Origin of the sequence: Corynebacterium sp. 21KM1197 (genome assembly GCF_033783015.1) — a bacterium.
In the GTDB taxonomy this organism is placed as follows: Bacteria; Actinomycetota; Actinomycetes; order Mycobacteriales; family Mycobacteriaceae; genus Corynebacterium.
Genome location: NZ_CP123907.1, coordinates 339,871 through 394,596 on the forward strand (window position 1 = coordinate 339,871; position 54,726 = coordinate 394,596).

Sequence of the window (54,726 nt, forward strand, 5' to 3'; positions counted from 1 at the left end):
AGGTGTAACGCTTTTGGTGCTTGAGGCCCGCTTCTTCCCGAGAGGGGAGGGGCGGGCCTTTGGTCTTGTAGGGGACTATTCCAATCCGAGCAGACTTCGGCCCTCGGCGGTGAGGCCGTAGCGCAGGGGACGCTCGCCGTGTAGTTCTATAAGGCCACGCTCCTGGAGCCGGGCTGTCCAGCGGCGTGTTTGTCGATCCCCGGTGGGGACGTACTCAACCACGGTTCGATGCAGTATTCCGTTCTCGGAATTGAAGAGGTGAGCCTGCCCCAGAACAAAGAGGATGGACATCTCTTGTTCTCCAAACCGATTGCTGAGTTGCTTTACGGAAGCCCACAGGGTGTCGAGGGCCTGTTTTCTTTCGCTTATCTCCGCGCTGAGATTGCGCTGCGCCGCGTGTAAGAGGTGGAGCAAGCGGCAGAGGAAGATCGTGCCGTCCGCATGGTTGAGGGGATTTTCTGTTTCAAGAAACGCCTTGTAATAGGCCTCCTTATTTCGGCTCAGGGTGCGGGAGAGGGAGAGCGCCGTGGGAGCGGAGAGTGCCTGGGTGAGGGATAGTCCGAGGAGGTAGCGGCCCAGGCGACCGTTGCCGTCGTAAAAAGGGTGGAGGTACTCGAACATGAAGTGGCACATCAGGGTGGTCACCAATGGAGCTGGTGATTCATTGTCATTCATGCTGCGCAGCATGACCAAAAGCCCCTCGACGATTGCTGATTCCGGGTTTACGCCTCGGTGAACTTCTTTGGTGCCGTTGCTGATATACACGGGATTGGCGCGGAAAAGATCGCCGTCCGGGTGATCCTTCTCGGAAACCTCGTCGAGCATGAGTCGGTCGTAGAGGGCCCGTATTTCCTCCGGGATTTGGGGTAGGGTGACGTCCTTGGAGACGGCGTCAAGGTAGAGTCGCACCGCTTCTCGGAAGCGCGTTGCGGTGGGGTTGGCTGACTCCGCAGCGTTTAATGCCGCAGCGAGTTCCCTGCGGGTGGAGTGTATTTGCTCAATGGCGTTTGTTGCCATTACTTCCTCGATGATGAGCGAACGCAGATAGTGGTGCTGTGCGGCCCCGCTGAGTTCGTTCCACTGGAGGGCGATGGTGCGTTCGGTGTTCAGAATCTTCTCGATGTAGGCGTGGACGTCGAGGCTCAAGACGCAGAAGAGTTGCCCATCGCCTACGTGAAATGGCCAGTGGAGGGTGGAGTCCGAGTGCTGTCGTTGCTCTAAGAGTTCGGCGGCGGCGCGGGTGCCGTGAGCGTGAAACTCTGTTTTGAGGCTGCGATAGTTCATGCGGGGTCCTGGTGTGAGAGGGGAGGTAGCGTCTTATTTGACATATCTGGGGAATATGTCAGATAAGAGGGGTATAGACGGAGTATAACCGGACATATCGGGGCGATGTGTCAGATTAGGGGAGAGGGAGATTCTGTGAGCGTGGACGAGGTGTGTCTCCGCTTCCGCGCTGCGGTGGAGGCGATTGTCGAGGGAGAGTTTGTCTCCGCAGCAAGGGAGGGGCTGCGTTGGCAAAGCGTCCACGGTGCGTTGATCAGTATCGAACTCACCGATGGGCAATGGCGGGATTACTGGGAAAGGTGTGCCTCGGTGGAGGACGGTCCTGCGGAACTCATGGCCCTGCATTTTTATGAGCAGATTCAGTTCCTGGAACCGGAGTATGAAGAGGCTGTGCTGATCGCTCCGCGAGGGGGATTCTGCTGGGAGCATATCTCGCGCGCGGCACGGGAGGAGATGGGGGAGGGAAGGCGCGGTGACTTTCGGTGGGTGTGGTAAGCCGTCGAGCTTGGCGACGCCACCTCAGCGCTGGGCTTTGCGCTTGCGGGGGCAAGCCTACCCGGATATAGTTCGGGTACCGAACCATAGAGGAAAGGGGTTGGCGTGACTCTTGACCTTCACCTGCTTAACGGGCTGACGGAGAACTTTCAGGAGTTCCTGGCTCATGTGGCCGTGCGCCTCAACGGCGCGTTGGAGGGTAGTCAGATAACGGAAGATCAGTTCCATACGCTGAACCTCATATTTGAAAAAGGGCGGTGTACCTCCGCAGAATTGGCGGCCGAGCGCAACGTGACCAAGAGTTCCGTGACGGAACTTGTGGCCAGAATGCAAGCTAAAGGCTTGGTGGTCAAGGTGGATAATGAGGCGGATAGACGCAGTCAGTATGTCTGCCTTACTGGGGAGGGGGAGTCTCGGTTAAACGAGGTGAAAATGAAATTTATTGCGGCTCTCGGTCCCGCCCTGGCTGGGGATGGCGATGTGGTGCGGGAATTGAATAAGAACCTCGCGCATGTGAATCAACTACTGAAGGACGGTAAAAAATGAAAACACTACTGTGGTTTGAAATCCTCGGGGTGATCATTCTCATGGCCCTGGGGGCCACACTGTTCAACTATGGCGTGCTCATCGGGGTGCTCGCGCTCGTTTTTGTGCTGGCGATGGCCGGGGCGCGCTTTGTGATGAGCGCGAAGAAAGCCCGGATCGAGTTGGGTCTTGCCGGAGTCTTTGAGGTGTGCCAGGTGCTATGGCTTATCGGAAACACCGGCACGCTCTGGGCCCTGTCCAGGGTGGTCTTGGTGGTGTACTTGCTCTACCTCTTTTATCGGAAGGCCGTGGAGGTGCATCGCGGAGCTAGGCTGCGGGGACTCGGTGTGGTTTCCCTCGCCCTCTTGCTGGTGGTGAGCGCGGGGGCTTCCTACCTGACGTATGCGACGGTGAATCCGTCCATCATCGCGCGGACGATGATGGGGGAGAATAGCTTTGAGTCGATCAAAACCCGTGCCGTTGATTTCGATTCGGCTAAATACACCTCGCACTTTGACGTCGAGTACGCTGAGGATTATCCCAATAGTTACCTGGATATTGTCACGCTGAACGATGGTAAGCCGCACCCCACTTACTTTTATGTGCATGGCGGTGGTTTTACCGCGGGCGATAAGATGGTGGGCGACCCGAACACCAAGGCCCAGGATGATTACATGGCGTATTTTTTTACGGACATGTTGGAGCAGGGGTATAACGTCGTGAGCATTAATTATGCCCTGGCTCCCGAGTATATTTATCCCGTGGCTACTCGTCAGGCCGATCAGGCGGTGCGATTCTTGCAGGAGAATGGGGATCGGTACGGAATCTCCATGGATGACGTGGTCTTTGCCGGTGGTAGCGCCGGGGGTTATATTGCCGCGGGCTTTGTTACCGCGCAGCTCGATCCCGCGTATGCGGAAAGTATTGGCGTGGCGCCCGCGATGAGCAAGGATCAGATCAAGGCGATGGTGCTGGAATCTCCCGCCCTTAACCCGGCTCAGAGCGGCAAGACGCAGGCTCCGAGCGTGCTTGCGGACTATATTTTCCAGACAATTTTGGGAAGTTACCTGGACACTACCTCGGTGAGTCCGGATAAGACGGTCATGGATCGGTCCAACCTCATTGCTAAGGTCAATGCGGCCTTCCCGCCCACGTTCCTCTCCGATGGGAATAACGCGACCTTCCCGGATCAGTCCATTGATTATCAGAAGGCGCTGGAGTCTTATGGCATCAAGTCCGAGGTGTATATCCCGAATCGAGAGGAAGTGGGTGCTAAGGGGCACGGGTACATGGTGAATCTGCAAGACCCCACCTCCAAGGTGTTCCTGGATAAGCGGCGCGAATTCCTTTCTTCCCTGGGGTAAGGCTGGTGGAGCGACTTGCTCCGGCCACCCTCATCGACTATCCTTAACGCTGTCTCCCGCCTCGCGCGGGACAATTCCCCTGGCCCCTGGGCGTCGGTAAGCATAACCGGCAACCATCGTGGGTCAGCGGTGAACATGCGGCAGGGCCCCGGAAAAGAGCCCCTCTTTTTGCATGTTTGCCACTTGACTGTTCAGTTCAACCGAGGATGGTTTATGCCCACTATTCAGCAGCTGGTCCGTAAGGGCCGCCACTCCAAGTCCACCAAGGTGGCCACCGCTGCGCTGAAGGGTTCCCCCCAGCGCCGTGGCGTGTGCACCCGCGTGTACACCACCACCCCGAAGAAGCCGAACTCGGCTCTGCGTAAGGTCGCCCGTGTGCGCCTGACCTCCGGCATCGAGGTTTCCGCCTACATTCCGGGTGAGGGCCACAACCTTCAGGAGCACTCCATGGTGCTCGTGCGCGGTGGTCGTGTGAAGGACCTCCCGGGTGTGCGCTACAAGATCATTCGCGGTGCCCTCGATACCCAGGGTGTGAAGGATCGTAAGCAGGCTCGTTCCCGTTACGGCGCGAAGAAGGAGAAGTAAAGCACCATGCGTAAGTCCCGAGCACCGAAGCGCGAAATTATCAAGGATCCCGTTTACGATTCCGAGCTGGTGACCCAGCTGGTGAACAAGGTTCTCCTTGACGGCAAGAAGTCCACCGCTCAGCGCATCGTGTACGGCGCGCTGGAGAAGTGCCGCGATAAGACCGGCACCGATCCCGTGGGCACCCTGGAGAAGGCCCTGGGCAACATCCGCCCCGACCTGGAGGTTCGTTCCCGCCGCGTGGGTGGCGCGACCTACCAGGTGCCGGTGGAGGTCAAGCCGGGCCGCTCTAACACCCTGGCCCTGCGTTGGTTGGTCACCTTTACCCGTCAGCGTCGCGAGCACACCATGATGGATCGCCTGGCTAACGAGATCCTGGACGCTTCCAACGGCCTGGGTGCTTCCGTGAAGCGCCGCGAGGATACGCACAAGATGGCCGAGGCCAACCGCGCCTTCGCCCACTACCGCTGGTAATCCTAGCGAGCGTTGCCAGGATATGAGGACGGCCCTTTCCGTGAGATCGCCCCTGCGGTGCCCTGCGCCCGCCCGTGCTGCGCGCGGCGGCGCACCCACCCGGGAGCGAGTCTTGGCGTGAGGGGCCGTTTTCGTGCGCGCGCTACGGTGCGCGCCGTTGCCGTCGATAAGCGGGAGCGGATTGCCGCTCCGCCATGCCCGCGGCGGCAAAGAATGGCACAATTGAACGAGAATTATCCACCCGGCACGCCCGCGCGCCGCAGCGCCCTCGATCAGGGGTGCGGTGCGCGGACGTCCACAACTTTGAAGTTGGGGTATTACTGTGGCACAAGAAGTGCTTAAGGACCTTAAGAAGGTCCGCAACATCGGTATCATGGCGCACATTGATGCCGGTAAGACCACCACGACCGAGCGCATCCTCTTCTACACCGGTATTAACCGCAAGGTGGGCGAGACACACGACGGCGCCTCCACCACCGACTGGATGGAGCAGGAGAAGGAGCGCGGCATCACCATTACCTCCGCCGCCGTGACCTGCTTCTGGGAGGGCCACCAGGTCAATATCATTGATACGCCGGGTCACGTGGACTTCACCGTGGAGGTGGAGCGCTCCCTGCGCGTGCTCGACGGTGCCGTGGCCGTGTTTGACGGCAAGGAGGGCGTGGAGCCCCAGTCCGAGCAGGTGTGGCGCCAGGCCGCCAAGTACGACGTCCCGCGTATCTGCTTCGTGAACAAGATGGACAAGCTTGGCGCGGACTTCTACTACACCGTGGGCACCATCGTGGATCGCCTGGGCGCTAAGCCCTTGGTACTTCAGCTCCCCATCGGCGCGGAGGATGACTTCGACGGCGTGGTGGACCTCATCAACATGCGCGCCATCGTGTGGCCGGGCAAGGTCGAGGTGGGTGCCGAGCCGGAGTACCAGGAGATCCCCGCTGATCTTCAGGACAAGGCCGAGGAGTACCGCGAGAAGCTGCTGGAGGCCGTGGCGGAGTCCGACGAGGCCCTCATGGAGAAGTACTTCGGTGGCGAGGAGCTGACGGTCGAGGAGATCAAGGCCGCCATCCGCAAGATGACCGTGAACTCGGAGATCTACCCCGTGCTCTGCGGTACCGCCTACCGCAACAAGGGCGTGCAGCCGCTCCTCGACGCCATCGTGGACTACCTGCCCACGCCCCTGGACGTCGGAGAGGTGCACGGCCACAAGGTGGGCGACGAGTCCGTGGAGCTGACCCGCAAGCCCTCTGACGATTCCCCGCTGTCCGCGCTGGCCTTCAAGATCGCGGCTCACCCCTTCTTTGGCAAGCTCACCTTCGTGCGCGTGTACTCCGGCACCATGGAGCCCGGCGAGCAGGTGCTCAACGCCACCAAGGAGAAGAAGGAGCGCATCGGCAAGCTCTTCCAGATGCATGCCAACAAGGAAAACCCGGTGGACTTTGCCCACGCTGGCAACATCTACGCCGTGATTGGTCTGAAGGACACCACCACGGGTGACACCCTGTGCGCCCAGAGCGATCCGATCATCCTGGAGTCCATGGACTTCCCGGACCCGGTGATCAAGGTGTCCATCGAGCCCAAGACCAAGTCCGACCAGGAGAAGCTGGGTGTGGCCATCCAGAAGCTCGCGGAGGAGGATCCCACCTTCACCGTGGAACTGGACGAGGAATCCGGCCAGACCGTGATCGGCGGCATGGGCGAGCTGCACCTCGACGTGCTGGTGGACCGCATGAAGCGCGAGTTCAAGGTGGAGGCCAACGTGGGTGCCCCGCAGGTGGCCTACCGCGAGACCATCCGCAAGGCCGTGGAGAAGCTGGAATACACCCACAAGAAGCAGACGGGTGGTTCCGGTCAGTTTGCCAAGGTCATCATGGCCTTCGAGCCCTACGCTCCCTCCGAGGACGAGCTGGAAGAGGGCGAGTCCGCGATCTACAAGTTCGAGAACGCCGTTACCGGTGGCCGCGTGCCCAAGGAGTACATCCCCTCCGTGGATGCCGGCGTGCAGGACGCCATGCAGTACGGTTACCTGGCGGGCTTCCCGCTGGTGAACGTCAAGGCCACCCTGCTCGATGGTGCCTACCACGAGGTGGACTCCTCCGAAATGGCCTTCAAGATCGCCGGTTCCCAGGCCCTCAAGGAGGGCGTGGCCAAGGCAAAGCCGGTGCTGCTGGAGCCGCTCATGGCCGTGGAGGTGACCACGCCCGAGGAGTACATGGGCGAGGTGATCGGTGACATCAACTCCCGCCGTGGTCAGGTCTCCGCGATGGAGGACCGCGCCGGTGCCAAGCTGGTGAAGGCCAAGGTGCCGCTGTCCGAGATGTTCGGCTACGTGGGTGACCTGCGCTCCAAGACGCAGGGCCGCGCGAACTACTCCATGGTCTTTGACTCCTACGGTGAGGTGCCCTCCAGCGTCTCCCAGGAGATCATCGACGAGCGCAACGGCAACAAGTAAGCCCCGCGTTCCGGGGAGGGGCGATGCCTTGGGTATCGTTTCTTCCCATGAGCCCCGCACCGGGCTGTGCCGCCGGTGTGGGCGAGGGGTCGTAGCGGCTCCCTGGTTATCCGCTTTTCCGATATGGTGAGGAGCGGGTGGACAGGCGGCCGTTACGGCACCTTGAGGCGGATCCTGGGAGTGGTGCGCGCGGGAATCTGGCTTGATATTCCGTGCGGATAAATCTAGGATCAAGTAACTGGCACGTTGTGTAAAAGCTGCCCTGCGCGGGTTTGTTTGCGCAGGCGTGGCTCCCGTTAATTACGTGGCTGCGAGAGTCGTAGCCACCATGAAGTCCAGGAGGACATACAGTGGCAAAGGCGAAGTTCGAGCGTACAAAGCCGCACGTCAACATCGGTACCATCGGTCACGTGGACCACGGTAAGACCACCACCACGGCCGCCATCACCAAGGTGCTGGCTGACCAGTACCCCGATGAGAACACCGCCTTCGCTTTCGACGCCATCGACAAGGCGCCGGAGGAGAAGGAGCGTGGCATTACGATCAACATCTCCCACGTTGAGTACTCCACCCCGAAGCGTCACTACGCTCACGTTGACGCCCCGGGCCACGCTGACTACATCAAGAACATGATTACCGGCGCTGCCCAGATGGACGGCGCCATCCTCGTGGTCGCCGCTACCGACGGCCCCATGCCGCAGACCCGCGAGCACGTGCTGCTCGCCCGTCAGGTGGGCGTGCCCTACATCCTTGTTGCGCTGAACAAGTGCGACATGGTGGATGACGAGGAGATCATCGAGCTCGTGGAGATGGAGATCCGCGAGCTGCTCGCCGAGCAGGAGTTCGACGAGGAGGCCCCGATCGTTCACATCTCCGCCCTGAAGGCTCTTGAGGGTGACGAGAAGTGGACCCAGTCCATCGTGGACCTCATGCAGGCCTGTGATGACTCCATCCCGGATCCGGAGCGCGAGACCGACAAGCCGTTCCTGATGCCGATCGAGGACATCTTCACCATCACCGGCCGCGGCACCGTGGTGACCGGTCGTGTGGAGCGCGGTAAGCTCAACCTGAACGAGGATGTCGATATCATCGGCATCAAGGAGAAGTCCACCCACACCACAGTTACGGGCATCGAGATGTTCCGTAAGATGATGGACTACACCGAGGCTGGCGACAACTGTGGTCTGCTCCTCCGCGGCATCAAGCGCGAGGACGTGGAGCGCGGCCAGGTTGTGATCGCTCCGGGCGCTTACACCCCGCACACCGAGTTCGAGGGCTCCGTGTACGTGCTGTCCAAGGACGAGGGTGGCCGCCACACCCCGTTCTTCGACAACTACCGTCCGCAGTTCTACTTCCGCACCACCGACGTGACCGGCGTGGTTCACCTCCCCGAGGGCACCGAGATGGTTATGCCGGGCGACAACGTTGATATGCGCGTTGAGCTGATCCAGCCCGTCGCCATGGACGAGGGCCTGCGCTTCGCCATCCGCGAGGGCTCCCGCACCGTGGGCGCCGGCCGCGTGACCAAGGTGATCAAGTAATACTTGAGCCTTGACGGCTGATGAGGGCCGCTTCCTCCGAAAGGGGGAGCGGCCCTTTTTCATGCCCACATCGCAACCGTTCCCGTCTCCACAAGGTCATGAAGGTCGGTGATGAGGAGCCGACCGGGAAGGTACTCTCCTATGAAGGACCCCACCAGAATCGAGCCGCTCCTGGGCCTCCTGCGGGACGCCTGGGAGGCCCAACCGGACTTAGCGCTCTCCGAGCTCTGGGGAATCCTGGAAAATCGCGGTATCGGCTGGGGTGCCACCGATGAACAGGTGTCCGAGGTACTGCGTCACATCCTGCGGGAGCATCCCCTCCGGGTGGGGGAGGAACCGGTGCTGGTGTACACCACCCAGCCGGAATACCTGGTGACCATTCACCCAGAGGAGGGCGCGGTGGTGGTGCGGCACCCCGATCGCTCCAGGCAGCCCGCGTGGTGGAGCCTGGGCGAGGTGGTGCGTGCTCGGGTGGGGGCACCCCTGGTGCTCCGCGATGGGGAGGGAATAGATCACCGCCTGGGCGTGGTGCGAGGGATTGACGCCCTGCGTGGTCAGCGCCGTGATCTGAGTGGTTTGCGGCGCGATCAGATGGGCGATGAGGCCTATGCCTGCCGCCTGGATTCCGGCGACTTGGTGGTGATCGGGCACGGCATGGACGTTTATGCCAAAGAAAGGCGCAGCGTGGTGCATTCCGCACTACCCTGGGAAAAGATTAAGGCCGGTGCGCCTGGCACCGGCCTTGTGATACAGCCTCAGGGGGAAAGCGGGGAGCGGGAACTGGGCACCGTGAGCGCCGTGCTCCCGCTGGCCTAGAGGGGAGTCTCCTGGCCCCCGAGGGGAACTCGGGGTCTAGCTGGACACCGGGGCGAGGTTGATCTTGTACACGCTGTCCACGTCAATGCCGGGCAGCGCGGCGCGGAGATCGTCCTCATTCTGCTCGATGGCGGAGCGCAGTTCCACGAGGTTCGTGGTGGCCTCGCCCCGAATCGTCCACGCGATGGTGGGACGGGAGCGATCCACGGTGACCTTGTGGCGCACGCGGGTCACACCGGCTACTTCCTCCAAGGCCTCGCCCACGGCGGAGGCCATGCGCACCAGGTTGATGTCGATGGAGCCGTGGGAGCTGGAGGCCTGGGAGCGCTGCCGGTTGAAGCCGCGGCGGCGCAGGTTAGCGGCGATCCACCACAGGCCCAGAATCACGCCGAGGATCATGGTGCCCCAGAGGGCCGCCAGGAACCAGGGGGAATCCTGGGCGTCGGCAAGCACGGAGGCGTCGATGCGCGCGCTGAGGCGCTGCACCGGCTCGAACTCCAGCCAGGAGCCGATGCCCCAGAGGCCACCGGCGAGGCTGAGCAGGCCGAGGAGGATCAGGATGGTCCTATCAATAGCGGAGAGCGCGCGGCTCATTTCTGCTCACCTCCGGTGGAATCGTCGATGCTGAGCTTTACGGTCATGGAGTCACCCACCAGGGGATCGAGGTTACGGTGGACGTCATCGTGAACGCGCTGCTCCACCGTGCTATCCCCGGTGGTGGCGGTGGCGTGCAGGCGCACGGTGCCGCGTCGCACCTGGGTGGAGGCGGCCGTGATGCCCGGGACACGCTTGGCCGTGGCCGTAGTATTGCGGGCCAGGTCCACCGGACGGGCCCACAGGGATACCTGGGACTCCAAGGGGAGGTAATCCCGGCGCCGGGGCTTGAGAGCGACGAGCACCAGGAACAGCCCCACGATCACGGCCACGATGGAGGCCGGGATCATCCAATCCTGGAAGGTTCCCTGGGAGAGGCTATCCAGCAGGGGAAGCACCCAACTTTGCTGCTCCTCTTGGGCGTAATGCGCCCACAGTTCGCGGCCCGCCACCCCGGCCAGGGCGATGAGGCCCAGGCCGAGGATCACGGAGACCCAGCGGGCGGCGGGGGAAGCCTTGGGCTCCTGGCCGTACCCTGGGCGTTGATTATCGGACACGGGGTTCTCCCTTCTCCTGCGCCGGGCTCAGCGGATGCCACGGGGTAACCGTGATGGGGGTCAGCGGGCGTGGTAGCGCGATGGACACCTCGGGGAGTTCCCGATCCTCCGAGGCCACGGTGATGGGCATGAGCGGCTGTTCCGGCGCGGTGACCACCTCGGGCTGAGGCGTCTGCTCGGAAGCCACCGTCACGGGGTGCAGCCTCATGCGGCTCGGACCGTCCGGGGCCTCCTGGGGGGAGGCGACCTTCGGCTCGCGCACCGTCACGGGGCGCAGGGCGGGGAGGTCCGGGGAGGCGTCGATAAGCTCCGCCGTGACGCGGTGCTCTCCCTTGACCACGGTGCCCACCAGAATGTTGCAGTGAGTCACCTGGAGCCCGGTCATACCGGTCACCCAATCGGTGATGGTGGCGCGCACCTCCTCGGCCACGCGCGTGACCGGGGCGGGCCAGGTCACCGCGATGAAGGCTTCGATGGAGGCCACGCCGCGCTCGGCATCGACGAGGACGTCATAGCGGGGAAAGCTGCGCGCCGCGATCCGGTCGAGGGTCTTGCCCACCTGCGTGGTGCCGGGGACGGATTGGGCGGCGGCCGCGACGATGCGTGAGACAGCGCGCTCAGTGATAAAAATGCGGCCGCGGTCGTTCACCCCCTACCACCTCGTCCGGACGTCAGGCTATCCCAGAGGGCGCGCAGGTCAATGCGGCCCTCGATCTGTGCGCCGACGACGCCGCCGATGGCACCCAGGAGGAGAGCCACGATGAATCCACCGAATCCGCCGGTGGCTGCGGCGAGTGCTACGGCAAGGCCGAAGGCAATGCCAATAAGGGTCATGTTTTTCATGAAATCTTCCTCGATTTCAGTAGCTTTGAGTGCGTTACGGTCATTCAGGTATGGTGCGGGATTAATTTGTGGCAGTGGTCACTGTAGCCATGGTGGTTACGGTGGTCACGGCGTCCGCGATAAAGACGTCCACGGTAAAGCCCGTGGCCGCGTGCACCGTGCGGCGAACGTTCTCCGCCAGGCCATGCAGGTCCGAGGCGGCGTCAAGATCGGCCACGATGTGTACCTCAAGGCGGGAATCCTCGCGCAACCGCAAACCTCGCACGCGCTGCCCGGGGTAGAGCAGAGAGGCCTCCCCGAAGGTTCCAGCGTGAATATCGGCCACGCCGGTGATGGCGCGCACCGTCTGCACGAGCTGTTCGGCGTCCTCATAGGACAGGGGATCGGAAACGGGCACGGGGCCTCCTTGATGTGCGTGGTTTTTGTTTATTGACTGCTTATCGACGCCGCCTGGGGCGAAGTGATGGAGTCAGAACACCGAGTGTCTCTGGGGTGGGGACGCCGTAGGGTGAGGTTGGTTCTGTGCCTTGTTGGCCTGCGCCCTTTGCCCTTAACGGTTATGCGCTTGGTGGGGGAGGGGCAGCATCGTGACGCCGCCCCTCCTTGGCCACGAGGGTGGAAAACTACTGCACGCGGCGGGGAGCGTCCTCGGCGGGCTGCTCCTTGGTCTCCTCATCATCGCCCAGATCCAGGTGGACATCGGTGACCGTAACGTTTACCTCGGTCACCTCAAGGCCGGTCATGCGCTCGATGGCGCGGATGATGTTGCGGCGAATGGCCTCGGCCAGCTCGTGAATGGCCACGCCGTACTCGGCCACGATGGAGAGGTCCACGGCGGCCTGGCTCTCGCCTACCTCCACGTCCACGCCCTGCTGGACGTTATCGGAGGCGCCGAAGGACTCGCGGATCGAGCCGAGCATGCGGGCCGCGCCGCCGCCCAGGGCGTACACGCCGGAAACCTCGCGGGCGGCCAGACCCGCGATCTTGCCCACAACCTGATCCTCGATGACGGTGCGGCCGTGATCGGTGCTCAGGGCATCCTTGCGGGCCACCTCGCCGGAGGTGTTCTTGTTGGGGGTGTTCTGGTTGTTCTTGGCGCCCGCGTTCGCGTTCTTGTTGTTCTCAGCCATGATGCTCCTTCTTTTATGGGTATGGCTTGTCAGGTACTGGCGCCAGTGTACAGACCACATCGGGGCAGGCTAGGGGATATGGAGCGGGGCACTATGTAGTTGGCAGGCTACATGACGGGGAATGCCTGCTCAGCGGGGTGAAAAAAGAAAAATGTGAAGTTTGCATAAAAATTGGCGGCATGCTTTAATGGCTGGGTTGCTTTAACACAGCGTCGTTTTTTCGCGCTTGCTCTCGCTCCCTTGGTGTGCAAGGCAAGGCGAAAGGCGCGCTGATGGTGAGGCGAACATGACACCTTTGCTTGCGTTCTGTTTTCCCTCGGGAGATTAGGTCGCATGGAAGGCTCCACGATCGGGGTAGGTCGGCCCGCTGAGGCGCGGCATTCCCGAGAGTGGAAACCGGAGAAGGGGCATGGCAAATAAACAGCGGCAGTACGCAAGGTCACTCTCCTCGCGCGAGCGTGGGGGTTCCTTGAGGCTTGATCGGTTCGGCATGGACTGGTGCGCTGCGGTGCGTTTGCTTGTGCAGCCCCGCAACGCGCAGCGCCGGTGATGTCATGGTGGTCAAGTGAAGAACTGGCGTTGAACCTGCTGGCCCCGGCCCTGGGACAACGTTATAGAGAACATCAGGAAGCTAATTCCCACCTCTACACCGGAGCGATCCGGTGAACGTGGGACGAGCGAGGAAGAGGATAAGCGTGGCGGGACAAAAGATCCGCATTCGGCTCAAGGCCTATGACCATGAGGCGATCGACGCGTCGGCACGCAAGATTGTCGAGACCGTGACCCGTACCGGGGCGCGCGTTATCGGCCCCGTGCCGCTGCCCACCGAAAAGAACGTGTACGCCGTTATTCGTTCTCCCCACAAGTACAAGGATTCTCGCGAGCACTTCGAGATGCGCACTCACAAGCGCCTGATCGACATTCTCGACCCGACGCCCAAGACGGTGGATGCCCTCATGCGCATCGACCTTCCGGCCAGCGTCGATGTGAACATCCAGTGATCGACGATCGACGACAAACTTTGGCGGAGAAGAACTAATGAGTGAAAACGAGATCAAGGGCATTCTGGGCACCAAGCTCGGCATGACCCAGGTCTTTGACGATCAGAACCGGGTTGTCCCGGTGACGGTCGTGGAGGCCGGGCCGTGCGTGGTCACCCAGATCCGCACCATCGAGACCGATGGCTACAACGCCATCCAGATTGCCTACGGCGAGATTGACCCCCGCAAGGTTAAGAAGCCGCAGGCAGGACACTACAAGAAGGCCGGTGTGACCCCGCGCCGCCACGTGACCGAGATTCGCATGGACGACGTCTCCGGTTACGAGGTGGGCCAGGACGTCACCGTGGAGATCTTCAACGACGTCGAGTTTGTGGACGTCACCGGCATTACCAAGGGCAAGGGCTTTGCCGGCGGCATGAAGCGCCACGGCTTTGCCGGCCAGGGTGCCGCGCACGGTAACCAGGCCGCCCACCGCCGCGTCGGTGGTATCGGCGGTGCCGCTACCCCCGGCCGCGTGTTCAAGGGCAAGCGCATGGCCGGCCGCATGGGTTCTGATCGTGTGACCACCCAGAACCTGAAGATTCAGAAGGTGGACGCCGATGCCAACCTGCTGCTCATCAAGGGCGCAATCCCGGGCAACCGTGGCGGCATCGTCACCGTTAAGACCGCAGTGAAGGGCGGTGCACACGCATGAGCACTCTGAAGTTGGACGTCCACACCGCGGACGGCAAGACCAACGGCCAGGTGGAACTCCCCGCGGAGATCTTTGACCGCGAGGCTTCCGTGGCTCTGATGCACCAGGTTGTGAACGCACAGCTTGCTGCCAAGCGCCAGGGTACCCACGCCACCAAGACCCGCGGCATGGTTTCCGGCGGCGGCAAGAAGCCGTTCCGTCAGAAGGGCACCGGCCGTGCACGTCAGGGTTCGATCCGCGCCCCGCACTTCACCGGCGGTGGCATTGTTCACGGCCCGCAGCCGCGCGATTACTCGCAGCGCACGCCCAAGAAGATGAAGGCTGCCGCCCTGTGCGGTGCCCTCACCAACCGCGCCTCGAACGAGCGTATCCACGTCATCGAGGAGCTCGTGCCCGGCCAGCAGCCCTCGACCAAGGCCGCCCGCGCCTTCATCGAGCGCCTGACCGAGCGCAAGAACGTGCTGCTCGTGATCGGCCGCGAGGATCTGAACGGACGCCGCAGCGCTAATAACCTGCCGAACGTTCACATTCTCACCCCGGATCAGTTGAACACCTACGACGTGCTCAACTCCGATGACGTTGTGTTCTCCGTGGAGGCTCTGCACAGCTTCATCAACCGCTCCAGCGACGCTGCTGCGGAGAAGGAGGAGAACTAATGGCTAAGATTGCGAACCCGCGCGACATCATCCTCGCGCCGGTCGTTTCCGAGAAGTCCTACGGCCTCATGGAACAGAACACCTACACGTTCTTTGTGGCCACGGACGCCAACAAGACCCACATCAAGCAAGCCGTGGAGGAAATCTTCGGCGTCAAGGTTGCTTCGGTGAACACCGTGAACCGTGAGGGCAAGCGCAAGCGCAGCCGCACGGGCTTCGGTCGCCGCAAGGCCACCAAGCGCGCCTACGTGACCCTCCGCGAGGGCAGCGACTCCATCGACATCTTTGGCGGTTCGGCCGCCTAAGGGTGCCGAGAAGTAAGGACACATTATGGCTATTCGTAAGTACAAGCCGACAACTCCGGGTCGCCGCTTCAGCTCCGTTTCCACCTTCGAGGAGATCACTCGCTCGAAGCCGGAAAAGAGCCTGCTGCGCCCGCTGCACAAGACCGGCGGCCGTAACGTACACGGCCACATCACCACCCGCCACAAGGGTGGCGGACACAAGCGCCGTTACCGCGTGATTGACTTCCGCCGTAACGACAAGGACGGCATTGCGGCCAAGGTTGCTCACATCGAGTATGACCCCAACCGCACCGCCAACATCGCTCTGCTGCACTACATCGATGGCGAGAAGCGCTACATCGTGGCGCCCAAGGGCCTCAAGCAGGGCATGATGGTGGAGTCCGGGGCTAACGCGGACATCAAGGTGGGCAACAACCTGCCGCTGCGTAATATCCCCACGGGTACCACCATTCACGCCGTGGAGCTTAAGCCCGGCGCTGGTGCTAAGCTCGCCCGCTCCGCAGGCGCGTCCATCCAGCTCCTCGGTAAGGAAGGCAAGTACGCCGTGCTGCGTATGCCCTCCTCCGAGATCCGCCGCGTGGACATCCGCTGCCGCGCCACCGTGGGCGAGGTGGGCAATGCCGAGCAGATCAACATCCGCTGGGGTAAGGCCGGCCGTATGCGCTGGAAGGGCGTGCGCCCGACCGTCCGTGGTGTGGTGATGAACCCGGTTGATCACCCGCACGGTGGTGGTGAGGGTAAGACCTCGGGTGGTCGTCACCCGGTGTCGCCGTGGGGCCAGAAGGAAGGCCGCACCCGCAACCCGAACCGTTACTCCAACAACATGATCGTGCGTCGCCGCCGGTCCAACAAGAAGCGCTAAGAGGAGGTAAGTCACAATGCCACGCAGCCTGAAAAAGGGCCCGTTCGTCGATGAGCACCTCCTCAACAAGGTGGATGCTCAGAACGAGAAGGGTACCAAGCAGGTCATCAAGACCTGGTCTCGCCGTTCCACCATCTTGCCGGACTTCATCGGCCACACCTTTGCCGTCCATGACGGACGTAAGCACGTGCCGGTGTTCATCGACGATTCCATGGTTGGACACAAGCTGGGCGAGTTCGCGCCCACCAAGACCTTCAAGGGTCACGTTAAGGACGATAAGAAGGGACGTCGATAAGCGATGAGTGAGACCATCACCTCCGCACGCGCCACCGCGCGCTACGTTCGCGTCACCCCGATGAAGGCTCGCCGCGTGATCGACCTGGTTCGCGGCAAGTCCGTGTCCGAGGCCCTGGCCATTCTCAAGTACGCCCCGCAGGGCGCCGCTAAGCCGGTGGCCAAGGTTGTTGCCTCGGCCGCAGCGAACGCTGAGAACAACTTTGGTCTGGACCCGCGCACCCTCGTGGTCTCCGAGGCTTATGCCAACGAGGGCCCCACCATGCGCCGCTTCCAGCCGCGCGCCCAGGGTCGCGCCTACCAGATCCGCAAGCGCACCAGCCACATCACCGTGGTTGTCGAGAGCCAGAAGGAAGGGGCCAAGTAGTGGGCCAGAAGATTCACCCCCACGGCCTCCGGCTGGGAATCACTTCCGATTGGAAGTCCCACTGGTACGCCGACAAGCAGTACAAGGACTACGTCGCCGAGGACATCAAGATCCGCGAGTTCCTGTCCAAGGGAATTGAGCGCGCCGGCATTGCCGACGTCGTGATCGAGCGCACCCGCGACCGCGTCCGCGTGGACATCCACACCGCCCGCCCCGGCATCGTGATTGGTCGCCGTGGCTCCGAGGCCGATCTCATCCGCCGCTCGCTGGAGAAGCTCACCGGCAAGCAGGTTGCCCTCAACATCCTTGAGGTCAAGAACGTGGACGCGAACGCTCAGCTGGTGGCCCAGAACGTGGCGGATCAGCTTGCTAACCGCGTGGCCTTCCGCCGCGCGATGCGCAAGGCGATCCAGTCCGCCATGCGTCAGCCGCAGGTCAAGGGCATCAAGGTGCAGTGCTCCGGTCGTCTTGGCGGCGCCGAGATGTCCCGCACCGAGCGCTACCACGAGGGGCGCGTGCCGCTGCACACCCTGCGCGCCGAGATCGAGTACGGCGTTCACGAGGCCCACACTACCTTCGGCCGCATTGGCGTGAAGGTCTGGATTTACAAGGGCGACGTGGTCGGTGGCCGCCGCGAGAGCGAGCTGAACGCACCGTCCGAGCGTCGCGGCCGTGGTGACCGCGCCGGCCGTCCGCGCCGCGGTGGCCAGCGCCGGAACCGCGCTGAGAAGAAGCAGGAGGGCTAAACGCAATGCTTATTCCTAAGCGCGTGAAGTACCGCCGCCAGCACCGCCCGACCCGTCGTGGCGTGTCCAAGGGCGGTAACCGCATCAACTTTGGTGACTACGCTATTCAGGCCCTGGAGCCGGCGTACATCACCAACCGCCAGATCGAGGCAGCGCGTATCGCCATCAACCGCCACGTCAAGCGTGGCGGCAAGGTCTGGATCAACATCTTCCCGGATCGTCCGCTGACCCAGAAGCCGCTCGGCGTGCGTATGGGTTCCGGTAAGGGTCCCGTGGAGAAGTGGGTGGCTAACGTGAAGCCGGGCCGCGTTCTCTTCGAGATGAGCTACCCGGACAAGGCTACGGCTGTGGAGGCCCTGCGTCGTGCCGGCCAGAAGCTGCCCTGCAAGGTCCGCATCATTTCTAAGGAGGACCAGTTCTAATGGCTAACGGTACCCCCGCACACGAGTTCCGCGATCTGTCCGTGGAGGAGCTTGAGACCCGCCTGGCAGAGGCCAAGGAAGAGCTGTTCAACCTGCGCTTCCAGATGGCCACCGGCCAGCTGACCAACAACCGCCGGCTGCGGACGGTCAAGCGCGACATTGCCCGCATTTACACCGTCATCCGCGAGCGTGAGCTTGGTCTGTCCGTCGTCCCGGGAGCTGAGGCTTAATTATGAGTGAGGCAAACGTGACTAAGAAGGAAAAGGGCGCGCAGAAGGTTCGCACCGGCTACGTGGTTTCTGACAAGATGCAGAAGACCATCGTGGTGGAGCTTGAGGACCGCAAGCGTCACGCCCTCTATGGCAAGACCATGCGCACCAACTCCAAGGTGAAGGTGCACGATGAGAACGAGACCGCCGGCGTGGGCGACCTCGTGCGTATCGCTGAGACGCGACCGCTGTCCAAGGACAAGCACTTCCGTCTCGTGGAGATCATCGAGAAGGCCAAGTAAGCCCTCGGTTATCCAGAGTTGAACCCCCTCCAGGAATGGAGGGGGTTTGCTTTGTTTGAGCAGGGCTTGGGGCGGTGGGGCGGGGCGAGATGGGGATGCGGGGGTGTGTCCAAAAGTATCTTTATGGGGTGGCCAAAGGGTGAACGGTGGGTTACCTTTCTGTAAAACCGCAGTGTGATCCACGTTTCCGTAAGGGGCGTTGATGTACCTATTGGATGCCGGAGTGAATAGTGCTACCCCTGCAAACTTTCAGGGGGTGGACAAGCATGATTAAGGGTTTTATACTGCCCTCGTAAGTTTCTCGCAGGCGATCCCAAGGTGTATGGCAGAGCGGGTATTCGGTGCCAATGGCACGCGATACATCGAGCGGCTTCTTGGGTGGTGTGCCTGCCGGACGTAGGTCATCAAACCATCACTTGAGGAAAGAAGAAAGGCCAGCCATGCGCTCTAAGATCGTTTCTACCGTGGTCGCCGCAGCCGTTTCGCTCGGTGCTCTTGTTGCCGCTCCCGCCGCCTCCGCCGCGCAGCCGGTGGTTCCGGGCACCGTGGGTCAGTCCTGCTCCATCGAGGGCCAGCGCGGTCAGTCCCTGAAGATCCTGTCCAGCACGTTCGAGGTGGAGGGCACCGCGACCGTCGCCAACTACAACGATGAGGACCTGCCCCTGACGCAGACCCTGCGCGAGGGCAAGACCAAGTCCTGGAACGTGGGCGGCTCCATTGACTTCGACCTGCTCAAGCTCTTCCACGTGACCTTCAGCGCGGGTTACCAGTCCACTCAGACCTGGGAGGTCGGCCAGACCCTCGGCCCGTACCCCGTCAAGCCCGGCTACACCGGCGTGCTGGAGTACGGCTTCCTCAACCAGCGCTTTGAGGGCACCCACATCCGCTGCTCCGGCGGCACCTGGGTGGACACCGGCCGTCCCTTCCACGGCACCATCCCCAAGGAGCGCCACGTGAAGGTCTCCATGCGCTCCAACGAGGCCTAATAGCCCGCACGGAAGTCACACGAGGGTAGGAAGGACGAGCCGATGAGGAAGAAGCTGATCGCCGTGGCGTGCGGCCTCACCGTGGGGCTGAGCGCCTTTGGCGCGGGCACCGCCACGGCGGCGCAGGCGCAGAAGCTCACCCCGGATCAGGATGAGCACCGCTCCACCTTTGTGGAGGGGGAGCGCTGCAACCCGCTGACGGATGGCAAGCGCCACCCCTGGGAGCAGTGGATTGTGGACGAGTGGGATCGCTATAACGGCACCACCTCGTTCACCAACACCACGGACCGGGAGATCACGTACTCCCTGGAGGTCACCGAGGGCGTGAACGAGTCCGTCAAGGCCATGAGCAGCGGTAACACCTGGGATGTGTTCCTCAAGGGGCTCAAGACCCGCTACGGCGTGGTGGAGACCTCCGAGTGGTCCGTGGGCGATAAGCTCGGCCCCATCAAGGTCAAGCCGGGCGAGACGGTGCGCGCGGATTACGGCGTGCACATGAAGGAGTTCATCGGCCGGGTGCGCACCTGTGACAAGCGAACCAGCACCTGGCGGATGGAGCCGTACTTTGGCAAGTACCACGGCAAGGGCCCCAGCACCCGATTCGTGGTGTGGCACCGCACCACCGCGGAGGGCGATTACACCCAGAACTACATGCCGGTGAATGACTCCTGGGGCAAGGGCGGCGATAGCGGCCCGGGCTCGCAGACGATCAACGGTAAGGCGTGATGAGCGTGGCAAAGAACAGGATCGCCGCTGCGGTGGCCTCGGCCACCGCCTCCCTGGCGGTGCTCGCCGGTGTGGTGGCCACCCCGGCTCTGGCCGCGGAGGACTTCTCCATCGGTCGCACCCCAGATTACTGGGCCCCGGTGCCCAAGTTGCAGGCCAAGGAGCGCGGCCCGCAGCCGGGTACCCAGTGCACTCAGCGCGGTGAGGTGCGCGAGTACGTGGAGTTGAAGGATTCACACTTCGATGTGGAGGGGCAGCAGTCCTCCTTCAACGACACGGATAGCGTGGTGCCGCTGAAGCAGACCATCAAGGAAACCAAGAAGAAAAAGTGGACCTGGTCCATGTCCGTGACGGTCAAGCTCACCAATGAGATCAAGAAGAAGTATGACTGGGAGTACAACCGAGAGATGTTTTGGTCGATGGGCCAGAACCTCGGCCCCTACGATCTCAATCCGGGCGAGAAGGGCACCATCGCCTGGGGCTTCATCATGGACGATTACACCAGCCAGCGCGTGCGCTGCGGTTCCTCGATGACGTGGGAGCCGGTGGGGCGGCAGAACTACGGTTCCGCCCCGCGCGAGCGCCACGTGGAGGTTGTGATTAATAAGGCCGCTTAAAGCGAGCCGCCTCGGAAACGGTCCCGCCTTTGGGCGGGGCCGTTTTTTCGTCGATAAGCAGGACGCTAAAGTTAGCCTAGCGTAACGATGAGGAGGGTACGGTGAGGGAAGAACGGGAAATCAACGCGGTGCGGGCGGCCTCGACTCCCGGCATGGTGGCCACCGGCGTGCCCGAGGACGTGGCGCGCGAGTACCGCGCGGCGGGGCTGTGGACGGGGGATCATCATTGGCGCATGTTCACCCGCACGGTGCGGCGTTACGGCGATAGCCGCGCGGTCACGGATCGCTATCGCTCGCTGACCTGGGTGGAGTTGGCGGAAACGGCGGCGCAGGCCTCGGCGCACCTGGCGGCCCTGGGGGTGCGGCGCGGCGACGGGGTGATCGTGCAGATGCCCAACTCCGTGGCCTTCCTGGAAACCCTCCTGGGAATCTGGCGGCTGGGGGCCATTCCGGTGATGACCCTGCCCGCGCACGGTTCCACGGAGATCGCGTACTTTGCCGATACCGCCCCCGCCCGGCACTACGTGGGCCCGGCGAAGGGGGATCGGCACCACGCCCGGGTGATCCGTGACCTGGAACAAGGGCACCCCGAGGTGACGCGGATAGCGGTGGATACCCGCAGCGCGGATTCGCCCTGGGGCACGCACCCGATCCCGGAGCCGGTGGACGTGAGCCCCGATGAACTGGCCTTTTTGCAGCTTTCGGGAGGCACCACGGGGACGCCGAAGATGATCCCCAAGACGCACGATGATTACCTCTATTCGGTGCGCGCCTCCCTGGACGTGTGCGACCTGGGTGAGGGCGATACCCTGCTCACCGTGCTGCCCGCAGCGCACAATTTCTCCATGTCCTCGCCGGGTATCCTCGGCGCGATGATGGTGGGGGCGCACATCGTCTTTGCCGCAGACCCCAGCCCCACCACCGTGCTTCCGCTCATCGAGAAGCACCGCGTCACCCACGGCGCGCTGGTTCCGCCCATGCTCCTGAGCTACCTCAACTCCTCGGAGCGTCCCCGGCACGATCTCTCCTCGCTGCGCACGCTGTGGGTGGGCGGGGCGAAACTCTCGGCCGCCGCCGCGCGCCGCGTGAAGCCGGAACTGGGCTGCCAGTTGCAGCAGGTCTTTGGCATGGCGGAGGGGCTGGTGAATTACACGCGCCTGGACGATGCGGAGGAGATCGTGGTGACCACGCAGGGGCGCCCGGCTTCCCCGTGGGACGAGGTGCGGCTTATCGACGCCGAGGGAAGAGACGTACCCGCAGGAGAGCCCGGTGAACTGATCACGCGCGGCCCCTACACAATCCGCCGCTATCACCGCAATCCCGAGGCCAATGCCCGCTCCTTTACCCCCGAGGGGTTCTACCGCACCGGGGACATCGCCACCAGGGACGCCCAGGGCAATATCACCGTGGTGGGCCGGGCCAAGGACCAGATCAATCGCGGGGGAGAGAAGGTGGCCCCGGAGGCCGTGGAGAACGCGTTGCTCGGCCACCCCGATGTACACGACGTCTCCGTGGTGGGGATCGAGGACGAGGTGCTGGGGGAGAAGATCCTGGCCTACGTGATCCCGCAGGAGGGGCGGGAGCTATCCTCCCTGGGGCTGCGGAAGTTCGCGCGGGAATCGGGCCTATCGAGCTTTGCGGTACCCGATGTGGTGGAGATCGTGGCGGAGTTCCCCTACACCGGGGTGGGGAAGGTATCAAAGAAGCAGCAGCGCCAGCGCTAGTCCAGCGCGGCGAGTACTTCCTCCCGGGTGGGTGGCTGTGCGCCCACCCGGGAGCAGGTGATGGCGGCGGCGGTGGCGGCAAAGCGCAGCACCTCCCGCCACTGCTCCTCGGTCAAACCCGCGAGGTCACCCGGCCCCCAGCCGTGGCGCTCGGCGTAGGTCACCAGGGAGGCCAGGATGGTGTCCCCCGCGCCGATGGTGTCCACCACGGTCACCGGCACGGCGGGAACGTCTACCTGGGCCGTGGGGGTGCGCACGCTCAACCCCTCACCACCCCGGGTGATGACCATGACGGGGACATCGATCCGCTCGGCACCGCCGAGGAACTCCACCTCCTCCTCGGAGAGTTTGAGCAGAGTGACGTCCGGGAGGAGGGCGCGCAGGAAATCGCGGTGCTGCTCGGTGGCGTAGAAATCGCGGATATTGGGATCGAGCGCGATGAGGGTGCCCCGAGCGGCGAGGGTGCGCAGAACCTCGGCGTAGCGGCTGGCGGCGGGCTCCAGGGCCAGCGAGCAGGTGCCAAAGCAGGCGATCGGGGCCGTGGCGGCGGTGGGGGTGGCCAGGCGGTCCGCGGTGCCGTCCACGTAAAAGGTGTAATGCGCGGAGTGGCTTTCATTGATGCTGGTCACCGCGAGGGTGGTGGGTTCCGCGCCGCGCTGCACGAGATCGGTGGATACGCCCTCCGCGCGCAGGTTATCCACGAGGGCCTGACCGAAGGTATCCGTGGACAGGCGAGAGTGGAAGGCGACGTCCGCGCCCTGCCGGGCGGCGGCGACGGCCACGTTATAGGGCCCGCCGCCGAGCGCGGGTTGAAGCGAGGCGAGGGGAGCGGAGGCGGTGGGCACGAGGTCGATGAGGCCCTCGCCGTAGACGCTGATCATGGTTTCTCCTTGGGCGCGGTATGCGGTGGGAAGAGGAAATGGAAGAAAGTTATGTGCCACGGTAGCAAGACCACGGGCGCGGTGGGTGCCCGAGCGGACGGGGAACCTCACGGGAACGGGGTGTTCCGCGCGGAGTTTTAGGCCCGAGCGGGCATAAAAGTAGGGGAAGCGGGCAGATTTTTCGGTGGCGAGGGGCACACCTGGGAGGTCGTGGCGGCTATCCTGGTGGGCATGGCGAAAAACCATTACCGTCCCGCCTATCACGTTTCTCCGCCGCAGGGGCGCCTGAACGATCCCAATGGCATGTTCCTCAGCGGGAATAACCTCCACGTGCATTACCAGCACGATCCCGTTTTCCCCTTCGCCCCTAAGCGCACCGGCTGGGCGCACGCGGTGATCCCGCTCGCGGGGGAGGGGGCCTTGATACCTCGACACCTGCCCGCCGCGATGGAGCCGGGGCACGCCTATGACGCCCACGGTTGCTACTCCGGCTGCGCGGTGCCGCTCCCGAGGCACCTTCTCGCGGAACACGGCGTGGAGGAACGCGGCAGGGAGGAGCACTGTACGGAGCGGAGCGACGTCGAGAAGCATGACGCCGCGCGACATGCAGCTCAGGCGAGGGTGGCGCTTTTTTATACGGGCAACCTCAAAACCGATGAGGGCCGGGTGGCCACCCAAAACCTCACGCTGCTGGAGGATCCGGACGGGCCGCTCGGCGGGGTGTATCGCCGCGCGGAGGATAACCCGATGATCGCCACCCGCCCGGAGGGTTTTACCCCGCATTACCGGGACCCGCACGTGACCTTGGACCCGGAGCGCCCCGGTGCCTGGCGCATGGTGCTCGGCGCGCAGCGCGGTGAGGGCGAGGGGGGCGTGGATAGCGGCGAGGGCGCGGTGACGCTCTACCGCTCCGGGAACCTCAAGGACTGGGAATACGCCGGGCCGATGACCTTTGATACCTCCGAGGCCGCGCCGGGCGAGGCGCCGGACATCGTGCCCGGCGGATACATGTGGGAATGCCCCAACCTGATTCGGCTCACCGATCAGCACACCGGCGAGGAGATGGACGTGCTGGTGATCTGCCCCCAGGGGCTCGACGAGGTGGAGGAGGTGCTCCCGGAGAACCCGGACGTGATGGTCACGCACTACGCCAGCACCGATCAGTGCGGTTACCTGGTGGGCCGCCTAGAGGGCACCACTTTCCACGTGACCAGGGGCTTTAGCGAGCTGGACTACGGGCACGAGTTCTACGCCCCACACCTGATCCCGGAAACCCCCGCCTCCGCCCTCATGCTCGCCTGGATGGGGCAACCCGCGCAGGACGATAAACCCTCCCTGGCCGAGGGCTGGGTACACATGCTCACCTGTCTGCGTCGGCTCACCCTCGTAGACGGATGGTTGCACCAGGAACCCCTGCTGCCGGAGCGTCTCGACGCCCCCGATGCCTTCCGCATCACCGCCACCCTGGGGGAGCGCGACCTTGAGAAAAAGCTTATCGACGCCACCGGCACCACGCAGGTGCGCCTGACCTACGACGCCGCCGCGCGGGTGCTCTCCGTGGCGCGCCGGGGTGGGCACCTCGCCCTGGATCGGGGCGACGGCAACGCCTGGGATACCCGCACGTTCCGGGTGGAACCGGGGCCGCTAGAGATGATCGTCGATGGCGCGGCCGTGGAGGTATTCGCCGGTGCCACCGGCGTGACCGCCAGCTTGCAGGCGTTTAGCGCGCCGGGCGTGGGCTGGCAGCGCCCATAGACCTTAAGATTGACTCTTAATTCCGATTTGTAAAAAACGACACAAGAAAGCGGAAACGCCACCGTGGAACATAAAAAGGTAGCCAGCCGCGTGCTGGAAGCCGTGGGCGGGGAGGATAACCTCGTTGCCGCCGCGCACTGCGCCACGCGCCTGCGCATGGTGCTCAAGGATGACTCCCGAGTGGATCGGGCCCGCCTGGACGATGATCCCGACCTCAAGGGCACCTTTGAGGCCGGGGGAATGTTCCAGGTCATCGTGGGGCCCGGCGACGTAGACCGGGTGTTTGCGGAGATGGACGCGCAAACCTCCAAGAGCATCGCGGTGAGCACCGAGGAACTCAAAGAGGTGGCGGCCAAGGGCGGCAACCCCCTGACCCGCGCCGTGAAGATGCTCTCCGATATTTTCGTGCCGCTGATCCCCATTCTGGTGGGCGGCGGCCTGCTCATGGCGCTCAATAACGTCCTCACCGCCGAGGGCGTGTTTGGGGATCGCTCGTTGATCGCCATGTATCCGCAGATCGCGGACCTCTCCGAACTCATCAACCTCCTGGCCTCCGCTCCCTTTGCCTTCCTGCCGGTGTTGGTGGGCTACACGGCCACCAAGCGCTTTGGCGGCAACGAATTCCTTGGCGCGGGCATGGGCATGGCGATGGTCATGCCCTCCCTGGTCAATGGCTACTCCGTGGCGGAAACGATGGCCAGCGGGAACATGCCCTACTGGGACATCTTCGGCCTCAACGTGGCCCAGGCCGGATACCAGGGCACGGTGCTGCCGGTGCTGGTGGTTGCCTGGCTGCTGGCCACCACGGAAAAGTTCCTGCACAAGCGCCTCAAGGGCACCGTGGACTTCCTGCTTACCCCGGTGATCACCCTGCTGATCACCGGCTTTATTACGTTCATCGCGGTGGGCCCGGTGCTGCGCACCGCCGGCGATGCCCTAGGTGAGGGCCTGGCCTGGCTCTACCACGTGGCGGGCCCCCTGGGCGGCCTGCTGTTTGGTCTGTTCTATTCCCCGATCGTGATTACCGGCCTGCACCAGTCCTTCCCACCCATCGAGATCCAGCTCTGGGCATCGGACGGCGGCTCCTTTGTATTCCCCGTGGCCTCCATGGCCAATATCGCCCAGGGCGCGGCCACCCTGGCGGTGTGGACGCTGGCGAAGTCGGACAAGCTCAAGGGCTTGGCCGGTGCCTCGGGATTCTCGGCGATATTCGGCATCACCGAGCCCGCCATCTTCGGCGTGAACCTGCGCCTGCGCTGGCCGTTCTTTGTAGCGATGGGCGGCGCGGCCCTGGGTGGCGCGCTGGTGGCGCTGTTCAAGATCAAGGCCACCGCCCTGGGCGCGGCGGGCTTCCTGGGCGTGGTTTCCATGCGCGCCGGAGACTGGGGCACCTTCATGATTCTGGCCGTGGTGACCTTTGCGGCGACCTTCGGCGCCACCTGGGCCTACGGGCGATACCTGGTGTCCAAGAACGGCAGCATTGACCCGGATTCGGTGGGTGCTGCTCCGGCGGGTGCTGCTGTATCTGCGGGAGCCGCGGACTCGGCTTCGGCGCAGCAGCCCAGCGAGGCGGCCGCCGACGCCACCCCCGTGACCTCCCCGCTCACCGGCCAGGCCCTGGCGCTGGCGGAAGTCTCCGATCCGATGTTCGCGGCCGGGAAACTCGGCGCGGGCGTGGCGGTGGTGCCGGAGGAGGGCGTGCTGCGCTCCCCGGTGACGGGCACCGTCACCGTGGCCTTCCCCAGCGGGCACGCCTTTGCGGTGCGCACCAAAGCCCAGGACGGCTCCAACGTGGACATCCTCATGCACATCGGCTTTGACACCGTGAACCTCAAGGGGCAGCACTTTAGCCCCAAGGCGGGCAAGGGCGATCAGGTGCAGGCGGGCGACGTGCTCTGCGAGTTCGACATCGCCGCGATCAAGGCCGCCGGCTATGAGGTGACCACGCCCGTGGTGGTGGCCAACTCTAAAAAGACCGGACCCGTGCTTCCCGCCGCGAGCCTGGCGCTGCCGGGCGCGGTGGCGGCGGGGGAGGACCTGCTGACCGTGGACATGAAGCCCGCTGCGGAGGCCGCCCCGGCCTCCTAATACGCCAGCAAGTGGCTCCCCCGGAATGCGGATCGAACCGCTCCGGGGGAGTTTTGCGTGCGGGCAAGCGATGGTGGTTTAATAGGGCGGCTGTCTGCGTGACGGGTGCGTTCCGAGCCCGGATGGCGGTATTGCCAGCGCAGGAAACGCAATTTGTACATAGACCGCGTGCGTTCAGGGCGGAAATCTGGCGCACACTCAAACCAGGTCAAGGAGACCAGCAGTGATTCAGCAGGAATCGCGTCTGAAGGTCGCCGATAACACCGGTGCACGAGAGATCCTGTGCATCCGCGTTCTCGGCGGTTCCACCCGACGCTTTGCCGGTATCGGTGACACCATCGTGGCCACCGTCAAGGAAGCCACCCCCGGCGGCAACGTCAAGGCCGGTGAAGTGGTGAAGGCCGTGATCGTGCGTACCAAGAAGGAGACCCGTCGCCCGGACGGCTCCTACATTGCGTTCGACGAGAACGCCGCCGTGCTCATCAAGAACGATGGTGAGCCCCGCGGCACCCGCATCTTCGGGCCGGTGGCCCGCGAGCTGCGCGAAAAGAAGTTCATGAAGATTGTGTCGCTGGCACCGGAGGTGATCTAAGTGAAGATCCGCAAGGGCGATATGGTCCAGGTGATCTCCGGCCCCGATAAGGGTGCCCAGGGCAAGGTCATTCAGGCCTTCCCCAAGACCGAGAAGGTGCTCGTGGAGGGCGTGAACCGCATCAAGAAGCATGTGGCTAACTCCGCTCCCGAGCGTGGCGCCGAGTCCGGCGGCATCGTGACCCAGGAGGCCCCCATTCACGCTTCCAACGTGATGGTGCTGGATTCCGAGGGCAAGCCCACCCGCGTCGGCTACCGCTTCGACGAGGACGGCAAGAAGGTCCGCATTGCGCGTAGCAACGGGAAGGACATCTAATGAGCGAGAACTACACCCCGCGTCTCAAGACCGTCTACCGCGAAGAGATCCGCACCAAGCTCAACGATAAGTATGAGTACGAGAACGTCATGCAGATCCCCGGTCTGACCAAGATCGTGGTGAACATGGGTGTGGGCGACGCCGCCCGCGACTCCAAGCTCATCAACGGCGCCATCGAGGACCTGACCCTGATCACGGGCCAGAAGCCGCAGATCCGCCGCGCCCGCAAGTCCATCGCTAACTTCAAGTTGCGCGAGGGCATGCCCATCGGCGCGAAGGTGACCCTGCGCGGCGACCGCATGTGGGAGTTCCTGGATCGTCTGCTGACCGTGGCCCTGCCGCGTATCCGCGACTTCCGTGGCCTCTCCGACCAGCAGTTTGACGGCCACGGTAACTACACCTTCGGCCTGACCGAGCAGACGATGTTCTACGAGATCGACGTGGACAAGGTTGATCGTCCGCGCGGCATGGACATCACCGTGGTGACCACCGCCACGAACAACGAGGAGGGTCGCTCCCTCCTGCGCCTGCTGGGCTTCCCGTTCAAGGACGGCGAGGGCAAGATGCAGGCCAAGGAGGCCTAAAGTTAGCCCCTTAGCGTGAAGGGCCCCGGCATATCGCCGGGGCCCTTTGTCGTAGGCAGAGGCAATTACCAGCGGTAGTCGAGGAACTTGCCGTCGAGGGTGATGACCACGCGGTCGCCGTCAGGATCGGGGCGGCGGCGCAGGTCCACCTTGAAGTTGATGGCGCTCATGATGCCATCGCCAAACTCCTCGTGGATCAGTTCCTTCAGCGCCGGGCCGTACACCGAGAGTGCCTCGTGCAGGCGATATATGGTGGGGTCGCGCTGCACCGAGGGATCGCTACCTCGGGTGGGCTGTAGTTGTAGGGATTCCACCACGGCCTCCCGCTCCGATCCGGTAAAGCCCAGGCGTTCGGTGAGGGCGGTGGCCTGCTCGGCGGTCATGGGGTGTTGGCCGAGCAGGGCGGCGGTGGTCCAGACCACGGGGGCGTCGATAAGCGCGGCGAGTTCCGCCCAGGTCGCGCCGGTGCGAATGCGCTGGGCGGTGATGAGTGCGGCGGCGTCGGATTTGGAGATAATTGGTTGAGTCATATTTGCTCCTTTCGGTCAAAAGGTATTACCCAGGCTAGCGATACGGGCGGTGAAATCACACCAGTCACACAAGTTTTGTTATCATTCCTTGGGAAAATATCTTTTGGCTACACTCCGCCTGTATTTCCTCTGGTCAATGGCCTGGTGAGGCCCCGGGGGCAAACCCCATCAGCGGTGGAGAAGATTGGATGAAACACGTGAAGAAAACACGTCTGCTCGCATTGATGACGGCCGTTGCAGTGGCGTTGCCCACGGCCCCTGCCGTGGCGGCCCCCACGCTTCCCGTCATCCCCAATTCCAGCGATCTCCTACCGGAGGGAAGCTCCTCGATCCAGCGGAGCGATCATGGCTTCTTTGAGAACCACGAGGATCTCTCCGGGCGCAACCCCGGTGACATCCTGGACGTGCGCCACCTGCCCTACCACGCCTTTGCGGCCCCGCTGCCCCTGGAGGTAGTGCAGATCAAGTACGTGACCATCAACGCGCAGGGGCACAAGACCCACGGCATCACCTCCGTGGTCAAGCCCACGGGGCCGGGCAACGGCAAGTTGGTGTCCATGCACTCCATCTATGATTCCCTCAACCCCGAGCACTCGCCCTCGCGCTCCATCGCTGGCGATCTCTCCGTGGGCAATATCGCCTACACCGGCACCGAGACCGTGCAGATCCTGAACTTCCTGGCCAAGGGATACGCGGTGGCCTTCCCGGACATCGAGGGGCAGACCGCGAACTTCATCGCAGGTCCCGAGTACGGCACCACCACCCTGGACGGTATTCGGGCGGCCCTGCACGTGCCCGATACCGGCCTGAACCCCGATTCCCAGGTGGGTCTGGTGGGCTACTCCGGCGGTGCCATCGCCACCAACTGGGCCGCGCAGTTGGCCCCCTCCTACGCCCCGGACATTAATGACAACCTCGTGGGCGCGGCCACCGGCGGCGTGCTGGTGAACCCGATCAACAACATCAACTACGTGAGCGGCTCCGCCTACTGGGCGCCGATTCAGTTGATGGCCGTGGTGGGCCTTAGCCGCGCCTATGGCGTAGACCTGGCCCAGTACTTCAACGACTTTGGCCGTATGATGCTAAGCCGCGTGGAGAACTCCTCCATCACCGAGGTGGTGGGTTCCATGCCCGGCCTGACCTGGGAGGCCCTGGTCAAGCCGGAGTACCGCGATCCGTACGCGATCCCGGAGTTGGTGGACGTGATCCGCAAGGTGAACATGGGCCTGGCACCCGACCCCACCGTGCCCTTCTACTACACGCAGGGCGTGGTGGGCGAGGTTGCCGGTACCGTGGACGTGCAGCGCGGCCTGGGCAAGGCGGGCGACGGCGTGATGGTGGCCGATGATTCCCGTGCCCTGGCAAACAAGTACTGTGCCGCTGGCGTTCCGGTGCAGTACGAGGAGCACCCGGTGCCCCACGTCACCGGCGGCGCCACCTGGTTTGTCAATGCCGTGGGTTGGATGACCGACCGCTTTGAGGGCAAGCCCGCCCCGAGCACCTGCGGCAGCATTCCCGCAGGCGATCAGAGCATTCTGCACTAATCGGAGCTAATCGGGGGCTGGAATGCTGCGGGCCTGGGAAACCGGGCCCGCTTTTCTTATGCGCTTATTCGTGGAGATCGCCGCTGTAGAGCAGGGCGGTGTTCTTGCAGCACAGGAGAATGAGCCCGTGCTCGCGGGCGTGCTCCACCGCCGCGCCGGTGGGAGTGAGCGGGGAGGAGACGCCGCGAAAGCCCGCGCGCTGGGCGCGCCTCAGCACGTCGAGGGTGGGGCGGGCGCTGAGTAGTAGAAACGCACCCCGGGCCGGGCGCTGGGCTGCGGGCTCGGCCACCAGCAGCGCGCCCATCACTTTGTCCACGGCATTGATCGCGGCGAGGTCCTCCCGGTGCGTGGTGTGTCCCTCCCGCATCGCCGAGGCTTGGTAGAGGTCATCGGGCTGCGCCACGGGGGTGGCCTCCAGCAGGGCGCGCACCTCGGTGGTGCTTATCGACGCCCCGGTGCGCTCAACCTCGGGCGGTGGCCCCACTTGCGGGTTGAGCCGCAGATCCAGGACGTTATAGGTATTGCACTGGTTCTCTCCCTCCGCCCCGGCGCAGTAGCGGGCCTCGCTGAGGTCCTCGGCGCGGGTGATGAGGCCCTCGGCGTAGAGCAGGCCGTGGGCCAGTTCGATGTCATTTCCGGGCGTGCGGGGGAGGCGGTAACGGGGGCCGTCGATAAGCCGAATCTCCAGGGGCTCCTCGCTGAGCACGGGGGCCGCGCGGCGGGAGGAGCCCTCTGCGTGGAGGTGCAGGGCGGGGACCCTGGGGGTGCGTCTGCTCATGGGGCTCACCTTAGCGGGAGGATTTTGCCTGCGCGGCGGCGTGTGGGTAAAGTTTATCGCTGGACTTCTGCGCGCCACGGCTGTGGTGCGCGGCTTTCCGTTAATTGAACACGAACACCTACTTTGCCGTAGGCCCCTCGCCGGATATGCGGACCGTGTGAAATGTGGCAGCGAGCAGCCCCCATTACTGAGTGGGGGAGAGCGCAAGTGGCCCGAAAGATACGCGGAGAACGCTTTATCGGTGAGCGCAGGGAACCGCGGCGAGAAAGGCTAGAGGTCGCTTTATGACCATGACTGATCCTATCGCGGACATGCTGTCGCGCGTGCGCAACGCTAATCACGCGCACCACGACGTCGTGTCCATGCCTTCCTCGAAGATCAAGGCGAACATCGCCGAGATCCTCAAGCAGGAGGGCTACATTGCGAACTACACCGTCGAGGACGCCAAGGTCGGCAAGACCCTGTCCCTCGAACTGAAGTACGGCCCCCAGCGCGAGCGCTCCATCTCCGGTCTGCGCCGCGTGTCCAAGCCGGGTCTGCGCGTGTACGCAAAGTCCACCGAACTGCCGACGGTCCTTGGCGGCCTGGGTGTGGCCATCATCTCCACCTCCCAGGGTCTGCTGACCGATCGCCAGGCGAGCGAGAAGGGCGTAGGCGGAGAAGTCCTCGCCTACGTCTGGTAAAGGGAGAAGTGATAAGCAATGTCGCGAGTTGGTAAGGCTCCCATCGCCATTCCGTCCGGTGTGGAAACGAAGATCGACGGCCAGCACGTCGAGGTCAAGGGCCCCAAGGGCACCCTGTCCCTGGACGTTCCGGCCCCCATCGCCGTGGCTGTGGAGGACAACCAGATTGTGGTGTCCCGCCCGGACGATCAGCGCAAGAACCGTGCCCTGCACGGCCTTTCCCGGTCGCTGATCAACAACTGCGTGGTCGGCGTCACCGAGGGTTACACCATCAAGATGGAAATCTTCGGCGTGGGCTACCGCGTCCAGGCCAAGGGCAAGAACCTGGAGTTCTCCCTGGGTTATTCCCACCCGATCCTCATCGAGGCTCCGGAGGGCATCACCTTTGCCGTGGACGGCAACACGAAGTTCTCCATCGCCGGTATCGACAAGCAGCAGGTTGGGCAGATCGCCGCGAACATCCGTCGTCTGCGGAAGGACGATCCTTACAAGGGTAAGGGCATCCGCTACGAGGGTGAGCAGATCCGCCGCAAGGTCGGAAAGACGGGTAAGTAAGCATGAGCAACAACGCAGAGCAAAACAAGAAGCGCACGCCGGTGGGCAAGGATATTTCCTCGCGCCGTCGCGCTGCCCGTGCCCGCCGTCACTTCCGCGTTCGCAAGAACCTGCGTGGTACCCCCGAGGCCCCGCGCCTGGTGGTTCACCGTTCCTCGCGTCACATGCACGCGCAGGTCATCGACGACACCATCGGCCACACCCTTGTTGCCGCCTCCACCATCGAGCCGGAGATCCGGGCGATGGAGGGCGACAAGAAGACCAAGGGTGCCAAGGTGGGCGAGCTGATCGCCCAGCGCGCCAAGGAAGCCGGCATCGAGAAGGTCGTGTTCGACCGCGCCGGTTACAAGTACCACGGCCGCGTTGCCGCGCTGGCCGACGCAGCCCGTGAAGGTGGTTTGAAGTTCTAATGATCGCCACCTCGCAGAACATCAACGGAAGGATCGCGTAATGCCGGGACGTGAACGGCGTGACGGCGGACGCTCCGCCGACGAGAACAAGAAGAACAACAACGAGCGCCGCGGCGGGCGCAACAACGATCGCCGTGGCAACAACGACGAGCGCGATAAGTACATCGAGCGCGTTGTGACCATCAACCGCGTGTCCAAGGTGGTCAAGGGTGGTCGTCGCTTCAGCTTCACCGCCCTGGTGATCGTGGGCGACGGTCAGGGCATGGTCGGCGTGGGCTATGGCAAGGCTAAGGAAGTTCCCGCCGCCATCCAGAAGGGTGCCGAGGAGGCTCGCAAGAACTTCTTCCGCGTGCCCATGGTGGCCGGCACCATCACCCACCCGGTGATCGGCGAGGCCGCCGCCGGCCGCGTGATGCTCAAGCCCGCCGCTCCCGGTACCGGTGTGATCGCCGGTGGCGCTGCCCGCCCCGTGCTGGAGTGCGCCGGTGTGCAGGACATCCTCTCGAAGTCCCTGGGCTCCGATAACGCCATTAACGTTGTGCACGCCACGGTGGCCGGGCTCAAGCAGCTCGTCCGCCCGGAGGAGGTCGCAGCACGTCGCGGCAAGACCCTCGAAGAGGTTGCCCCGGCTCGTATGCTGCGCGCCCGCGCTGGACAGGAGGCCTAAGCATGGCACTGAAGATCACGCAGATTCGCGGTATCGTGGGAACGAACCCGAAGCAGAAGGCCAACCTTGAGGCCCTGGGCCTCAAGCGCATCCGCCACAGCGTCATCAAGAAGGACAACGCTGCCGTGCGCGGCCAGATCAACATGGTGCGCCACTTGGTCGTTGTCGAAGAAGTGGCAGGGGAGTAGATAACACATGAGCGATATCATCAAGCTCCACGATCTGCGCCCGTCCAAGGGTGCAAACAAGCCCAAGACCCGCGTGGGCCGTGGTGAGGCCTCCAAGGGTAAGACCGCTGGCCGTGGTACCAAGGGTACGAAGGCCCGCAAGCAGGTTTCGGCCGCATTCGAGGGTGGGCAGATGCCGATCCACATGCGCCTGCCGAAGCTCAAGGGCTTCAAGAACCCGAACAAGGTCTACTACCAGGTGGTCAATGTGGGCGACCTGAACAAGGCCTTCCCGGAGGGCGGCGAGATCACCGTGGCGGACATCGTGGCCAAGGGCCTCGTCCGTCCGAAGCAGCCGGTCAAGGTTCTGGGCAATGGCGACCTCGGCGTCAAGCTGAACGTTACCGCCGAGAAGTTCTCCAAGTCCGCTGTGGAGAAGATTGAGGCCGCTGGCGGTTCCGTGACCGCTACCAAGTAGCCCGATCATTCTTTTCCAGAAAGCCCCTGCCTCCCCGTTTGGGGGAAGGCAGGGGCTTTCTGCTCGTCGTGCTCTTGTGCGGCGCTGATCGTAGGTGCGTTGCTCGTAGGCGCGCTGCTCGTAGGGGAGATGTGTGAGGCACCGCCCGTGTGCGGCGGTGGTTGTGATGCTTATGCCGCGTGGCGTCGTGAGCCAAGGGGGGGAGCAGACGGGGGTGTGGGTAAGGGAAGCGGGCTACATTGGGGACTCATGGTGGAGAGAAAACCAACCGGCCGTGGCCTGATGGCTACTATTGTTGCCGCTCTGCTGGGTGTAATGGCGGCGCTGGACCTCGCCTCGCTGCTCTTCTTGAACGGTGAGGCCCTGGGAACGCGGGTGTTATACGCCCTGAGTTCCGGGATCATGCTGCTGGGAGCGGTGTTGTTCTTCCTGCCCCGCGTGTCGCGCGGGATCACTTCCGGGGTGCTGCTGTTGGGGCTCGCCGCGTGGTGGGCCCGCTTGGCGATGGGATTGGTGGGAGGCACCGCCGATGGGGAGGACATTGGGGCGGTGCTGATCCTCGGCGGGGTGATGGCGGGGGCCGTGGCCCTGCTGATTGTGGATGTGCGGAGCCGGGTGTGGGATTGAGCACCGGGGCGGGTCTTGGCCTGGAGGTTAATCCGGAGACCGAGCGCGCGGTAATGAGTGGGGGGGGGCAAGCGATGGAGGGGGAAGCGGGGCGGCATCGAGTGGGAACTAAGGCGGTGTTCACCCTGGGGTGGGAAAAGTTCGGGTGGCTGGTAAGGTAGTGGAGTCAATTGTGTCCGGCGCCCCTAGTTGCGTGTATGCGGGGCGTAGGGGCTGGAACGAATAGAACACTCTGCCGTGCTGGGATGTCCCAAGACAACAGGTGCGTGTGGAGCCAGGAGGATAAGTGTCCGCCGTTATCCAGGCTTTTAAGGATGTTGATCTTCGCCGGAAGATTTTCTTCACCATCGCGATGATCATCTTGTACCGTATCGGTGCGCAGATTCCCTCCCCGGGAGTGGATTACGCGCAGATTAGCGATCGTTTGCGCACTCTTACCCAGGAGCAGGGCAGCGTTTATTCGCTGATTAATCTCTTCTCCGGTGGCGCGCTCTTGCAGCTTTCGGTCTTTGCCATCGGCATTATGCCCTACATCACGGCGTCGATCATCGTGCAGTTGCTGACCGTGGTGATTCCGCACTTTGAGCAGCTGAAAAAGGAGGGGCAGTCCGGTCAGGCCAAGATGACCCAGTACACCCGCTACCTCACGGTGGCCCTGGCGCTCTTGCAGTCCGCGGGCATCGTGGCCCTGGCGGATCGCCAGCAGCTCCTGGGTAATGGTGTTGAGGTGCTGGTGGCCGATCGCACCGTGTGGGATCTGGTGGTGTTGGTGATCACCATGACCTCCGGTGCCGTGCTGGTGATGTGGATGGGCGAACTGATCACGGAGAAGGGCGTGGGCAACGGTATGTCCCTGCTCATCTTCGCCGGCATCGCCACCCGTCTGCCTACCGACGGCCTCGCGGTGCTCAACAACTCCGGCGGCCTGATGTTCGCCGTGGTGGTGGCCGCCGTGGTGCTGCTCGTGGTGGGCGTGGTGTTCGTGGAGCAGGGCCAGCGCCGCATCCCGGTGCAGTACGCCAAGCGCATGGTGGGGCGCCGTCAATACGGCGGTTCCTCCACCTACCTGCCGCTGAAGGTGAACCAGGCGGGCGTGATCCCCGTGATTTTCGCGTCCTCGCTGATTTACATGCCGGTGCTGATTACGCAGATCGTGTACTCCGGCAGCCTGGAGCAGCCGGATAACTGGTGGCAGCGCAACGTCATCTCTGTGCTGCAAAGCCCCTCCTCCTGGCAGTACATCCTGCTGTACTTCGCGCTGATTATCTTCTTCTCCTACTTCTACGTTTCGGTTCAGTACGATCCGAACGAGCAGGCGGATAACATGAAAAAGTACGGTGGCTTCATTCCGGGTATTCGTCCCGGCCGCCCCACGGCGGAGTACCTGGCGTACGTGATGAATCGCCTGCTGTTCGTGGGCGCGCTGTACCTTGGCGTCATCGCGGTGCTGCCGAATATCGCGCTGGAGTTCGGCATTGGCCAGCAGGGCGGCGCGGCGATGGGTGCCTTTGGCGGTACCGCCGTGTTGATTCTGGTGTCTGTGGCGCTGACCACCGTGAAGCAAATTGAAAGCCAGCTTCTGCAAAGTAACTACGAAGGGTTGCTCAAATGAGACTCATACTTCTTGGACCCCCCGGTGCTGGCAAGGGCACCCAGGCCGTTTTGCTCTCGGAGAAGTTGGGCGTGCCCCACATCTCCACGGGCGATCTCTTCCGCGCGAACATTGGCGAGGGCACCCCGCTGGGTGTCGAGGCCAAGGAATACATCGACGCGGGCAAGCTCGTGCCCACTGACGTGACCGCGCGCATGGTGGAGTCCCGCCTCGACGAGGCCGATACCGCCGAGGGCTTCCTGCTCGATGGCTTCCCCCGCACGGTGGAGCAGGCGGAGATTCTCACCGCGCTGCTGGAGCGCAAGGGCCTCAAGCTGGACGGCGTGCTGAACTTCCGCATCTCCGAGGACGTGGTGGTGGAGCGCATGCTCGCTCGCGGCCGCGCGGACGATAACGAGGAGACCATCCGCACGCGCCTGAAGGTGTACCGCGATGAGACCGCGCCGCTGATCGAGCACTACGGCGAGGAGATCATCAGCATCGACGCCGAGGGCGAGGTGGAGGAGATCAACTCCCGCGCCCTGGCCGCGCTGGAGGAGCGCAAGTAACATAGCCGCGCCGCGCAGGCTGAGATAGATAGTCCCCGTGGGAGCCCCGAGAGGAGTTCCGGCGGGGACTTTCGCATAGGTAGTAGCGGCGTGCTCCGCGCGGTGTGGGGTCGCGGGCGCGGCGTCGATAGTTCAACGTGGGAAGATGAGGGACATGGGTTTTAGAGCGCGCAAGAAGATACCGGGTAAGACCCCCGGTGAGTTAGACGCCATGCAGGCCGCAGGGGAGATCGTGGGCAGGGCGCTGTGCGCGGTGCGCGAGGCCGCCAAGCCGGGGGTGAGCACCCTGGAGCTGGACGCCGTGGCGGAGGCCGTGATCCGCGACGCCGGGGCGTACCCCACCTTCCTGGGGTATGAGGGATTCCCGGCCTCGATCTGTTCCTCGGTGAACGAGGTGATCGTGCATGGGATACCGAGCGCCGAGGTGGTGCTCAAGCAGGGCGATCTGGTGTCCATCGATTGCGGGGCCACCCTGGACGGCTGGGTGGGGGATTCCGCGTGGTCCTTTGGCGTGGGGGAATTATCCCCGGAGGCGGAGGCACTCAACCAGGCCACGGAGTGGGTCATGCAGCAGGGGATCGCCGCGGTGGTGCCGGGGGCGCGCCTCACGGACATCTCTCATGCGCTGGAGGTGGCCACGCGGCAGGCGGAGAAGCGCTGGGGTGTGCCGCTGGGGATCGTCAATGGCTATGGCGGCCACGGCATTGGCCGCACCATGCACGAGGACCCCTTCCTGGCCAACGAGGGCCGCCCGGGCAAGGGGCCGGTGGTGCAGGAGGGCACCACCCTGTGCGTGGAGCCCATGCTCACCCTGGGCACGTGGGACAATGAGGTGCTTGACGATGCCTGGACGGTGGTCACCGCGGACGGCTCCTGGGCCGCGCACTGGGAACACACGGTGGCAGCCACGGCGAGCGGCCCGAGGATTCTGACCCCGCGCCCGTAGCGGGGGAGATGACGGCGATCGCTGTATGTCGCGCCGATGCGGCTTTATGGTCTGGCAGCGGTTATACTTGCGGCCATGTCATACAAGCCCCGCCATGCTAAGCCCTCTGCCACGCGGCGTCGGGCGGTCTCCCTCGCTGCCGCTGGTACAGCGACGGGTGCCCTCCTGGCCTCCCCCTCCATCGCGTCCGCAGCAGAGAATAATCCCGCTCCCGCCACCCTGACCTGGGAGGATCAGGCCCTGGAGATTCGTAACGCCCTCCACGAGCAGGCGGCTTTGCTGCCCCCGGAGCTTGCGGACCCGGCCCTGCAACTGTTGGATAACTCCGTGGAGACGGCCTTCCCCGGGCTGATCGGTCAGCCCGAGCAGGCACCGGCGGTGGATAACGCCGCCGAAGATGCTGCCGTGCAGGAAGCCGCTCGTGCGGAGGAGCAGCGCCGCGTGGAGGCGGAGCAGGCGGAGGCCGCTCGTCGTGCCGAGGCCGAGCGCGTGGCCGCGCAGCAGCAGGCCGACGCCCGCGCCGCAGACCTTTCCTCCACCCCCTGCCCGGCCGAGGCTCGCGCCTGCATTGACTTGCAGGGTAACCGCACCTGGTTGCAGGAAAACGGCGAGGTCACCTACGGCCCGGTGATCATGTCCGCCGGTGCCCCCAGCCCGGAGACCGCCACCCCCACCGGCACCTTCTACGTAAACCGTAAGGTGAAGGACGAGGTCTCCTACGAATTCGATATGGCCCCCATGCCGTACGCGGTGTACTTCACCAACAACGGCATCGCCTTCCATGAAGGTGATCCGGCTCTGCTCTCGCACGGTTGCATTCACCTCAACCACGATGACGCCGTGCAGTACTTCGATCAGTTGCAGATCGGGGACATGGTGTACGTCTACTAAGGATGGGCGCACGCCGAGAGGCTGAGGCGAGTGGGTTTGATGCCCGCTCGCCTTTTTTGGTAGGCGGGGTGGGGAGGTGTACAGTTACCAGAGATCATGTTCTATTGTGCTGCGCGCGAATTTCCGCGTGCGGCGCGGCGTGATCGCTATACATCACATGTCAGCGGAGAGTGGAGGATATGGCAAAGGAAGGCGCCATCGAGGTAGAGGGTCGGGTCATCGAGCCCCTGCCGAACGCAATGTTCAAGGTCGAGCTCGATAATGGTCACCAGGTTCTCGCCCACATCAGTGGGAAGATGCGTCAGCACTATATCCGTATCCTGCCGGAGGATCGCGTCGTGGTGGAGCTTTCTCCCTATGACCTTTCTCGCGGCCGCATTGTCTACCGCTACAAGTAAGTAATTTTTCGCCTCCTCGCTCCAGGTCTTCCGCGTTGTTTTTGCCTTGCGGAAGGCTGCACAACCTTCGGCCACGGTGGCTGGAGCCCTACGGATCACAGCCCAATGTCCGGCTACGTCCCGGATAACGCGCTGCCTGGTAGGGGTGAGCGGGGAGAAAACCACCGTAACAACCGGAAAGGTACTGCCACATGGCACGTCTTGCTGGTGTGGACCTCCCGCGCAATAAGCGCATGGAGGTTGCACTCACCTACATCTACGGCATCGGCCCGGCCCGTTCGGCCAAGCTGCTTGAGGAGACCGGCATCTCTCCCGACCTGCGCACCGATGACCTCAACGACGAGCAGCTTTCTGCTTTGCGTGACGTGATCGAGGCTTCCTGGAAGGTGGAGGGTGACCTCCGCCGCCAGGTTCAGGCTGACATCCGTCGGAAGATTGAGATCGGAAGCTACCAGGGTCTGCGTCACCGTCGCGGTCTGCCCGTGCGCGGTCAGCGCACCAAGACCAACGCCCGCACCCGTAAGGGCCCGAAGAAGACGATCGCCGGAAAGAAGAAGTAATCTATGCCTCCGAAGACTCGCTCTGGCGCCCGCCGCACTGGCCGCCGCGCCGTCAAGAAGAACGTGGCTCAGGGCCACGCCTACATCAAGTCCACCTTCAACAACACCATCGTGTCCATCACCGCTCCCAACGGCGATGTGATCTCCTGGGCTTCCTCCGGCCACGTGGGTTTCAAGGGCTCCCGTAAGTCCACCCCGTTCGCCGCGCAGTTGGCCGCCGAGAACGCCGCCCGCAAGGCGATGGACCACGGCATGAAGAAGGTCGATGTGTTCGTCAAGGGTCCGGGCTCGGGCCGCGAAACCGCTATCCGTTCCCTCCAGGCCGCCGGCCTTGAGGTCAATTCGATCTCCGACGTGACGCCGCACCCGCACAACGGCTGCCGCCCGCCGAAGCGTCGTCGCGTTTAAGGGAAAGGAAAGGTAACTAACTATGGCTCGTTACACCGGCCCCGCAACCCGTAAGTCCCGTCGTCTCCGCGTTGATCTCGTCGGCGGCGATATGTCCTTCGAGCGTCGCCCGTACCCCCCGGGTCAGGCTGGCCGCGCTCGCATCAAGGAGTCCGAGTACCTGCTCCAGTTGCAGGAGAAGCAGAAGGCTCGCTTCACCTACGGCGTGATGGAGAAGCAGTTCCGCCGTTACTACCAGGAGGCTAACCGCCTGCCCGGTAAGACCGGTGAGAACCTCCTGGTTCTGCTGGAGTCTCGCCTGGATAACGTGGTGTACCGCGCTGGTCTGGCGCGCACCCGCCGCCAGGCTCGCCAGCTCGTTTCCCACGGCCACTTCACCGTGAATGGCAAGAAGATCGATGTGCCCTCGTTCCGCGTTTCGAGGTATGACATCATCGACGTGCGCGAGCGTTCCCGCAAGATGCAGTGGTTCGAAGAGGCCCAGGAGCAGCTTGCCGACGCCATCGTGCCGGCCTGGATTCAGGTCGTCCCGGACACCCTGCGCATCCTCGTGCACCAGTTGCCCGAGCGCGCACAGATCGACGTGCCGCTGCAAGAGCAGCTCATCGTCGAGCTCTACTCGAAGTAATCTTTGAGTTTCGTTATCCATCCCTTTCCGTCTATCGGCGTCAAATAGCGGGCGCCAAAGGAGAGTCCCATGCTTATTTCTCAGCGACCCACCCTCACCGAAGAGGTAGTGGAGGAGTCTCGCTCCCGGTTCGTCATCGAGCCGCTGGAGCCGGGCTTTGGTTACACCCTCGGCAACTCGCTGCGTCGTACCCTGCTTTCGTCCATTCCGGGCGCGGCGGTGACCAGCGTGAAGATCGACGGTGTGCTCCACGAGTTCACCACCATCAACGGTGTGAAGGAAGATGTTTCTGACATCATCCTGAACATCAAGTCCATGGTGTTGTCCTCGGATTCCGAGGAGCCCGTGGTGATGTACCTGAGCAAGCAGGGCGAGGGCGAGATCACGGCGGGCGACATTCAGCCCCCCGCCGGGGTGGAGATCCACAACCCGGATCTGCACATCGCCACCCTGAACGAGCAGGGCAGCCTGGAGATTGAGTTCATCGTGGAGCGCGGGCGCGGTTACGTCCCCGCGGCCGCCACCGGCGCCGGAGAGATCGGCCGGATTCCGGTGGATCAGATTTACTCCCCCGTGCTCAAGGTCAGCTACAAGGTCGAGGCCACCCGTGTGGAGCAGCGCACCGACTTTGACAAGCTGATCATTGACGTGGAGACCAAGAACTCCATCTCCCCGCGCAACGCGATGGCCTCCGCGGGCAAGACGCTCGTGGAGCTGTTCGGCCTCGCGCATGAACTCAACACCTCCGCCGAGGGCATCGAGATTGGCCCCTCCCCGCGGGAATCCGAGTTCATGGCCGCCTATGGGACCCCGATCGAGGACCTCAACTTTTCCGTTCGGTCATATAACTGCCTGAAGCGCCAGGAGATTCACACCGTCGGTGAACTCGCGGAGTGCACCGAGTCCGATCTGCTGGACATCCGTAACTTCGGGCAGAAGTCCATCAACGAGGTCAAGATCAAGCTCGCTAACCTGGGGCTGACGCTCAAGGACGCCCCGGATGATTTTGATCCGACGGTGCTTGAGGGATACGACGCCGCCACCGGCGACTACGTGGATGACGAAGCGGAAGATACCGAAGAGTAAGACGCCCGCTCAACTCAACTTTCACACGAGGAGTTATTCATGCCTACCCCGAAAAAGGGCGCACGGCTCGGCGGTTCTGCCAGCAACCAGCGGAAGATTCTGTCTAACCTGGCTGCGCAACTGTTCGAGCACGGTGCCATCAAGACCACCGACGCACGGGCCAAGATGCTTCGCCCCTACGCGGAGAAGCTCATCACCAAGGCCAAGCGCGGCACCCTGGCGGATCGCCGTGAGGTGCTCAAGAAGGTGCCGCACAAGGACGTTGTGGCTCACCTCTTCAACGAGTTGGCCCCCCAGTTTGAGGGCCGCGAGGGTGGTTACACCCGCATCGTGAAGCTGGAGAACCGCCGCGGCGATAACGCCCCGATGTCTCAGATCTCCCTGGTTCTGGAGGAGACCGTGAGCACCGAGGCCACCCGCGCTACCCGCGCCGCCGCCTCCAAGGAGGCCGCGAAGGCCGAGGCCACCGAGGAAGCCGCTAAGGCTCCCGAGGCGGCGGAGGAGAAGGCCGAGGAGACCACCGAGGAGAAGTAATTTCTCCCCTGGGTGAATAACCGAGGCACTCCCCAAGGCGCCGGGGCAGGACAGATGTTTCCTGCCCCGGCGCCTTGTGTGTTTTTGTGTCCCGCGCGTCCGGTATGGTGCTGCGTGTGAGGCAGACGCAGACACTGAGAAGAACACCGGCCACGTTTCTCCTGATCGCGCTGGCGGCCTGGTACGGGGGGCGGCTCGTCGCGGCTATCGGCTGGCAGGGGGAATACCTGCCGCGCCTGAACATGGTGGCCGATCTGCGGGTGGCCGAGTGCGTTCCGGTGGAGGATTTCTTCGCCCCGCGTGTGGCCTGTAGCCCGTATTACCTGGTTTTCCTGCTGGCGGGAATGTTTGCGGCGTTGATGGTGGGGGCCGCCGGAGCCAAGATCATTCAACAGCGGCGCACCCTGGCCGGGGCGGTGCCAATGGGCGTGGCGTTGCTGGTCGCTGGGCTCTTTGGGGTATGGGCCATGACGGCGGACCCCGCGCAGTCCCCCGATGCGCACTATGGGTTTGAGGTGGTAGCCCTGGTGGCACTGTGGTGCGCGATGGTCGTGGTGGGCGTGGTGGGCGTAACCTCCCGGCGGCGGCGCGCGATGATTGACGAGGAGGAGCGCGCCACCGCCGCGGTGGGCGGGCCGCTGATCCCCGTGACCTGGGTGCTCTTGGGGGTATCGGCGCTGGGTCTGGCCCTGACCGTCGCGGCGGCCTTTGGCAATGGCTATGACAACCCGGTGGGCCTGTACCAGCGCATGGCCCTCGACGCCCCGGCCCTGTGGCTGCTGGCGGTGGCCTCGGGGTGGTGGCATCGATGAGTCCGGTGGTGAGGCTGCGGTTGGACCTCGCCTATGACGGCACGGATTTTCACGGTTGGGCCAGCCAAAAGGACCGCAGCCTGCGCACCGTGCAGGGCGCGGTGGAGGAGGCGTTGTCCCTGGTGCTGCGCGTGCCGGTGAGCCTGACGGTGGCGGGGCGGACGGACGCCGGGGTACACGCGGCGGGACAGGTGGCGCACGCGGACGTTCCCGCCGAGTGTCTAGAGCAGCGCTCCATCGAGGGGAAGCCGGAGCGGCTGGTGCGTCGATTAGCACGACTTTTGCCCGAGGACATTCGGCTCAGCGCCTGCACCCTCGCCCCGGAGGGCTTTGACGCGAGGTTTTCCGCTTTACGACGCCACTACCGCTACCGCGTGACCACGGCCCCCGCCGGGCCCGTGCCCACCCGGGTCCGCGATACGACTTCCTGGCCCAAACCCGTGGATATGGCGCTCATGCACGAAACCGCGGATCACCTGGTTGGTCTGCACGATTTCGCGGCGTTTTGCAAGGCCAAGCCCCACGCCACCACGGTGCGCGATCTCCAGGTGCTGCGCTGGCGCGATGCGTCTACGCCCTGGGAGCCGCAGCTCTATGAGGCTGAAGTGAGCGCGGATGCCTTTTGTTGGTCGATGGTGCGCGCCCTGGTGGGGTGTTGCCTGGCGGCGGGGGAGGGGAGGTTTGCCCCCGAGATGGCCCTGGGCTTGTTGAGCGAGCGGCGGCGTTCCTCCCGGGTTCCCGTGGCCGCGGCCAAGGGATTGAGCCTGGTGGGCGTGGACTATCCTGATGATCGGGAACTTGCCGCTCGGGCGTTGGTGACCCGGGATCGGCGTGCGGCGTTACCCTCCCCGGCCCTGGATGCCGATACACTCTAGGGGCTGCACAAAACCAAGAAAGGACCACGAGGCCTCTCTCTATGGATACTGCCCAGATTGCCTATCTCGCGGTACTGATCTTTACCCTGCCGGGATTCCTCCTGAGCTGGGCCTCTGGCATCAAGGCCCCCTGGGCCGCCGCCGCAGCCATGCCGGTGAGCTTCAGCGTTTTTGGCCTGGCCGCCTGGCTGATTGGCTTGACCCCGTGGCGTTATGATCTGCTTTCCGTGACGGGCCTGTGGCTCTTCCTCATGCTCCTGGCGGTGGCGTGGCGCTGGGGCTATGGGCGACGCTTCGGGCGTGGTCGTCGCCGACGTTTCCCGCGCCGCCCGCGCTTTGCAGGATTAAGGAAGCGCCGGGACAAGGGCCGTGACCTCATGGCCACCGTGGTGTATTTACCGGCGGACGCCGATATTCTCCGCGACGCCGATGCGGTGGCCCAGGCCACAGGCATTGACACCCGCGCAAAGCGGTATAAGGAGGCCCTGCTTCCCCCCGCGCCCCAGATCGTTCCCGAATCCGACGAATCCACAGGGGATACCGAGGCTACCGAAGCCGCCGGGGTTGCAGCCCCGCGGTGGACCCAGCGCGAGTGGTGGTTGGACCCACAGCGGCGCCGGGGCGGCATCCTCGATCCCACCTGGATCATTCCCGCCGTGGGCGTGATCGCGGGGGCGCACGTCATCATTGCCAAGTCCTTGGATTTCATTGCCAGTGCCCCGCAGGGGCTCAATAATGTGTTCCAGGGTTGGGACGTGCAATGGCACGCCAACGTGGTGCGCTGGATCATGGAATCCGGCGTGGCCTCTCCCACCAGAATGGGCGAGCTGCACAACATTGAGACTCAGGCCGCGATGTTTTATCCCAGTGGCTGGCACGCGGGCACCTATTTCATCGCGGAACTCGGGGGAGTGTCTCCCATCGAGGCCGTGAATGTGGCCAGCGCCGTGATCCCCGGCGTGGGGTTCCCGCTTTCCGTGGGGCTGCTGGCCTGGAAGATGATGCGCAGCCGCGGAATCACCGCGCAATTGGGGGCGGCCCTGGCGGCGTTCTTGATCTTTGGCGCCCCGGCGGGGTACTGGGTGGGCAATTACGTGGGAGCCTGGCCCTACACGGCGGCGGTGGCGCTCACCGGCGTGGTCATCGCGCTCTTTATGACCGTGCCCAGCAATCCGCGCTTTAGCTTTGTCGCCGCGCTGGCGCTCATGGGCGTTACCCAAATGCACCCCTCGGCGGCCACGATCATCGTGAGCGCCCTGCTGCTGTGGTGGCTGTGCTGGCTGGTGTGGGTGCCGTCTCGCCCCACGGAGGGCGTGCGGCAGGGGCTCATGGTGCGGCTTCGCGACGTCGGATTGCTGGCGGCCTCGGGAGCGGTGGGCGTGGTGCTGCTCCTCCCGCAGATTCTCATGGGCTCCGAGGTTACCGAGGAGGTGGCGGCCTTTTCTGGGGAGGAGGATATTTCCCGGGGGGAGGCCTGGGCCAAGGCGCTGTGGATGAATACCCGGCACGTGAGCGCCTTCGAGGGAATCAACCTCACCTGGGTGCTCTGTGCCGCCCTCATCGGCGGGATCGCGCTGCTGGTGTGGCGGCGCAACGTGTGGGTGATCTTGCTGTACCTCTTCTCCGTGACGCTGGCGGTCAATGCCCTGCTTCCCTTTGATGGCGCGTGGGGTGATCTGCTCAGCTCGATCGGTGGATTGCACTACTCGATGGCGCACCGCCTCATCATTCCGGTGGCCATGCTCGTGATGGCGGCCGCCGGGATCGGCATAGCGGTGCTCATTCGGTTGGTGTGCCTGGCGCCGGTGCGCAAGTGGGCGCGGGCCTCGGTGATCGCCTCCATCGCGCTGGCGGTGCCGGTGAGTTGGGGAATCTATGCGAACCTGTGGTCGCAGATCAAGGAGGGCGCGGAGTGGTCCATCAATTCCTCCCGCGTGGATGGCCGCATGGTCAGCGACGTCGATCTGCGGGCCTTTGACTGGCTGGCCCGCCAGCCGCACGCCTATGAGGGCCTCATCATGGGTGAGCCCGCCGATGGCCACGGGTGGATGTACGCCTACAACACCCTGCCCTCGGTCATGCGTCATTACGATTGGCCCGCGGATTCCAAGGATTCCGCCACCCGCCTGTTGTACTGGTGGCCCAATGCCCTGGGCGCCGGTAACCCCGGTGCCCCCAATGAGCGCAATCACGTGGACGAGGCTGCCGAGCGCATGGGCGTGAACTACATCCTGATTTCCCCGGAGAACTTCTGGATGTCCCAGCCGCGCAACGAGCGCATGATGGACGGACTGTGGTTTACCCCCGGCGTGACCCCGGTGTACCGGGAACAGAACGTGGCGATCTTCGCCGTCAATGAGGCCTTTACCGATGAGGAACTGGAGCAGATGAGGGAGCCGGGCAACTCGCCCGAGCCCCTGGATGAAACGGACCCGGTTCCCACCAAGGGGGAGGCCGGCGTGGCTACCAGCGAGGAAGAGGAGAACCAGCCCTACTTCCACCGACCCACGGAACCCAATAATCGCGCCGACGTTCCCACCGAGGACGCGGATAATGACGCGAGTTGGCCCGTGGAGGGGGAGATCACCGAGGGCGGCGCACCCGTGCGGGTGGAGTGAGCGGCCCGGTGAGGAGATCGGGGGGACGGCTGGACAGCGGGGCTGAGCGGTGGGGCTGCGGTGAGGCCGCGTGGTGCTGCGCGGTGACGCGCTTGCGGCCTATCCGTGTAGCGCGCGGTGTATAGTACAACCAGATAGGGATACATCTTTCGGGGGAAGGCTATCGGGGTATGCCACATCAACGCACCATGCTCGCGTCCACCACGCAGGCGCAGGTTTCCGGCCATCGTTTTCTGCTGCGCAGAATGCACCACGGGCTCGTGCTGGGAGATACCCGCATGATCCACGACCCGCTGGCCAAGCGCCACCGGGCCGCCACCTTTGGCACCGTGCTCACGGTCTTGCTGCTCATGGGAGCGGGCATGCTTGCCGTGCTCGATCCCAAACCCAGCCCCAGCGAGGACGCCGCGCTGCTGCGAGCCACCAGGGGGGCACTGTACGTGCGCGTGGCGGGTGAGGTACACCCGGTGCCCAACCTGGCCTCCGCCCGCCTCGTGCTGGGCAAAGCCGAGGAGCCTGCGGACATCAGCGATGAGGAACTAGGCGTTCTTATACACGGCAGGCCCGTGGGGGTGAACGACGCCCCCGGTTTCATCGCGGATGCCCCGCCTCCCGAGGGGGAACGCACCTGGACGGCCTGCGCGAGACGGGGGACGGTGAGCGTCGAGTTAGGGGGAACGCCCCGCGCGTTAGCGCACGATGAGGCCGTATTGCTGCGCGATACCTCGGGAACTGCTCCGGTGGATTACCTGGTGACGGCGCGGGGCCGGGCGGCATTGCCGCCCGCCGAAACCCCGGAGGGCGTGATATTGCGCCGCAGGCTGGGGGTAAGGGCCACGGCCCCGGTGTGGAGCCCACCGGCTGCCTTGGTGACGGCGATAGCCGAACAAGAGGCCTTTTCCTTCCCCACGCCCCTTCCCGAGGTATGGAGCACCGGAGACGAGGCGTGGCTTTCCCGCCCCGAGGGAATTCATGCCCTGACCGAGACGCAGGCGGACATGCTTACCGATATGGGGGCGCCCCACCGGAACGTTTCCCACGCCCAGGCTGCCGCGAGGCCGGAGGCCCCCAACACCCTGCGCTTACCGGAGCACGCGGTGCGCCTCATCGACCCCGCCACCACGGATTTATGCGTGATGGGGCCGGAGGGCACTGTGGGTACGGTGGGCCACGCCGATGAGGCGCGTACGCAGGTGAAGCTGCCGAATCCTACGTGGAATAGCGGAGGGGAGCGCGGGGAGGTGGAGGATCGCCTGGCGGTGGCGGAGACATTTTCCGCTGACCTGCGCGGGGCGATTGCCGTGGATGCGGGAGCGGGGTATCACGTGGTGACCGCGCATGGGGTGCGGCATCGACTCCCGGATTACGGGACCATCGGGATACTGGGGCTGCCCGAGCCGATTCCGGGGTGGTGGCCGGTGCTTTCTCTGCTGCCCGAGGGAACCCCGCTGAGCGAGGAAGAGGCCCTGCGGGGAACGCGATAGTTCTGCTTTTGGGGCGTTACCCGGCTTCATTCCGCTTCCCGTACCTCGCGGCAAAACCCCAGAGGAATACACCGCACAGGGTGATACCCCCAAGGGATAGCGCAAAGGAGCGGGCGTGCGACTGCGCCCGGAGATCGGGAGGAACCGGGCGAGAGAGTTCGGGCACCGAGCGCTGTGGCAGTGCCGGGGGCAGGCTGGCCGATAACACCTCGTGGGCGGTGATGCTTCCGTGCGGCGGCTGAGCAACGGAGAACAGGTGGGCGCGGACGCGGGCGGGAGAATAATCCGGGTGACGCTCCAGGAGCAGCGCGATGATCCCGGACACCACGGGGGCGGCGAAACTCGTGCCGATGAGGGTCTGTGGGGAGGAGATAAAACCCGAGGAATCGGGAGAGCCCACCGCGCTGATCCACCCCGGGCCGCGCGGGTCTAGGCCCGCCGCCAGGCCTCCCGGGGCGGAAAGCAGATTCGCCCCACCGGACAGGGAGTAATCAGCGAGGGAGTGGGGATCATCGAGCGCGCCCACGGAGATCACGGTGGGGGAGTGGGCAGGATAGACCACGGAGGAATCCTCGCATTGGTTGGAGCGATTCCCCGCCGCCGCGACTACCACGGCACCCTGCCGCTCCGCGCGATCCAGGGCGGAATCGAGGACGCGGGTATCCAGGTGGCGGGCTCGCTCGGGAGCCAGGCAGGCCACCACGGAGATATTAATGACACGGGCGCCCCGATCCACCGCCTCATCAATGGCCTGAGCCAGGGAGGCGAGGCTACCCCGGGCGCGGGAGACCTCATCGGTGTGCGTGGTGGCGGCGCTGGTCTGGCGAATACTGAGAATACGGCTATTGGGGGCCACGCCGCGATCCGCGGCGGCAATAATCCCCGCCACGATGGTGCCGTGGGCATCGCAATCGCGCAGAGAATCGGGTTCCTCCGGTGAGACGAGGTCGGAACCGGCGATGAGGTGGCGCAGTTGCGGGTGCGGGGCCACGCCGGTGTCGATGATCGCCACGGTTATCCCCTCCCCGGAGGCGAGCGGCGATCGCGGTATGGCGGCTGGTGGAACCTCACCATCGAGGGGTATTCCGGCGGCGCAGCGTTCCTCGGCCCGCGCGGGTACATCCGTGACGGCGAAGGCGGCGAAGGTGAGGAAAGGCCAGGAAAGAAGGGAAACGAGGAGGAACCGAATGATGCGCATCACAGGCTCAGCCCCCGGATGAAGGCAAAGACTCCCGCGAGATGGAGGCACAGCGGAAAGAGGGCGGCGATGGTGAGGGACTCTAGGCGCTCCCACCACAGGAGATGAGTGGGATCGGGGGCCGGTACCCGGGGCAGCCACCACGGCATACCGATGCAGGCGCAGCAAAGAAAACCGATGAGCAGCGTGATAATCAGGCGATTTTCCGCCACGATACCCACGGTGGCGAGGGTACCGAGGGCACCGAGAGCACTGAGCGCGCAGCCGATGTGTGACCACAGAACGATCGGGTGGGGGTGGCGCAGGCCGTGGAGCGTGAAAACCACGGCAAAGCCGAGTGCGACGGCGGCGCTAAACCCCACACCGGTGGGGGAATGACGGGTGGTGAGTCCGATGATGAGGAGGCAGGGGCACGCGACGAGGGCGGTGCCGAGGTGAATCCCCTCGTAGACGAGGCGAGCGCGCCGGGCGTGGCGCTGCATGCGTTCGGGGGACGATGGGGGAGCGTCGGAAAGCCCCAGATCCTGCCCGGCCGAGGGGAGCCTGGGTGGGGTGAGACTCGCGCAGGCGGTGGAGAGGCGCGGGGAGAAAAGGATGAGAAGAAAACTCAGGAGCAGGGTCAGGGCCGCCGTGCCGGAAAGATTCTTGAGGCCAAACCATGCCGCCACGGCGGCAAGTCCGAGGAAGCAGGCGACGCTGGCGGCGGCGATGATCCGGGTGGGCAGGCCGCGCGCGGCGAAGCCGCAGGCGGTCAGGGCAGCGGCGGCGGAGAGAATCCCGACGAACAGGGCATAAGCGGGCCATTGATAAGGCTGCCCACCGTATATCCACAGGAAACCCGAGGCGCCGGCGCAGGCCGTGCCAGCGGCGATTACGCCGGGCAGGGGCTGTGCCCACAGAGTGAGGATCACGGCGGCCACGGTGGAGGGAAGAAACGCGCCCCAGAGGGGAAGCCACGGGGAGAGCACCATGACCAGAGCGAGGAGGGAAACGGTCGCCGCGGCGTGGGCAAGGGAGAGCGGGGGCACCGGGCGCGCCGCGCGGGAGGTTTCCTCGGTGAGGGCCTCGGTGGCGTCGAGAAGCACGGGAGGAGGGAGTTCCTGCTGCGGGCTTAAAAGCAGGGAATCGCCGTCGCGGAGGCCCGTGTGGGAGAGAGGCACGGTGGCGTCGATAGTCCGCCCGCCTGCCGTAAGGGCCTGCCACGGGCGGGTGAGCAGCGGCGCGGCACAGAGCGCGAGGAGCTCATCGAGGAACTCCGCGAGCGAAGAATGTGCAGGTAGGGCGATGTCCGCCTCGCGGTGGTAGGAACCAGCGTGGAGACGGATGCGAAGCCTGAGCATATGGCTAGTGGCCATGATGGAATCAACTCCCCCGAGTACGTATGCGCTCACCCCCGGGTGAGGCACCCCGATCATTTTTCTCCATCATGGTCTATTCTGTGGAATATGTCCACAGCAGGGGGTTGTGGCCAGAGAGCATGACACACAAGGGGGACGTCATGGCAGAACCTGTATCCCGCGTTGTACCTGCGGCAACGTCGCTTTGCGTGGAGTATCGTTCCGCGTCCCAGCGGGTTCCCGCACCGCCCAGGCCGGAGGGGACGCTCAAAGCGATGCCGGTGCCTCCCGCGCATAAGCCCTCGACGCCGCCGCTCGTGCGGCTGCTCATGCCCGTGGTGATGGTGGCCGCGATGGCGGCGATGGTGACCGTGATGTTCCTTTCCGCCGGAACGGTCAATCCCATGATGCTGGTCATGCCGCTCATGGCCGCGATGGGTTTTCTCATGATGTTTTCACCCCAGAATGGCAATGACGCGGATGAAACCCGCCGCACATATTTGCGCCATCTGGGTCAATTACGTGCCACCGCTTTATCCAACGCGCAGGCGCAGCGGGAACACGAGGTGCACCGCTATCCGAATCCGGCCGACGCATGGGCTTTAGTGGGCGGCGAGCGCATGTGGGAGCGGGGAATCCACGATGAGGATTATCTGGAAGTGCGCGTGGGTTTAGGGATTGCCGCATTGTGTACCCCCATTGAGGTGAGCGATCCGGGAGCCGCGGAGGATCTTGATCCGGTGTGCGCCACATCGTTGCGGCATACCGTGCAGGCGGCCAATACGGTGGGTAGTAGCCCCGTGGTGGTGCAACTTCGGGCCTTTACCTATATCTCCGTGGCGGGAGCGAGAGCCGCAGATTGCGTGCGCGCCATATTGTGCAGCCTGGTTTTTCAACAAGGCCCGGAAGCAATAGGAATTGTGGTGGATTATCGCGGAGCGGAATGGGAATGGCTGAAATGGTTACCACATACGAGGAATCCAGAACGGGCCGCTTATAGCATTGCCGTGGTGGAAGCGGAAGGAGAGGCGCCTGAGGCGGATACGGTCATAGACATCTCGCCCGAGGGCACCAGTGCTATTCGACGCCGCGCCGAGGAAGAGGGCTTGGCCCTCGACCTAGACGGGGAATTGTGGGTGCATACGGCCGGTGGAAAGGAGAAATTGGGGAGCCCGGATTATATGACGATGGTGCAGGCCGTGGCCCTGGCTCGGCGCATGGCTCCCTATTATCGCCCGGATATTCCCCGTGGTGGCGTGGAATTAACGCAGAATAATGACCTCCTGCCGCTATTAGGAATGAGCGGAAGCGCAGACATTGCTCCGGCGAGATTATGGCCCGGACGCGAGAGCAGCGCGGACTCTAGGCTCAAAGTGCCCATTGGGGTGAGCACGGTAACGGGCCTGCCGGTGTGGTTGGATCTGAAGGAATCCGCGCATGGGGGCATGGGGCCGCATGGCTTATGCATTGGGGCCACAGGATCGGGGAAATCGGAATTATTGCGCACCCTGGTGGTGGCGCTGGCGGCCACGCACAGCCCGGAAGAACTCACCTTGGTGTTGGTGGATTTTAAGGGTGGAGCCACATTTCTGGGGTTGGATCATCTTCCGCATACCTCGGCGGTGATCACAAACCTAGAGCAAGAGGCCACCCTGGTGGAAAGAATGCACGATGCCATAGCGGGCGAAATGAATCGCAGGCAGGAAGTACTCCGCGCCGCCGGGAACTTTGCCAACGTTCGAGAATATGAGGCGGCACGGGAAGCCAGCAGAACGGACTTAGAACCCATGCCCGCACTGCTCGTGGTGGTCGATGAGTTTTCGGAGCTATTGGGCCAGCATCCGGATTTTGCCGATCTCTTTGTGGCGGTGGGCAGGCTGGGGCGTTCCCTCCACGTGCACTTGCTCTTGGCCAGCCAACGCTTGGAAGAGGGGCGGCTGCGGGGGCTGGACTCGCACCTTTCCTACCGCATTGGCTTGCGCACCTTTTCCGCCGCCGAGTCGCGGCAGGTCCTCGGGGTACCGGACGCCCACGAACTCCCCTCGGTGCCGGGAATGGGCTTTGTGAAGGCCGGGGCGGAGGACGTGGTGGGCTTCCGGGCGGCCTACGTATCCGGTCCGTTGGTGAGCCGGAGGGAAGTGGAGGGCTCTCCGCGTCAGGCGTGCCTATACCGCGGCTGGTCCGATGTGGAAAAGGAAGTAAGGGTGGTCGAGGAGGAGGAATCCCGCACGGTGCTCGAAGCCGTGGCTGAGAGCGCGCAGTGTGCGGCGCAGGAACGCGGGCAGAAAGCCCGGACATTATGGCTGCCACCGTTGCCGGAGATGGTGGAACTCGCGGGAGTGGTGGAGCCGATGGGGCGCTTGCGTGCCGCCGTGGGCATTATTGATCGCCCGTATTACCAGCGGCAGGATCCCTTGGTTTTGGACTTCACCGTGGGCGGTGGTCACGTGGCCCTCTGCGGCGGGCCACGCTCCGGGAAATCCACGGCCTTACGCAGCATTGTGGCCTCCCTGGCGGCCACGCACACCACCGATCAGGTGCGGTTTTATGTGGTGGACATGGGCGGGGAGAGCCAAGGAGTATTGGAGCGGCTGCCGCACGTGGCCGGGGTGGCGCATAAGAAAGACCTCGGAAAAGTACACCGCGTATTCGACGAGGTGATGGCCTTGGTGGAGGCGGGCCTGCCCGGTGATGGTCGGCATACCTTTTTGGTCATTGACGGCTGGCACGCCTTGGTTACGGATTGCGAGGAAGAAGTAGATCGGGTGGCGCGCATCGTGGCCGATGGTGCGGCCGCCGGAGTACACGTGATGATTTCCACGCAGCGGTGGACGGTCCTGCGGCCGGTGATCCGTGATCTCATTGATCACCGCCTGGAACTGCAACTGGGCGAGGCGATGGATTCCCTCATTGATAGAAAGGCGCAGCAGAAGATACCGCCGCGCCCGGGGCGAGGAATTACCGCCGAGGGAGAACCCATGCTGTGGTGCATGTGCTCGGCACAGGACATAGCGCACATCACCACCATTTCTGCCGAGCAAACTCCGGTTCCTGAGTTGAAGGTGCTTCCTGGTTTCCTCCCCGCCGCGGAATTGCCCCGCGATGAGGGGCCATTAGCCGTGGGGATCGGTGGAATACACATGGCCCCTATTCGCTGGAATAACGATCATATGCTGTGCATAGGCGCGCATGGATCGGGAAAATCCACCCTGGTGCGCACTGCGCTGGAGGGGATTGCTCGGCTGGAACCCCAGCGGGCGAGGATCGTGCTCGTGGATCATCGTCGCGCTCATCTTGGAGCGGTGCCCGAGCACATGCTCGCCGCCTATAGCGCTTCCTCCTCGGCCACGGTGGAGGCATTGCGCAATACCGCCGTGACGCTTCAGAAGCGCATACCCGGCCCGGAGGTAAGCGCGGAGCAATTGCGAAAGCGAAGCTGGTGGGAGGGCCCGGAGATCTACGTGGTGATTGATGATGCGTACTTGGTGGACTCCGCCGCTTTGGCGGAGATCATGCCCCTGATACCCCATGCGCGTGATGTGGGTCTGCACCTGGTGGTGGCGCATAAA

64 protein-coding genes (2 of these 64 cut by a window edge) are annotated in these 54,726 nt (G+C 64.0%); 52 read left to right on the plus strand and 12 right to left on the minus strand.

From position 1 onward, the window contains the following. On the plus strand, window position 1 holds a 1-nt sliver of the coding sequence (locus OLW90_RS01650; protein ID WP_319650682.1) for a DNA-directed RNA polymerase subunit beta'. Its footprint begins 4,001 nt before the window's first position; just 1 of its 4,002 coding nucleotides falls inside the window; the start codon falls outside the window, past its left edge; the stop codon is cut by the window's left edge — 1 of its three bases falls inside, at window position 1. 74 nt (window positions 2-75) lie between these two features. Here the strand turns inward: OLW90_RS01650 and OLW90_RS01655 are convergent, their stop codons facing one another. Beyond that, the gene (locus OLW90_RS01655; RefSeq protein ID WP_319650685.1) at window positions 76-1,284 is read right to left on the minus strand and encodes a Fic family protein; all 1,209 of its coding nucleotides are present in this window, start codon (window positions 1,282-1,284) and stop codon (window positions 76-78) included. Between the two features lie 135 nt (window positions 1,285-1,419). Here OLW90_RS01655 and OLW90_RS01660 point away from each other — a divergent pair, with 135 nt between their 5' ends. From OLW90_RS01660 to OLW90_RS01695, 8 genes are all read left to right on the plus strand, one after another. After that, a complete protein-coding gene (locus OLW90_RS01660; RefSeq protein WP_319650686.1) occupies window positions 1,420-1,779 on the plus strand; it encodes a hypothetical protein in 360 nt (119 codons plus the stop codon). Between the two features lie 105 nt (window positions 1,780-1,884). After that, complete coding sequence (locus OLW90_RS01665; protein WP_319650690.1) at window positions 1,885-2,325, plus strand: MarR family winged helix-turn-helix transcriptional regulator; 441 nt, start codon at window positions 1,885-1,887, stop codon at window positions 2,323-2,325. Then, window positions 2,322-3,668, plus strand: a complete 1,347-nt coding sequence (locus OLW90_RS01670) for an alpha/beta hydrolase (RefSeq protein ID WP_319650693.1) — start codon at window positions 2,322-2,324, stop codon at window positions 3,666-3,668. Before OLW90_RS01665 ends, OLW90_RS01670 begins: the two co-directional genes overlap by 4 nt. Before the next feature lie 213 nt (window positions 3,669-3,881). After that, the gene (gene rpsL / locus OLW90_RS01675; RefSeq protein ID WP_018118323.1) at window positions 3,882-4,253 is read left to right on the plus strand and encodes a 30S ribosomal protein S12; all 372 of its coding nucleotides are present in this window, start codon (window positions 3,882-3,884) and stop codon (window positions 4,251-4,253) included. Between the two features lie 6 nt (window positions 4,254-4,259). Continuing rightward, window positions 4,260-4,727 carry a 30S ribosomal protein S7 gene (rpsG, locus tag OLW90_RS01680; protein ID WP_055122280.1) on the plus strand — a complete coding sequence of 156 codons (468 nt, stop codon included), beginning with the start codon at window positions 4,260-4,262 and terminating at the stop codon, window positions 4,725-4,727. Window positions 4,728-5,049: 322 nt separating this feature from the next. Beyond that, window positions 5,050-7,176, plus strand: coding sequence for an elongation factor G (gene fusA / locus OLW90_RS01685; protein ID WP_319650700.1), 2,127 nt, complete (start codon window positions 5,050-5,052; stop codon window positions 7,174-7,176). A 350-nt stretch (window positions 7,177-7,526) separates the two neighbouring features. After that, complete coding sequence (tuf, locus tag OLW90_RS01690; protein ID WP_018118326.1) at window positions 7,527-8,717, plus strand: elongation factor Tu; 1,191 nt, start codon at window positions 7,527-7,529, stop codon at window positions 8,715-8,717. A 141-nt stretch (window positions 8,718-8,858) separates the two neighbouring features. Further along, window positions 8,859-9,533, plus strand: a complete 675-nt coding sequence (locus OLW90_RS01695; protein WP_319650705.1) for a hypothetical protein — start codon at window positions 8,859-8,861, stop codon at window positions 9,531-9,533. 36 nt (window positions 9,534-9,569) lie between these two features. Here the strand turns inward: OLW90_RS01695 and OLW90_RS01700 are convergent, their stop codons facing one another. From OLW90_RS01700 to OLW90_RS01725, 6 genes are all read right to left on the minus strand, one after another. Beyond that, the gene (locus tag OLW90_RS01700; protein ID WP_319650707.1) at window positions 9,570-10,127 is read right to left on the minus strand and encodes an alkaline shock response membrane anchor protein AmaP; all 558 of its coding nucleotides are present in this window, start codon (window positions 10,125-10,127) and stop codon (window positions 9,570-9,572) included. Next, the gene (locus OLW90_RS01705; protein WP_319650708.1) at window positions 10,124-10,684 is read right to left on the minus strand and encodes a DUF6286 domain-containing protein; all 561 of its coding nucleotides are present in this window, start codon (window positions 10,682-10,684) and stop codon (window positions 10,124-10,126) included. Before OLW90_RS01705 ends, OLW90_RS01700 begins: the two co-directional genes overlap by 4 nt. Continuing rightward, window positions 10,674-11,333, minus strand: a complete 660-nt coding sequence (locus OLW90_RS01710; RefSeq protein WP_319650709.1) for an Asp23/Gls24 family envelope stress response protein — start codon at window positions 11,331-11,333, stop codon at window positions 10,674-10,676. Before OLW90_RS01710 ends, OLW90_RS01705 begins: the two co-directional genes overlap by 11 nt. Next, window positions 11,330-11,527 (minus strand): hypothetical protein, encoded by a 198-nt coding sequence (locus OLW90_RS01715; protein WP_319650710.1) that lies wholly within the window; start codon window positions 11,525-11,527, stop codon window positions 11,330-11,332. The genes OLW90_RS01710 and OLW90_RS01715 overlap by 4 nt, the downstream gene beginning before the upstream one ends. Before the next feature lie 61 nt (window positions 11,528-11,588). Then, complete coding sequence (locus tag OLW90_RS01720; protein WP_319650711.1) at window positions 11,589-11,924, minus strand: hypothetical protein; 336 nt, start codon at window positions 11,922-11,924, stop codon at window positions 11,589-11,591. A 226-nt stretch (window positions 11,925-12,150) separates the two neighbouring features. Then, complete coding sequence (locus OLW90_RS01725; RefSeq protein ID WP_319650712.1) at window positions 12,151-12,657, minus strand: Asp23/Gls24 family envelope stress response protein; 507 nt, start codon at window positions 12,655-12,657, stop codon at window positions 12,151-12,153. 695 nt (window positions 12,658-13,352) lie between these two features. Between OLW90_RS01725 and rpsJ the strand changes: the two genes are divergently transcribed. The 15 genes from rpsJ (at window position 13,353) to OLW90_RS01800 (ending at window position 22,568) form a co-directional block, all read left to right on the plus strand. Continuing rightward, the gene (gene rpsJ / locus OLW90_RS01730; protein WP_018118334.1) at window positions 13,353-13,658 is read left to right on the plus strand and encodes a 30S ribosomal protein S10; all 306 of its coding nucleotides are present in this window, start codon (window positions 13,353-13,355) and stop codon (window positions 13,656-13,658) included. A gap of 37 nt (window positions 13,659-13,695) precedes the next feature. Continuing rightward, window positions 13,696-14,352: a 50S ribosomal protein L3 gene (rplC, locus tag OLW90_RS01735; RefSeq protein WP_055122272.1), complete on the plus strand. Its 657-nt coding sequence runs from the start codon at window positions 13,696-13,698 to the stop codon at window positions 14,350-14,352. Then, window positions 14,349-15,008, plus strand: coding sequence for a 50S ribosomal protein L4 (gene rplD, locus OLW90_RS01740; RefSeq protein WP_319650714.1), 660 nt, complete (start codon window positions 14,349-14,351; stop codon window positions 15,006-15,008). Before rplC ends, rplD begins: the two co-directional genes overlap by 4 nt. Then, window positions 15,008-15,313: a 50S ribosomal protein L23 gene (rplW, locus tag OLW90_RS01745; protein ID WP_018118337.1), complete on the plus strand. Its 306-nt coding sequence runs from the start codon at window positions 15,008-15,010 to the stop codon at window positions 15,311-15,313. Before rplD ends, rplW begins: the two co-directional genes overlap by 1 nt. A 25-nt stretch (window positions 15,314-15,338) precedes the next feature. Continuing rightward, window positions 15,339-16,175: a 50S ribosomal protein L2 gene (gene rplB, locus OLW90_RS01750; protein ID WP_319650715.1), complete on the plus strand. Its 837-nt coding sequence runs from the start codon at window positions 15,339-15,341 to the stop codon at window positions 16,173-16,175. A 16-nt stretch (window positions 16,176-16,191) separates the two neighbouring features. After that, window positions 16,192-16,470 carry a 30S ribosomal protein S19 gene (rpsS, locus tag OLW90_RS01755; RefSeq protein ID WP_018118339.1) on the plus strand — a complete coding sequence of 93 codons (279 nt, stop codon included), beginning with the start codon at window positions 16,192-16,194 and terminating at the stop codon, window positions 16,468-16,470. 3 nt (window positions 16,471-16,473) lie between these two features. Next, entirely contained in the window at window positions 16,474-16,836 is a 363-nt protein-coding gene (rplV, locus tag OLW90_RS01760; protein WP_055122269.1) for a 50S ribosomal protein L22, read from the plus strand. Beyond that, the gene (rpsC, locus tag OLW90_RS01765) at window positions 16,836-17,582 is read left to right on the plus strand and encodes a 30S ribosomal protein S3 (protein WP_319650717.1); all 747 of its coding nucleotides are present in this window, start codon (window positions 16,836-16,838) and stop codon (window positions 17,580-17,582) included. The genes rplV and rpsC overlap by 1 nt, the downstream gene beginning before the upstream one ends. Window positions 17,583-17,587: 5 nt before the next feature. Continuing rightward, window positions 17,588-18,004, plus strand: a complete 417-nt coding sequence (rplP, locus tag OLW90_RS01770) for a 50S ribosomal protein L16 (RefSeq protein ID WP_018118342.1) — start codon at window positions 17,588-17,590, stop codon at window positions 18,002-18,004. Further along, on the plus strand, window positions 18,004-18,234 hold the full coding sequence (gene rpmC, locus OLW90_RS01775) for a 50S ribosomal protein L29 (RefSeq protein ID WP_319650718.1): 231 nt from the start codon (window positions 18,004-18,006) through the stop codon (window positions 18,232-18,234). The genes rplP and rpmC overlap by 1 nt, the downstream gene beginning before the upstream one ends. 2 nt (window positions 18,235-18,236) lie before the next feature. Beyond that, window positions 18,237-18,515: a 30S ribosomal protein S17 gene (gene rpsQ, locus OLW90_RS01780; protein ID WP_055122267.1), complete on the plus strand. Its 279-nt coding sequence runs from the start codon at window positions 18,237-18,239 to the stop codon at window positions 18,513-18,515. A gap of 440 nt (window positions 18,516-18,955) precedes the next feature. Continuing rightward, entirely contained in the window at window positions 18,956-19,501 is a 546-nt protein-coding gene (locus OLW90_RS01785) for a hypothetical protein (protein WP_319650719.1), read from the plus strand. 42 nt (window positions 19,502-19,543) lie between these two features. Next, window positions 19,544-20,227, plus strand: coding sequence for a hypothetical protein (locus tag OLW90_RS01790; protein WP_319650720.1), 684 nt, complete (start codon window positions 19,544-19,546; stop codon window positions 20,225-20,227). Window positions 20,228-20,232: 5 nt separating this feature from the next. After that, complete coding sequence (locus tag OLW90_RS01795) at window positions 20,233-20,844, plus strand: hypothetical protein (RefSeq protein ID WP_319650721.1); 612 nt, start codon at window positions 20,233-20,235, stop codon at window positions 20,842-20,844. Window positions 20,845-20,996: 152 nt separating this feature from the next. Beyond that, window positions 20,997-22,568: a (2,3-dihydroxybenzoyl)adenylate synthase gene (locus OLW90_RS01800; protein ID WP_413464496.1), complete on the plus strand. Its 1,572-nt coding sequence runs from the start codon at window positions 20,997-20,999 to the stop codon at window positions 22,566-22,568. On the opposite strand, the gene OLW90_RS01805 is transcribed toward OLW90_RS01800, so the two are convergent. Beyond that, window positions 22,565-23,449, minus strand: a complete 885-nt coding sequence (locus tag OLW90_RS01805; protein WP_319650724.1) for a carbohydrate kinase — start codon at window positions 23,447-23,449, stop codon at window positions 22,565-22,567. The genes OLW90_RS01800 and OLW90_RS01805 overlap by 4 nt on opposite strands. Before the next feature lie 231 nt (window positions 23,450-23,680). On the opposite strand from OLW90_RS01805, the gene OLW90_RS01810 reads away from it, so the two are divergent. From OLW90_RS01810 to rplE, 5 genes are all read left to right on the plus strand, one after another. Further along, a complete protein-coding gene (locus tag OLW90_RS01810; protein WP_319650726.1) occupies window positions 23,681-25,204 on the plus strand; it encodes a glycoside hydrolase family 32 protein in 1,524 nt (507 codons plus the stop codon). Between the two features lie 63 nt (window positions 25,205-25,267). Then, on the plus strand, window positions 25,268-27,292 hold the full coding sequence (locus OLW90_RS01815) for a sucrose-specific PTS transporter subunit IIBC (RefSeq protein WP_319650728.1): 2,025 nt from the start codon (window positions 25,268-25,270) through the stop codon (window positions 27,290-27,292). Window positions 27,293-27,515: 223 nt separating this feature from the next. Then, window positions 27,516-27,884 carry a 50S ribosomal protein L14 gene (gene rplN / locus OLW90_RS01820; protein ID WP_018118351.1) on the plus strand — a complete coding sequence of 123 codons (369 nt, stop codon included), beginning with the start codon at window positions 27,516-27,518 and terminating at the stop codon, window positions 27,882-27,884. Further along, window positions 27,885-28,199, plus strand: coding sequence for a 50S ribosomal protein L24 (gene rplX, locus OLW90_RS01825; protein ID WP_319650730.1), 315 nt, complete (start codon window positions 27,885-27,887; stop codon window positions 28,197-28,199). Further along, window positions 28,199-28,783: a 50S ribosomal protein L5 gene (rplE, locus tag OLW90_RS01830; RefSeq protein WP_319650732.1), complete on the plus strand. Its 585-nt coding sequence runs from the start codon at window positions 28,199-28,201 to the stop codon at window positions 28,781-28,783. Before rplX ends, rplE begins: the two co-directional genes overlap by 1 nt. Before the next feature lie 65 nt (window positions 28,784-28,848). Here the strand turns inward: rplE and cynS are convergent, their stop codons facing one another. Further along, the gene (gene cynS / locus OLW90_RS01835; RefSeq protein ID WP_319650734.1) at window positions 28,849-29,313 is read right to left on the minus strand and encodes a cyanase; all 465 of its coding nucleotides are present in this window, start codon (window positions 29,311-29,313) and stop codon (window positions 28,849-28,851) included. A 224-nt stretch (window positions 29,314-29,537) separates the two neighbouring features. On the opposite strand from cynS, the gene OLW90_RS01840 reads away from it, so the two are divergent. Then, on the plus strand, window positions 29,538-30,857 hold the full coding sequence (locus OLW90_RS01840) for a lipase family protein (RefSeq protein ID WP_319650737.1): 1,320 nt from the start codon (window positions 29,538-29,540) through the stop codon (window positions 30,855-30,857). Window positions 30,858-30,921: 64 nt separating this feature from the next. On the opposite strand, the gene OLW90_RS01845 is transcribed toward OLW90_RS01840, so the two are convergent. Beyond that, the gene (locus OLW90_RS01845) at window positions 30,922-31,635 is read right to left on the minus strand and encodes a formate dehydrogenase accessory sulfurtransferase FdhD (RefSeq protein ID WP_319650744.1); all 714 of its coding nucleotides are present in this window, start codon (window positions 31,633-31,635) and stop codon (window positions 30,922-30,924) included. A 284-nt stretch (window positions 31,636-31,919) separates the two neighbouring features. On the opposite strand from OLW90_RS01845, the gene rpsH reads away from it, so the two are divergent. The 21 genes from rpsH to eccB all read left to right on the plus strand — a co-directional run bounded on the left by rpsH (window position 31,920) and on the right by eccB (window position 48,622). Continuing rightward, complete coding sequence (gene rpsH, locus OLW90_RS01850) at window positions 31,920-32,318, plus strand: 30S ribosomal protein S8 (protein WP_018118357.1); 399 nt, start codon at window positions 31,920-31,922, stop codon at window positions 32,316-32,318. An 18-nt stretch (window positions 32,319-32,336) separates the two neighbouring features. Beyond that, window positions 32,337-32,873: a 50S ribosomal protein L6 gene (gene rplF / locus OLW90_RS01855; RefSeq protein WP_319650751.1), complete on the plus strand. Its 537-nt coding sequence runs from the start codon at window positions 32,337-32,339 to the stop codon at window positions 32,871-32,873. A gap of 2 nt (window positions 32,874-32,875) precedes the next feature. Next, window positions 32,876-33,283 (plus strand): 50S ribosomal protein L18, encoded by a 408-nt coding sequence (gene rplR / locus OLW90_RS01860; protein WP_026166031.1) that lies wholly within the window; start codon window positions 32,876-32,878, stop codon window positions 33,281-33,283. A gap of 40 nt (window positions 33,284-33,323) precedes the next feature. Continuing rightward, the gene (gene rpsE, locus OLW90_RS01865; protein WP_319650756.1) at window positions 33,324-33,950 is read left to right on the plus strand and encodes a 30S ribosomal protein S5; all 627 of its coding nucleotides are present in this window, start codon (window positions 33,324-33,326) and stop codon (window positions 33,948-33,950) included. Between the two features lie 2 nt (window positions 33,951-33,952). Beyond that, on the plus strand, window positions 33,953-34,138 hold the full coding sequence (gene rpmD / locus OLW90_RS01870; RefSeq protein ID WP_319650758.1) for a 50S ribosomal protein L30: 186 nt from the start codon (window positions 33,953-33,955) through the stop codon (window positions 34,136-34,138). Window positions 34,139-34,145: 7 nt separating this feature from the next. After that, window positions 34,146-34,595 carry a 50S ribosomal protein L15 gene (gene rplO, locus OLW90_RS01875; RefSeq protein ID WP_319650761.1) on the plus strand — a complete coding sequence of 150 codons (450 nt, stop codon included), beginning with the start codon at window positions 34,146-34,148 and terminating at the stop codon, window positions 34,593-34,595. A gap of 249 nt (window positions 34,596-34,844) precedes the next feature. Then, window positions 34,845-35,222 carry a hypothetical protein gene (locus tag OLW90_RS01880; protein WP_319650765.1) on the plus strand — a complete coding sequence of 126 codons (378 nt, stop codon included), beginning with the start codon at window positions 34,845-34,847 and terminating at the stop codon, window positions 35,220-35,222. 286 nt (window positions 35,223-35,508) lie between these two features. Continuing rightward, a complete protein-coding gene (gene secY / locus OLW90_RS01885; RefSeq protein ID WP_319650767.1) occupies window positions 35,509-36,834 on the plus strand; it encodes a preprotein translocase subunit SecY in 1,326 nt (441 codons plus the stop codon). Next, window positions 36,831-37,382, plus strand: a complete 552-nt coding sequence (locus OLW90_RS01890) for an adenylate kinase (protein WP_319650769.1) — start codon at window positions 36,831-36,833, stop codon at window positions 37,380-37,382. Before secY ends, OLW90_RS01890 begins: the two co-directional genes overlap by 4 nt. A gap of 154 nt (window positions 37,383-37,536) precedes the next feature. Then, window positions 37,537-38,328: a type I methionyl aminopeptidase gene (gene map, locus OLW90_RS01895; protein WP_319650774.1), complete on the plus strand. Its 792-nt coding sequence runs from the start codon at window positions 37,537-37,539 to the stop codon at window positions 38,326-38,328. Between the two features lie 75 nt (window positions 38,329-38,403). After that, on the plus strand, window positions 38,404-39,219 hold the full coding sequence (locus OLW90_RS01900) for a L,D-transpeptidase (RefSeq protein ID WP_319650779.1): 816 nt from the start codon (window positions 38,404-38,406) through the stop codon (window positions 39,217-39,219). A gap of 179 nt (window positions 39,220-39,398) precedes the next feature. Continuing rightward, window positions 39,399-39,617, plus strand: a complete 219-nt coding sequence (gene infA / locus OLW90_RS01905) for a translation initiation factor IF-1 (RefSeq protein WP_018118368.1) — start codon at window positions 39,399-39,401, stop codon at window positions 39,615-39,617. A gap of 191 nt (window positions 39,618-39,808) precedes the next feature. Beyond that, the gene (gene rpsM, locus OLW90_RS01910; protein ID WP_018118369.1) at window positions 39,809-40,177 is read left to right on the plus strand and encodes a 30S ribosomal protein S13; all 369 of its coding nucleotides are present in this window, start codon (window positions 39,809-39,811) and stop codon (window positions 40,175-40,177) included. A gap of 3 nt (window positions 40,178-40,180) precedes the next feature. Next, entirely contained in the window at window positions 40,181-40,585 is a 405-nt protein-coding gene (rpsK, locus tag OLW90_RS01915; RefSeq protein WP_055122250.1) for a 30S ribosomal protein S11, read from the plus strand. A 22-nt stretch (window positions 40,586-40,607) separates the two neighbouring features. Next, window positions 40,608-41,213 (plus strand): 30S ribosomal protein S4, encoded by a 606-nt coding sequence (gene rpsD, locus OLW90_RS01920; protein WP_055122249.1) that lies wholly within the window; start codon window positions 40,608-40,610, stop codon window positions 41,211-41,213. 69 nt (window positions 41,214-41,282) lie between these two features. Further along, window positions 41,283-42,299, plus strand: coding sequence for a DNA-directed RNA polymerase subunit alpha (locus OLW90_RS01925; RefSeq protein ID WP_319650785.1), 1,017 nt, complete (start codon window positions 41,283-41,285; stop codon window positions 42,297-42,299). A gap of 39 nt (window positions 42,300-42,338) precedes the next feature. Then, entirely contained in the window at window positions 42,339-42,833 is a 495-nt protein-coding gene (rplQ, locus tag OLW90_RS01930; protein ID WP_319650786.1) for a 50S ribosomal protein L17, read from the plus strand. A 116-nt stretch (window positions 42,834-42,949) separates the two neighbouring features. After that, the gene (locus OLW90_RS01935; RefSeq protein WP_319650787.1) at window positions 42,950-43,645 is read left to right on the plus strand and encodes a hypothetical protein; all 696 of its coding nucleotides are present in this window, start codon (window positions 42,950-42,952) and stop codon (window positions 43,643-43,645) included. Then, the gene (gene truA, locus OLW90_RS01940; protein WP_319650788.1) at window positions 43,642-44,520 is read left to right on the plus strand and encodes a tRNA pseudouridine(38-40) synthase TruA; all 879 of its coding nucleotides are present in this window, start codon (window positions 43,642-43,644) and stop codon (window positions 44,518-44,520) included. The genes OLW90_RS01935 and truA overlap by 4 nt, the downstream gene beginning before the upstream one ends. 41 nt (window positions 44,521-44,561) lie before the next feature. Then, a complete protein-coding gene (locus OLW90_RS01945) occupies window positions 44,562-47,138 on the plus strand; it encodes a DUF6541 family protein (RefSeq protein WP_319650789.1) in 2,577 nt (858 codons plus the stop codon). Window positions 47,139-47,308: 170 nt separating this feature from the next. Next, the gene (eccB, locus tag OLW90_RS01950) at window positions 47,309-48,622 is read left to right on the plus strand and encodes a type VII secretion protein EccB (protein ID WP_319650791.1); all 1,314 of its coding nucleotides are present in this window, start codon (window positions 47,309-47,311) and stop codon (window positions 48,620-48,622) included. A 16-nt stretch (window positions 48,623-48,638) separates the two neighbouring features. Here eccB and OLW90_RS01955 read toward each other — a convergent pair whose 3' ends face one another. Together OLW90_RS01955 and eccD are read right to left on the minus strand one after the other, a co-directional pair. Next, window positions 48,639-49,820, minus strand: a complete 1,182-nt coding sequence (locus OLW90_RS01955; protein WP_319650792.1) for a S8 family serine peptidase — start codon at window positions 49,818-49,820, stop codon at window positions 48,639-48,641. Next, window positions 49,820-51,175, minus strand: coding sequence for a type VII secretion integral membrane protein EccD (eccD, locus tag OLW90_RS01960; RefSeq protein ID WP_319650793.1), 1,356 nt, complete (start codon window positions 51,173-51,175; stop codon window positions 49,820-49,822). The genes OLW90_RS01955 and eccD overlap by 1 nt, the downstream gene beginning before the upstream one ends. A gap of 257 nt (window positions 51,176-51,432) precedes the next feature. Between eccD and eccCa the strand changes: the two genes are divergently transcribed. After that, window positions 51,433-54,726 carry the 5' portion of a type VII secretion protein EccCa gene (eccCa, locus tag OLW90_RS01965; protein ID WP_319650799.1) on the plus strand. 225 nt of this gene lie beyond the right edge of the window, so only the first 3,294 of its 3,519 coding nucleotides appear in the window; it begins with the start codon at window positions 51,433-51,435; its stop codon lies beyond the right edge, outside the window.

What these genes read in the sequence shown, in the direction of transcription:
- OLW90_RS01655 (WP_319650685.1), bottom strand. Translation starts at nt 1,284, where the DNA reads ATGAACTATCGCAGCCTCAAAACAGAGTTTCACGCTCACGGCACCCGC.
- OLW90_RS01670 (WP_319650693.1), top strand. Translation starts at nt 2,322, where the DNA reads ATGAAAACACTACTGTGGTTTGAAATCCTCGGGGTGATCATTCTCATG.
- rpsL (WP_018118323.1), top strand. Translation starts at nt 3,882, where the DNA reads ATGCCCACTATTCAGCAGCTGGTCCGTAAGGGCCGCCACTCCAAGTCC.
- rpsG (WP_055122280.1), top strand. Translation starts at nt 4,260, where the DNA reads ATGCGTAAGTCCCGAGCACCGAAGCGCGAAATTATCAAGGATCCCGTT.
- OLW90_RS01695 (WP_319650705.1), top strand. Translation starts at nt 8,859, where the DNA reads ATGAAGGACCCCACCAGAATCGAGCCGCTCCTGGGCCTCCTGCGGGAC.
- OLW90_RS01700 (WP_319650707.1), bottom strand. Translation starts at nt 10,127, where the DNA reads ATGAGCCGCGCGCTCTCCGCTATTGATAGGACCATCCTGATCCTCCTC.
- OLW90_RS01715 (WP_319650710.1), bottom strand. Translation starts at nt 11,527, where the DNA reads ATGAAAAACATGACCCTTATTGGCATTGCCTTCGGCCTTGCCGTAGCA.
- OLW90_RS01725 (WP_319650712.1), bottom strand. Translation starts at nt 12,657, where the DNA reads ATGGCTGAGAACAACAAGAACGCGAACGCGGGCGCCAAGAACAACCAG.
- rplC (WP_055122272.1), top strand. Translation starts at nt 13,696, where the DNA reads ATGAGTGAAAACGAGATCAAGGGCATTCTGGGCACCAAGCTCGGCATG.
- rplD (WP_319650714.1), top strand. Translation starts at nt 14,349, where the DNA reads ATGAGCACTCTGAAGTTGGACGTCCACACCGCGGACGGCAAGACCAAC.
- rplW (WP_018118337.1), top strand. Translation starts at nt 15,008, where the DNA reads ATGGCTAAGATTGCGAACCCGCGCGACATCATCCTCGCGCCGGTCGTT.
- rplB (WP_319650715.1), top strand. Translation starts at nt 15,339, where the DNA reads ATGGCTATTCGTAAGTACAAGCCGACAACTCCGGGTCGCCGCTTCAGC.
- rpsS (WP_018118339.1), top strand. Translation starts at nt 16,192, where the DNA reads ATGCCACGCAGCCTGAAAAAGGGCCCGTTCGTCGATGAGCACCTCCTC.
- rplV (WP_055122269.1), top strand. Translation starts at nt 16,474, where the DNA reads ATGAGTGAGACCATCACCTCCGCACGCGCCACCGCGCGCTACGTTCGC.
- rplP (WP_018118342.1), top strand. Translation starts at nt 17,588, where the DNA reads ATGCTTATTCCTAAGCGCGTGAAGTACCGCCGCCAGCACCGCCCGACC.
- rpmC (WP_319650718.1), top strand. Translation starts at nt 18,004, where the DNA reads ATGGCTAACGGTACCCCCGCACACGAGTTCCGCGATCTGTCCGTGGAG.
- rpsQ (WP_055122267.1), top strand. Translation starts at nt 18,237, where the DNA reads ATGAGTGAGGCAAACGTGACTAAGAAGGAAAAGGGCGCGCAGAAGGTT.
- OLW90_RS01785 (WP_319650719.1), top strand. Translation starts at nt 18,956, where the DNA reads ATGCGCTCTAAGATCGTTTCTACCGTGGTCGCCGCAGCCGTTTCGCTC.
- OLW90_RS01790 (WP_319650720.1), top strand. Translation starts at nt 19,544, where the DNA reads ATGAGGAAGAAGCTGATCGCCGTGGCGTGCGGCCTCACCGTGGGGCTG.
- OLW90_RS01800 (WP_413464496.1), top strand. Translation starts at nt 20,997, where the DNA reads ATGGTGGCCACCGGCGTGCCCGAGGACGTGGCGCGCGAGTACCGCGCG.
- OLW90_RS01805 (WP_319650724.1), bottom strand. Translation starts at nt 23,449, where the DNA reads ATGATCAGCGTCTACGGCGAGGGCCTCATCGACCTCGTGCCCACCGCC.
- OLW90_RS01810 (WP_319650726.1), top strand. Translation starts at nt 23,681, where the DNA reads ATGGCGAAAAACCATTACCGTCCCGCCTATCACGTTTCTCCGCCGCAG.
- rplE (WP_319650732.1), top strand. Translation starts at nt 28,199, where the DNA reads ATGAGCGAGAACTACACCCCGCGTCTCAAGACCGTCTACCGCGAAGAG.
- cynS (WP_319650734.1), bottom strand. Translation starts at nt 29,313, where the DNA reads ATGACTCAACCAATTATCTCCAAATCCGACGCCGCCGCACTCATCACC.
- OLW90_RS01840 (WP_319650737.1), top strand. Translation starts at nt 29,538, where the DNA reads ATGACGGCCGTTGCAGTGGCGTTGCCCACGGCCCCTGCCGTGGCGGCC.
- OLW90_RS01845 (WP_319650744.1), bottom strand. Translation starts at nt 31,635, where the DNA reads ATGAGCAGACGCACCCCCAGGGTCCCCGCCCTGCACCTCCACGCAGAG.
- rpsH (WP_018118357.1), top strand. Translation starts at nt 31,920, where the DNA reads ATGACCATGACTGATCCTATCGCGGACATGCTGTCGCGCGTGCGCAAC.
- rplF (WP_319650751.1), top strand. Translation starts at nt 32,337, where the DNA reads ATGTCGCGAGTTGGTAAGGCTCCCATCGCCATTCCGTCCGGTGTGGAA.
- rplR (WP_026166031.1), top strand. Translation starts at nt 32,876, where the DNA reads ATGAGCAACAACGCAGAGCAAAACAAGAAGCGCACGCCGGTGGGCAAG.
- rpsE (WP_319650756.1), top strand. Translation starts at nt 33,324, where the DNA reads ATGCCGGGACGTGAACGGCGTGACGGCGGACGCTCCGCCGACGAGAAC.
- rpmD (WP_319650758.1), top strand. Translation starts at nt 33,953, where the DNA reads ATGGCACTGAAGATCACGCAGATTCGCGGTATCGTGGGAACGAACCCG.
- rplO (WP_319650761.1), top strand. Translation starts at nt 34,146, where the DNA reads ATGAGCGATATCATCAAGCTCCACGATCTGCGCCCGTCCAAGGGTGCA.
- OLW90_RS01880 (WP_319650765.1), top strand. Translation starts at nt 34,845, where the DNA reads ATGGTGGAGAGAAAACCAACCGGCCGTGGCCTGATGGCTACTATTGTT.
- OLW90_RS01890 (WP_319650769.1), top strand. Translation starts at nt 36,831, where the DNA reads ATGAGACTCATACTTCTTGGACCCCCCGGTGCTGGCAAGGGCACCCAG.
- map (WP_319650774.1), top strand. Translation starts at nt 37,537, where the DNA reads ATGGGTTTTAGAGCGCGCAAGAAGATACCGGGTAAGACCCCCGGTGAG.
- OLW90_RS01900 (WP_319650779.1), top strand. Translation starts at nt 38,404, where the DNA reads ATGTCATACAAGCCCCGCCATGCTAAGCCCTCTGCCACGCGGCGTCGG.
- infA (WP_018118368.1), top strand. Translation starts at nt 39,399, where the DNA reads ATGGCAAAGGAAGGCGCCATCGAGGTAGAGGGTCGGGTCATCGAGCCC.
- rpsM (WP_018118369.1), top strand. Translation starts at nt 39,809, where the DNA reads ATGGCACGTCTTGCTGGTGTGGACCTCCCGCGCAATAAGCGCATGGAG.
- rpsK (WP_055122250.1), top strand. Translation starts at nt 40,181, where the DNA reads ATGCCTCCGAAGACTCGCTCTGGCGCCCGCCGCACTGGCCGCCGCGCC.
- rpsD (WP_055122249.1), top strand. Translation starts at nt 40,608, where the DNA reads ATGGCTCGTTACACCGGCCCCGCAACCCGTAAGTCCCGTCGTCTCCGC.
- OLW90_RS01925 (WP_319650785.1), top strand. Translation starts at nt 41,283, where the DNA reads ATGCTTATTTCTCAGCGACCCACCCTCACCGAAGAGGTAGTGGAGGAG.
- rplQ (WP_319650786.1), top strand. Translation starts at nt 42,339, where the DNA reads ATGCCTACCCCGAAAAAGGGCGCACGGCTCGGCGGTTCTGCCAGCAAC.
- truA (WP_319650788.1), top strand. Translation starts at nt 43,642, where the DNA reads ATGAGTCCGGTGGTGAGGCTGCGGTTGGACCTCGCCTATGACGGCACG.
- OLW90_RS01945 (WP_319650789.1), top strand. Translation starts at nt 44,562, where the DNA reads ATGGATACTGCCCAGATTGCCTATCTCGCGGTACTGATCTTTACCCTG.
- eccB (WP_319650791.1), top strand. Translation starts at nt 47,309, where the DNA reads ATGCCACATCAACGCACCATGCTCGCGTCCACCACGCAGGCGCAGGTT.
- OLW90_RS01955 (WP_319650792.1), bottom strand. Translation starts at nt 49,820, where the DNA reads ATGCGCATCATTCGGTTCCTCCTCGTTTCCCTTCTTTCCTGGCCTTTC.
- eccD (WP_319650793.1), bottom strand. Translation starts at nt 51,175, where the DNA reads ATGGCCACTAGCCATATGCTCAGGCTTCGCATCCGTCTCCACGCTGGT.